The organism is Priestia aryabhattai (assembly GCF_023715685.1).
Lineage (GTDB): Bacteria > Bacillota > Bacilli > Bacillales > Bacillaceae_H > Priestia > Priestia aryabhattai_B.
Genome location: NZ_JAMBOQ010000003.1, coordinates 865,070 through 922,740 on the forward strand (window position 1 = coordinate 865,070; position 57,671 = coordinate 922,740).

A 57,671-nucleotide genomic window follows, 5' to 3' on the forward strand; every position below is an offset into this window, starting at 1 on the left:
AAAAAGAATAAAGCCAATTTTCATATTAGGTGACACCTTCCTTACTATAGCTGATCATGTAATTTAATTCTCTATTAATTTTTGAATCTCCTTTTATTTGCCCTATATTTGTAATACAAACTTGTGATGATTCTGAGGTTGCTTATTATGTGAGTTGAATTCATATGCTACTTTTTGAATCTCATTTTACGTTATGCATTACATTAATTTTACAATAAATAAATGTTTGTAAATTTAAATAATTTGTGATAATATAATAACTGTAAACGGTTTCTTATCGTGTTAATTAAATAAAATTGGCGTGTTACTGGTAAAGCAGGCAAGACCAAGATAATTTGTTGTTTTCTCATTTTGGGATGGGAAAAGTACATTTTATTTTGGTCTTTTTTGTGTTCTCATTAATTTTGCACTGTTCGCTTGTAATGCGCGTAAAGGGGATAGGGGTATGGATTACAAACAGTTAGGTAGGGATATTCTGGATTTAGCTGGGGGGAAAGAGAATGTAGCGATGTTAACACACTGCGCTACGAGACTTAGATTTGAATTTAATGATGTATCTCTAGTCAATGCAAAAGAAATTGAAAAATTGCCTGGGGTTATTTCAGTCGTAGACAAGGGAGGACAGTTTCAAGTTGTTGTAGGAAATGAAGTGCAGCAATCGTACCGTGCTATTATCAATGTTATCGGTGAAAAAGCAGATAGCAGCGGACCGAAAAAAGGACAAAACAGCGAAAAGAAAAGCTGGGTTTCGCGCTTTATTAGCGTCATTTCAACAACGTTTACACCAATGATTCCAGCTATTATCGGAGCTGGTATGATTAAAGCTATTTTATCAGTATTAGTGTTAGTAGGGTTTCTTACTGAAAAAAGCCAAACGTATTTCGTTTTAAATACGATTGCTGATGCTGCGTTCTTCTTTATGCCAGTATTGCTTGCATACGGGGCTTCCATTAAATTTGAAACCAGTCCAATACTGGCCATGACGATTGCGGGAGTGCTTTTGCATCCAAACTGGAGTACAGTCTTAAAAGCTGGAGACCCACTCCATTTTATGGGTGTTCCTGTACGTTTGACTGATTATGCAGGGTCAGTGCTTCCGATTATTATTACTGTATGGATTATGTCCTATATTGAACGTTTAGCTGAACGCGTATCACCTTCAATGATTAAATTTTTTACAAAACCAATGCTTGTTCTGGTAATTACCGCACCTCTGGCTTTAGTGGTCATCGGTCCATTTGGCACATATCTAAATGATTTAGTAGCTGTTGCGGCAGAATCAATCAACGAACGTGCAAGTTGGCTGATTCCGTTATTAATGGGAGGACTTCAGCCGTTTTTAATTGTAACAGGAACTGCGTGGGCAATGACGCCAATCGCTACGTCGCAATTAACAAGACATGGTGCAGAAATGATCAATGGTCCTGGAATGCTTGCTTCTAATATCGCTCAAGGAGCTGCCACATTGGCTGTCGCGCTAAAAACAAACAATAAACAGCTTAAACAACTCGCTGGTTCGGCTGGTTTCACTGCATTAGTTGGAATTACAGAGCCATCTCTTTATGGAGTAACTCTTAAATTGAAAAAACCTCTTATTGCAGCAATGATTGGAGGCGGATGTGCAGGAATTTATGCCGGACTTTCAGGTCTTGTCCGCTATGCATTCGTATCGCCAGGCCTAGCTGCACTACCAGCATTTATCGGTGAAAACCCGATGAATATTGTTCATGCGCTTATTACAATTGCCATTGCTTTTGTCGTTACATTTACCTTAACGTGGATTATTGGTTTTGATGATCCAATTGATGAATCAAAAAAAGTAGCTCCAGAAGGTATAAAAGAAAAAAAACCTGTCACAATCAAGAACCAGATAGAAGTTGGGTCTCTTCAGGTTATGAGTCCCCTCGAAGGAGAGTTAGTTCCATTGAGTACTGTTAATGATGACGTGTTTTCTAGCGGATTGCTTGGAAAAGGGATTGCAATTATTCCTAATAAAGGTGAAGTATTTGCGCCCTTTTCTGGTGAAATTATAACATTGTTAGAATCAAAGCATGCAATTGGTTTAAAAGGAGACAACGGGGTTGAACTGTTAATTCATGTAGGCATTGATACCGTTACTTTAAAAGGGCAACACTTTGAATCATATGTCAGCCAGGGAGATAGAGTAGAGTCTGGTGATAAAATGCTTGAATTTGATATGGAAGCTATTAAAGCAAAAGGTTTTGAATTAGTTACCCCAGTCATTGTTACCAATGATAAACAATTCTCTGAAGTTGAACTCGCTGAGCCAGCTAGTACACACAAAGGTGACCTGATTCTGTCTTTAAAATGAGGCTTATTAAATATATAGGAGGTAACAAAGAATGAAGTATAATCATATCAAGCCATTTCCGGAAAATTTTTTATGGGGAGGATCAACATCTGCTTATCAAGTAGAAGGTGCATGGAACATAGATGGAAAAGGTCCCTCTGTCATCGATATGATGAACCATCCGGAAGGAACAGCTGGCTTTACTGTAGCGAGTGATCACTACAATCGGTATAAAGAAGATATACAATTGTTTGCCGAACTTGGATTAAAAGCTTATCGATTTTCTATTGCTTGGACGCGGATTTTTCCAGAAGGAACAGGAGAAATAAATAAGAAAGGTTTAGAATTTTATAACAATCTTATTGATGAATTAAACAAATATGGAATTGAACCTATTGTTACAATGTACCATTTCGACTTACCATACAAGCTTGAAGAAAGAGGTGGATGGAACAATAGAGCAACTGTAGATGCTTTTGTCGAATATGCACGTACGTTATTCGAATACTTTGGTAAAAAGGTGAGATACTGGCTAACAATCAATGAACAAAATACCATGATTCTGCATCCAGGAGCAATTGGGGTACCAAAGGGCGGAAAGTTGCCAACTAAAAAAGAACTTTACCAGCAAAACCACCATATGCTCATAGCTCAAGGAAGAGTCATGCAGCTTTGTCACGAGATGTGTCCAAATGGAAAAATTGGGCCAGCAATTAATTTAACGACGATGTATCAGGCGACGTGTAAACCAGAAGATGCCATCGCATCCCATAATTGGGAGACTATTCGCGGCTGGAGCTTCCTTGATCTGGCTGTGCATGGACGCTACAATGCTCTTTTTTGGAATTATCTTGTCGAGCGACAAATAGAGCCTATAATAGAAGAAGAAGATTTAGCTGATATCAAAGCTGGAAATCCAGATTTTATTGCAATCAATTACTACTCAACAGCAACTATTGCTGAGAGTAAAGGTGATGCAAGTGATGTCAGTCCAAGAGCTGGCGACCAGCAAATTATGCTTGGTGAGGAAGGTGTATACCGTGCTGCAGAAAACTCCTACGTTGGAAAAACAAGATACGGATGGGTTATTGATCCCGTAGGTCTGCGCTTAACATTAAGAAAAGCTTTCGAACGCTATAACTTACCCATACTGATAACTGAGAACGGTATAGGTGCTCCAGATGAATTAACTGATGAGGAAACGGTAGGAGACGACTATCGTATTGACTATATAAGGGATCATTTAAAGCAAGTACAGTTGGCACTTACTGATGGTGTTCAAGTAATTGGCTATTGTCCATGGGCCGTTATTGACGTGGTTAGCACTCATCAAGGCTATGGAAAAAGATATGGGTTTATCTATGTAAACCGTGGTGAAAATGATTTGTTAGGTCTTCGGAGAATAAAAAAGAAGAGTTTCTATTGGTATAAACAAGTCATTCAAACAAATGGGACATTGAATTGATTATATAAAGATAAAGTGGTGAAGAAATGAGAGTCATTAAAATACTTAACAATAGCCTGATTTTATCAGAAGATGAAAATCAGCATGAGATCATAGTAATGGGCAAAGGAATTGGCTTTAAAAGTAAAACTGGTGAATTAATCGACCCTACCAGCGTGGAAAAAGTGTTTGTTCCACTCAATAGTTTTGATACAAAAGAGTATATCCGTATTCTTGAGAACATGCCAAAACAGCATTTAAATGCAATCAATCAAGCCTTATTCAGCGTGAAGCATGAATTAGATGGCTACTTAAACGATCGAACGTTTATCATGTTGATGGATCATATTGCCTTTGCTATTGAACGTTTTCAAAAAGGCATTACATTGCAAAACAAACTTTTATGGGAAGTCCGAAAGTTTTATCCGAAAGAATACGAAATAGGACTTCGCATTCTCAAGAAATTGAACGGGCTGCTTGGTCTCGAAATGCCGGATGAAGAAGCTGGAAATATTGCCTTTCATTTGGTAAACGCCCAGTCTGACAAACAGAATATGGAAGATACTATGATCTCTATTAAATTGTTGAAAGATATTTTAAACCTCGTTCAATACCAATTGAAGATTAGAATGGACAGCAACTCCATGCGCTATGCAAGGTTTGTTACACATCTTCAATACTTTATCCAACGGCTGCTTGATGATACACAACTTAAAACAAAGGACTCATTCATCTATACGCAAACGAAAAATGCATATAATGAGGAGTATACCTGTGTAGAATCTATCCGTAGCTATGTAAGAAATGTGATGCATCTTGATATCACAGATGAAGAAGTTCTCTATTTAATGATTCATCTTATTCGAATGGCCAATTCAGAAGAATAAGGTGCTGTTAAAATCATGATCTACTATGCTTTATTATTGAAACTTAAGATGAGTTAAAAATAAAGTACCAATATTTTTTGATATCGTAACCAAATATGAGATATAACGTTAGCACCCTCTATGCTTTCAAAGCATAGAGGGTACTTTTTTGTTTTTGGGGAGTAAATAATTAACGGTTTTCCTGCAATTCTACAATGTTTACATAATCTTTTCTTGTCATTAATAAATGGTTTACAATACTTAGCTATGCTTAGATTAAGATTTCTGAAAAAAATTGATAAGAAGGGAGATTTTAGATAATGACTTTGCATATAATTCGTAAATCTGATAGCGCTCAGTTATATATTAGAGGATATAAAATAAAATTGACACTTAACCAATGGAAGCTTGTAAGTAATCAAAGATAATATTCGATGAAAATAGAAAAGAGTAAACCCCTCATCTTAATTTAGGTGGGGTTTTTTGCATTTCTTTTATCAACCATTTAATTATTTAACTATTTAAACTTCATAATAAAAAAGACTAATAAAAGTTAAAAAATGGAATAAAAAAGAGGAATATTATTTAAATAAAATTAAAAGAAAACACAACTAAATATGCATTTTATTAATGTTTTACCATTTTTTGTTGACTATAAAAATTTAAAAGAATTAAAATGAATAGAAAGTAAGTAATTACTTACATTTTAAAATTGTTTTGTAGGAGGATGAATATACTTAATGTATAGTTTAAGTTTTCAGATGGTAGACGAGGCGAATGAAAAAGTTGGAGCAAAAGCTTTAAATCTTATAAAAATGAAAAGAAAAAATTTACCGATTCCAGACGGGTTTGTTATTCAAACAGAAGCTTTAAAACGATATATCGAATGGAATGAGATTAATCGTCAAACGGATAATATACACGAGAGAATTTTGCACGGGGAAATTCCTATTGAAATTGAAACGGATCTCATAGAGGCATTTCAAAATCTAAAAAGCTCTTATACGTCAGTAGCTGTTCGTTCATCATCTGGTGCTGAAGATTTAGAAGGTGCATCTTTTGCTGGACAGTATGAAACCTATCTTAATGTGAAAAGTACCGAGGATTTTTTAAGTAAAGTGAGAGCATGCTGGGCTTCATTTTTTACTGAAAGAGTCGAACAATATACTCAAAGTATGTATGCTGATTTTGATGAAATTTCAATGGCAGTTGTTGTTCAAGGATTAATTCAGTCCGAAGTATCGGGAGTAATATTTAGTCAAAATCCTGTTAATCATAATACGAAAGAAATTATGATTAATGCTAGCTACGGACTAGGAGAAGCAATTGTATCAGGCCTAGTAACACCTGATGTTTACCTAGTTAATAAACAAACCTTTGAGGTAGAGAAAGAAAAAGGGCTAAAAGAAGTAAAAATAATTCCACTTGTTGAAGGTGTTGAAGAAATCGAAACAACGGAAGCCGAGCAGCAAAGATTTTGTTTAACAAACGAGAAAATTATTGAATTGGCCGAAATAACAAAAGAGGTAGAAGCTCTTTATCAACATCCCGTAGATATAGAGTTTGGTATTCAAAACAATCAAGTATATCTATTACAGGCAAGAGCCATTACAACATTAGCAGAGGATAATAAATTAACGCCTTTCCAAAAAGATATATTTTTAAGTTTTGACGACATGGAGGAATTTTGGATATTAAATGATACAAGTTTTTCCCATGCTGTTAGTCCTTTGTATGCTTCATTTATTATTCCAGCATTTTCTGAAGGAACAGCTTCTAGTTTTAAAAAGTTAAAGTTTATATTTGATAGAATTAATTTAAAAGTTTATAAAGGGCATATCTACACAAGAACGGAGCCTTTTAAAGGAGATTCTAATAAGAGAATCCAGGAACATAAAGAATTGATGGAAATTATTTATCCAGTCTTAACAAAACGAATGAACCACATTATTAATGAACAATTCTTACCTTACTATAACAAGTTAGATAGCTTTACCAAGGAAAATCTAAACCTTCGGAGGGGAAAAGAAATCCTTCAAAATTTGACTGATTTCTATAAAATCGCATATGATCTGCATTTTGATATTGTTATGCCTCAAATGTCTTTAAATACTATAGTTGAAGAATACTATAAAAACCTTACAAACAGGGAGTCTGGGCATGATGTTTATGAGCTGTTGACCGGAAAAATGAACAAATCGTTGGAAACTGACCAACAGCTTTCTAGACTTGCTTTAACAGTGAAAAGAGATAGTGAACTTACTGAAATTTTTCAAGAAGAATGTACAGAAAATTTATTAAAGAAGTTAGGGGAAAATAAAGCTGGAAAAAGCTTTGTGACTGAATTAGATACTTTCTTAAAACAGTTTGGATATCGAAGCGTTATAAGTCACGATTTTGTAGGAGAAATTTGGCTAGAGAATCCCCTTCACGCATTATCCATTATTCAAGGATATGTTAAGGACAGTTATAACTTTGATGAGAACTTTGAACAGACAGTAAAAAAACGTGAACAGAACTATAAGGAATTTCTGGCACAGATAGAGGATAGCAAACATAAAGAAGAATTTAAAAAATATTATGAGTGGGCATTAGATGCATCCGTTATAAGAGATGACCATCATTTTTATATCGATGCAATGTTGGATGCAAAAGCTCGTTTATTCCTACTCAAACTAGGTCATCTACTAGTTAATCATCAAGTTTTTCTAGTGAAAGAAGATATTTTCTTCTTATATCTTGATGAACTAGAGTCTCTTTTGGAAAATCCAGTAGACATGACCAAATTAATTGAGAAACGTAAAGAAGAACAGGTAGAACATGAGCAAACGTCTAATTTGCCTAGATATTTCGGAACCCCTGAACCAACTCAACTGAAAGAAGCTGAGAAATATATGGGAGCTATTGAGGAGAATGACGCTAACAGCGAAAATTCTATTAAAGGATTAGCCTCTTCCTCAGGAACCTATACCGGAAAAGTAAAAGTTATTTCAACTACGAAGGAATTTTACAAGCTAGAAAAAGGGGATGTTTTAGTATGTAAAACCACCACTCCACTTTGGACTACTTTATTTCAAACTGCGGGGGCTGTTATTACTGACGCCGGAGGTATTCTTTCTCATTCGGCAATAATTGCACGTGAATATGAAATTCCTGCAGTGGTTGGTACGAAAATAAGTACGAATAAGTTAAAAGATGGTGATATGGTTACGGTAGATGGTACGAATGGAATTGTAACTCTTTTAACTGAATAGATGATGCTATTCACTTCCATTTGACAACCGCTATTTTTCCTTTATATACTGCCTAATGGAAAGTAAAGACTTACATTCAGGAAGCATAAAGGATGATTAACATGAAAAAAGATGAAACAAAAAACAAGATAACAAAGGCTACAATAGAGCTGCTTAAAGAAAAAGGCTATAAAGGTACTACTACTAGAGAAATTGCAGAACAAGCTGGAGTCAATGAATTGACGGTTTTTCGCCACTTTGGCAATAAAGAAGGCATCATTCAAGCTATTGTCCAGACAACGAGCTTTTCACTTGAGATTTTTGACAAATCGATTGAATGGAAACTTGAAAAAGATTTGATGAATTTTGGTTACTTGTTACTAAAAGACTTTGATAATAACCGAGACATGATTTCAATCACTTTAAAAGACCCTCTAATTTTCTCTCGAGCACATGAAGAAATTATAAAGAAGATTAATGATACGAAAAAAATACTAAAAGAATACTTTGAAGAAATGCAAAGGAAAGGTTACATCAAAGAATTAGATTCTTGTACACAAGCAGAGATTTTTCTAAGTACGTATTGGGGATATTTTATGTATAAACTAAATTTTGGAGACAAAGCCTTACATGCAGATTATCAAGATATGATAAAAAACAGTGTAAAAACGTTTATAAAAGGAATTTCTCTTCATTAAAAGGAGGCAATAATGTTTGGGTAAACATAAAGAGCTTATCTTGATTATTTCATTACTAATTGGGACATTTCTTGTACCAATAAATTCGACAATGATTGCCGTTGCTTTATCAACCATATCAGCTCATTTCAATGAACCGCTTGCAAATATTTCTTGGGTAGTAACTATTTATTTAATTGTAATGGCTGTTACTCAGCCTATCGCTGGAAAGCTAGGAGATCTATATGGAAACAAAAATATCTATTTATGGGGCGTAGTATTCTTTCTTATAGCATCTTTAGGCTGTATATTTTCAACTAATCTCATTTCCCTTATTATTTTTCGATCACTGCAGGCAGTAGGAGGAGCTTTACTTACTCCCAACACGATAGCAATCATTAGATATGTTGTACCAAAAGAACGGCTCCCTAAAATTTTAGGTATATTTGGAATGGGGATGGGCTTGGGTGCTGCAATTGGACCATTACTAGGATCTATACTACTTGAAAACTTCAGCTTGGAAGCTATATTCTGGGTAAATGTTCCGTTTCTTTTCTTAGCTTTAGTTAGTGGAATAGTTATGATTCCTAAATTTAATTTTAAAAGGCAAGCAAGTACTTTAGATATTCAAGGTTCCATTTATTTAGCAATTAGCATTTCTTTTTTAATTTTATTAACACACGGTATGGAATTTACTAAGGCTTTAATAATGGGAATAATATTTATTCTATCTTCAATCTTGTTTATCAAAAGAGAAAATACGGCAGAAAACCCAATTATCGATTTTTCTTTATTTAAAAATTCCACCTTTACAAGCGCTAATTTATCTATTATGCTTAGCAATTTTGTTATGTATGTGATTTTATTAATTATGCCTCTACTGATGAAGTCTCAATTTCACTTGTCTACAGCACACACAGGTATTGTTTTATCGATTTTTTCAATTTCAATGTCTTTAAGCGGGTGGATAGGAGGATTACTAAACAATAAGTTTAGTTCTAAAAAAGTTATAGGATTTTCTTTTGGTATGATCATTTTCTCTAATATTCTCTTTTTATCCTTAGAGAACGTTGGGTCTATTCTTTTTCTTATAGTGGCTTTAATTGTTGGTGGTTTTTCTACGGGAGTAGGCTTAACAAGCATGCAGGTTGCCTCGCTTGACTCAGTAAGTAAAGAGCAGTCAGGCACAGCATCTGGCATTTACTCAACGTTTCGCTATTTCGGAAGTATTATTTCATCCACTCTTATTGCTCTCATTACTAATTATAACTATATCTTCATTATTTTAGGGGTATCAGGGATAGTAGGTTTACTAGTAGCTAGAAACATTAAATCCAGTAGCAAAGATGTAATAAGCAGCAATCATTCTAGTGCAAAAGCGTAGTTTTTTTGGTAACGCTGTCGGTTATATGTACGATTTACTAAGTAATCTATAAAAATAAGTAATGCTTCTGAAATAGAAGCATTACTTATTTTTTTTGCTTAGAGTCATAAACCATGTGATTAAAGAATGGTTATAGCTTAATTTACATACTCCACCTGAAAATCTGAGAGAAAAAGGAAGAGAAATTTATACATTTCTCTTCAAAAATTACTTCATTTCAAATAAAAAATTCAAATAATTCAATCTTGTTATTGACGAACTTGCGTTTCAGCTGTACACTTAAGTAACAAAGCTACTTAGTATACAAGTTACCTAGGTATACTGAATTATATTTTACTTGATATATGAGTTAAGAAAATAGCAAGTCATAATTTAATGAGGTGACTAAAAATGAAAGACATTAGTATTCAAGAATTAAAAGAAAAAGCTATTCAATTAAGAAAAACAGCTCTTACGATGATTTATGGAGCACAATCTGGCCATCCAGGAGGCTCACTTTCTGCAGCTGATATTATGGCAGCGCTTTATTTTAAAGAAATGAATGTTGACCCACATAACCCTAACTGGGAGGACCGCGATAGATTTGTACTTTCTAAAGGTCACGTTTGTCCTATTCAATATTCAGCTTTAGCTTTACGAGGATTTGTTCCTTACGAAACGATATACACATTAAGAGAATATGGTTCCCCGTTCCAAGGGCATCCAGATATGAAAAAGTGTAAAGGCATTGATATTTCAACAGGTTCTTTAGGACAAGGACTTTCTTGCGGAGTTGGAATGGCAATAGCAGGAAAACGAGATTTTAAAGACTATAGAGTTTTTGCTTTAGTAGGAGATGGAGAGTGTCAAGAAGGACAAATTTGGGAAGCTGCTCAAACGGCAGTTAAATATCAATTAGATAATTTAGTTGTGTTCGTGGATAATAATAGACTTCAAATTGATGGATTCTGTGATGAAATTATGCCTTTACAAGATTTAGAGAAAAAATTTGATGTGTTTGGTTTTGAAACGAAGCGAATTAATGGACACTCGATGGAAGAGATTGTAGAAACATTGGATGAAGTAAGAGTGGCGAAGAATGGAAAACCAAAATGTATCATTTGTGACACGGTAAAAGGTAAAGGAGTTTCTTTTATGGAGGATGTGGCTGATTGGCACGGGGTTGCTCCTAATGAAGAACAATATCATCAAGCAATGGAAGAAGTGGCAGGAGGTTTAAAATAATGAGCATAATGGAAAAAGATCTTACAGTAAAAAAAGCTACGAGAGAAGCCTTTGGAGATGAAATCGTAAAGTTAGGTAAAGAAAACAAAAATATTTATGTGATTGACGTGGATATTGCTAAATCTTGTAAAACAGTAAATTTTATAAAACAACTACCTGATCAGCATATTAATGTAGGGATTGCGGAGCAGAATGCAGCTGGGTTAGCAGCTGGTCTTGCTACAACCGGTAAAATTCCATTTGTAAGCACTTACGCAGTTTTTGGTTCGTTAAGAATGCTTGAACAAATCAGACAAGAAGTCTGTTACCCTAACTTAAATGTAAAGATTGCTTGCTCGCATGGCGGTCTAACTCCAGCTAATGATGGGGGGAGTCATCAAGCTATAGAAGATATGGGTGTATTAAGATCGGTTCCAAATATGACCGTCATTATGGGGGCTGACTATTATTCTACTAGGAAGTTAGTAGAGCAAGCTGCTAAGGTATATGGACCTGTCTATCTTCGCTTTACTCGCGATACTGTTCCAATTATTTATGATGAAAATGAAGAGTTTACAATTGGAAAGGCCAAGCAAATTAAGGATGGAAGCGATATAGCTATTATTGCCAATGGCGATACGGTACGACTCGCTTTAGAGGCAACTAGAGAATTAGAAAAACAAGGAATATCCGTAAAGCTACTAGATATGCATACTATTAAACCATTGGATCGAGAAGCAGTGGTCGATTGTTTAAATATCGGCAAAATTATTACAGTTGAAGATCATAATATTCTAAATGGTCTTGGCAGTGCGGTATGCGAAGTAGTTGCTGAAGAAGGGAAAGGTACAGTTCGACGAATTGGTGTACAGGATCAATTTGGACAATCCGCACCTTATGAAAAATTATTGGAGTTAAATGGAATAACTACAGAAAATATTATCAAAACGGCTAAAGAAATCATTTAAAACTAACTATATTAAATAGACAAAGCTAACAAGATGGGGGAAATATAACATGTTTGATTTAAAAGAGAAAGTAGCGATTATTACTGGCAGTGGTTCTAAAAAAGGTATTGGACGTACAATTGCCCTAACACTTGCGGAACAAGGAGCCGCAGTTGTTATAGCCGATATTAATTTTGATGGTGTACAAGATACAGTAAATGAAATAAGAGAAGCTGGCGGGAAAGCTTTAGGAGTAGAGTTAAATGTAACAAGTAAAGATTCTTGTGATGCCATGGTGAAGAGAACGCTTGAAGAATTCGGTAGAATTGATATTTTAGTTAATAATGCAGGAATTTCTCAAAAGGTTACAGTTCAAGATATGACGCTTGAAGACATCACAAAAGTGTTTAACGTCAATATGTTTGGTTTATTCTTGTGTACTCAAGCAGTATTGGAAACAATGAAAGACCAAAAGTATGGTCGTATTATCAGTCTTTCTTCTGTTTCAGCTAAAAGAGGTGGAGGAGTATTTGGTGGACCGCACTATTCGGCATCTAAAGCAGCAGTACTAGGCTTTTCAAAGAACTTAGCACGCGAAGTAGCACTAGATGGTATTACAGTTAACTGTGTAGCTCCCGGACTTGTTAATACAGAAATTTGGAAATCACTTCCCGAAGAAGATGCAAAGGCTGTGATCGATAGTATTCCTATGGGCAGACCAGGTGAAGTGAAAGAAATTGCGGCCACTATTGCCTTCTTAGCGTCAGAGGAAGCTTCCTATATTACAGGAGAGGAAATTGATATAAACGGTGGTTCACATATGGATTGATACTCAGGTTCGGTTCGTTAGAAAGGCATGCCACTTTGGTATGCCTTTCTAACTTTATCTAATGATAAACCTGTTATGATAGCAGTTAGGAACTGACTACATCAGCAAGTTTTTTGGAGGGAAAAGGGATAGGCTGGTTGCCCCTAAAAATAGAACAGTATATAATAAATTATGTCTACTTAATTATGAATAAAATGAGCTAATAATTATAGAGAGAAGTGATTTCTATTAGTTTTAATCCAGTTTCCAACAACAAATTATATATTCAAATTTATAATCAAATTCTTTCTGAAATTCAATCTGGGGCGTTTCAAGTAGGAGATAAACTTCCTGCTGAAAGGGAGCTATGTGAACAATTTGGTGTAAGTCGTGTGCCCATCAGACAAGCCCTTAGCGCACTGGAGTTAAACGGTTTTATTTATTCTCGTCAAGGAGAAGGCGTCTATGTGAAAGAATTTCAATCAGAGACTCAAAATTCTCAATCCACATTTTTAATGGAATCCGCCTCCCCTGAAGATATTGTTGAAGCAAGAATGAACATAGAGCCTCTTATTGTGCGATTTGCAGCTTTGAGAGCTACAGAAGAAGATCTTAGGGAACTGCGTGCAACGATTAATAAGATGGAGGAAGAAACGAACGCAGGGGTTTATGTGCCAGAAACGGATGAAGCACTACATAACGGTATAGCAAAGGCTTCTCATAATGATTTATTCATTAGTATTATGGCAGCGATTAGCAATGCGATGAAACAGCAGAAAATGTGGAAGTTTATAAGAGATAGAACAGTAACGAGACCTGACTATAGAGAAGTTAATTTTAATGAGCATAAATTACTTATTAATGCAATTGAACAACATAATGAAGAAGAAGCCGTGAGAATTATGAATTTTCACATGCAAAATTTATACGATCGTTATTGGAAAGCTTAATTCCCATTAATTTTTTAGCAGAGGAATACCAAATATAAAGTTAAAAGGCAGCTAAAGTGTAGCTGCCTTTTTGCTGTTGAAAAGACAGCATAAAATGAGTATTATTAAGCATTTTTCCATAAAAACAAAACATGTATTCTTCTAGTATTTTAATAGATTTCAGAAAATATTTAATTTAATAATTATATTGACAACTATTAGGTATGTAAGTACACTGTTTATATAAGGTAACTTAGTATACAAGTGGCTAAATCTATTAGACGGAGGTAATGTAAATCTTCAAATTTATTATTCTTTACAGATCGATATTCTTTTGAAGAGATTAGCAGAAGAGTTCGAAAATGTAAGCGTTTTTTACTGTTGCTGTTCATTACAAATGTTTTGGATTATTAGGATAGAAATTAGAAATTAGACTTATAGTGTTTTCATGTCGCTAGTAAGGTTTTGGTGTGTGATATTTTCTAGTAGTTCTCACTTCTTTAAATCATAAATAATACGGAGAAATACTCGGCTTTTTCATTTCTATATGAAAGGGATTACAGAAGTAGGGCTAGATTTACTTAGACTTAGAAATAGATCAATCATCTTTTATATAAACTTTCAATCCTTTCCGTCAGTTAGCCTAGAGTAAATACCCGGGTCAAAGACTAAAGGGCATGAAGAATAAAAAGATGGTAACCCAGGGAGGAATTATTTTGGATTCAATTAATTTAGAGCGTTCAACTACCAAGAAAGTAACGTTAAGGCTCATTCCATTTCTATTTTTATGTTTTACTATATCTATACTTGATCGAGTAAATATTGGATTTGCCGCACTACAAATGAATGAAGATTTAGGTTTTTCTAATGCTGTTTTCGGATTGGGAGCAGGGATTTTCTTCCTTGGTTATTTCCTTTTAGAGGTACCTGGCAGTGCCATGATGACAAAAGTCGGGGCTAGAAAATGGATTAGTAGAATCATGGTTACATGGGCTGTGATTGCTATTTTAATGGCGTTCGTACAAACACCATGGCAGTTTTATACAGCACGATTTCTTTTAGGGGTTGCTGAAGCTAGCTTTTACCCTTGTATGGTTTTTTATCTAAGTGGTTTTTATCAAACGAAACATCATGCAAAAGCGATTGCAGGATTTATGATTGCTATTCCTGGTGCTAATGCTATAGGGTCACCACTTTCTACTTATTTATTAGGTATTGACTGGTTAAACATGGCTGGATGGCAGTGGTTGTTCATTTTGGAAGCGATTCCAGCTTTAATCTTAGGTATTATATGTTTCTTCTACCTTGACGATAAGCTCGAGGATGTAAAATGGTTGACTAACGAGGAGAAGAAATGGCTAATCGACGTTACCACAAAAGAGAAGTTAGAAAAACAAGAAGCTAAACACTATACATTTGGTCAAGCCCTAAAAGACCGTGACGTATTAACCTTGTCTTTAGGCTATTTCTTTTGGATGGTTGGCTATTATGGCATCGTAATGTTTTTACCGACAATCTCAGAAGGTTTGTCTGAAACCACGTCTCTTAGCACGCATGCTATGGGCTGGATTTTAGGGTTAATGTATGTGTGTGCAATGGTCACCATGATTTTGGTTAGTAACCACTCTGACAAGAAAAATGAGCGACGTTTTCACGTAGTTGCTTGTTTAGTGACAAGTGGGGTTGCACTAATTATTAGTAGCTATATTGCAAGTACAAACATTGTTTTATCATTTGTATTCTTAACGATTAGTCTTTGTGGGGCATTTGGTGCATACTCTCCATTTTGGGCAATTCCACCATCTTTCCTAACGGAAGCTGCTGCTGCAGGTGCGATTGCCCTTATTAACAGTATTGGTAACTTAGGTGGGTTCTTCGGCCCTTACATTGTGGGATATATTAAAGATCTAACAGGCTCTTTTAATGCGAGTATGACCTTTTTAGGCATTAGCATGTTTCTAGGTTCGTTCATAGTAGCCTTCTTACTAAAACAGTCAGGGAAAGCTATCAAAAAAGGGACAGTAGATAAACTAGAAAAAACCAGTTAATACCTAGTTGCAGAAAAGTTTTTACGAATGGATGGGGCCGACAATTAGTCGACAGCATCTGTCGGTCATCTTTCTTAAATGGATCAAAATAGCAGAGGTGTTTAGTAATGATGAAGCTCGGAGTCTTAACAAGTGGTGGAGATGCCCCAGGAATGAATGCTGCTATTCGAGCAGTGGTGAAAACAGCTAATTATTATCACATAGAAGTAATGGGAATTGAGGGTGGTTACCAGGGTTTAATAGAAGGTAGATTTCATAGATTAACCTCTACCGATGTAGATTATATTGCGGATAAAGGAGGAACATTTTTAAAAACCTCCCGATGTCCAGAATTTATGAAGGAGTCAGGCAGAATCAAGGCATTGAATGTATTAAAGGGTCATGGAATAAATGATTTAGTAGTAATTGGTGGTGAAGGCTCTTTTAAAGGAGCACAAAAATTACACGAATTAGGGTTAAACGTCATTGGTATACCCGCAACGATTGATAATGATTTATCTTACACTGATTATTCAATTGGATTTGATACTACATTAAATACGATATTAGAATGCCTCGGTAAAATTAAGGATACCGATTTATCCCATGACAAGACTACCATTGTGGAAGTAATGGGGAGATATTGTGGAGATTTAGCTCTGTATTCTGCTTTAGCAGGTGCAGGAGAAATTATCTCAACGCCAGAAAGAAAATTGGATTTTGAAGAGATATGTTCCAAACTAAACGAGAAAATTAAAGGTGGAAAAAAAGATAACCTAATCCTGATTACGGAAAAAATGTACGACATTCAAGAACTACAAAAATATGTTGAGGATAGATTGGATATTAGTGTAAGGGCAAGTATATTAGGTTTTATTCAAAGAGGTGGGCACCCATCCGCATTTGACCGTATATTAGCAAGCAAAATCGGAATGAAAGCAGTGGAATTATTACTAAAAGGATATTCAGGTAGGGCTGTCGGAATCAAGGAAAATGACTTAATTAATGTAGATATTGAAAAAGTTCATTCAAGAATCTCCGGTAATAATGATAAATACAGTTTACTCGATACGATTCTAGCCTAAAGGTATCTTTTCTATAATTTAGTAATTTCTCGTAATGGAAATAAAACTAATGCATCTCTCAATAAATTTCATTCTAACACAAACGAATTTTTTTAATAAAAAGGAGGAGTAGAGCATGACTAAGCAGGCTAATGTGAAACAAGGAACTATCGTTTGCCAAGTATGCGGAAAGATTATTGAAAATGTAGAAAACTCTGAAGGCGTTAAAACATGGTATGGAAAGTGTTCCGAGGATTGTTCTAGGAAATAATATATCAAGAAAGATAGATACAAAAATTGTTAGAGCTTTAATTAAGAATATAGATAAACGAGGAGACTAACCTTATGAAAGTAATAATTGCTTCAGATCATGGTGGAATAAACATTCGTAAAGAGATTATAAATCTACTAGAAGAAATGTCCATAATATATGAAGATCTGGGCTGTGAATGCAGTAGTTCAGTCGATTATCCGGATTATGCGATTCCAGTTGCCAAAAGAGTAGCAAGTGGAGAAGCTGATTTTGGAATTTTAATCTGCGGTACAGGAATTGGTATGAGTATTGCCGCTAACAAAGTGAAAGGAATTCGTTGCGCACTCGTTCACGACGTTTTTTCAGCTAAAATGACGCGTGAACATAACGATACTAACATTTTGGCCATGGGGGAACGCGTGATTGGGCCGGGTTTAGCTCGAGAAATTGCGAAGACATGGTTAACAACTCAATTTACTGGAGGTCGTCATGAAAATCGTATCTGTAAAATTACGGAATACGAAAACGTATCAGAACCTTCTCTACAAGGAAAATAAAGAAAGCAAAGGCAAGAATCAATCTGATTCTTGCCTTTGCTTATTAATATTTATATCAAAATTAGGGTTTGAAAAGAGGGTAAGCAAGTAAAGGGTATTAGATTAAATGATAATTCCTACGCCGATAGGACCCTTAGGTCATTGTTTTTGTACATTTTTAACTATTATTGAATATAATACACATAAATTCCTAAAGTGAATTTATGTTAAAATGGTACAAAAAGGTATTTTGCAAAGGGGAGTGTATGTCTATTATTCTTAGCTACAGTGTAGCCATTAGTATGATTTTTATTTTAATACTTTTTGCAACTATAGCATTAAAAAAAGAATAAATGCTCTTTTTATTTCTTTGATTACTTTATTATTTGGTTTGTTTCTAATGGTTTACACTTCTACTGAAATAGTAGGGTTTGATGCTATAGATATACAGATAAAAGGGTTAATTATTATCGGAGAAGGGTTAATTTTATTTTTTATTACAAGTATATTCATAGCAGCACAAGAGCTAAAAAAGAGAGGGGTCTAGGTTGAATAATAAAACCTTTTCCTTATGAGAAAGGGGGGGATGAAGTGGCAATAGGAGTCGCATTAACTGTTTTAGTATTAGGTCTTATGTTTGCAAGTGGTCTAAGTCAAGGAAAGTCAGCTAAAAGAAAATATATAGTGTGGGGAACCACTACGATTTTAATAATAACCCCATTCTTTTCATGGATCGTTTCTATTCTGTTTGGTATTAATCAAGGAGATGGTTTTGCAGCAGTTGGATTAATGATGTTATTGTTTCCACTTTTCTTTTTAATCGGACTCATTACTCTGCTAATAGGAATCTTTAAAAAAGAGAAGACAAATAAATCTATTTAGAAGGCAAAGAAAGCTTAGGTTTTTCTTTGCTTCTTGTAACGTTGATTGTGGTAATCTACGCTAAAAGAAGTATCGGGTGTTCATTAATAAGTCTTTTTAAGAACTTTACTTCTTATTATTTCACTTACTTATAGGACGATTATGGATATAATAGGTCCTATAAGAATAGCAAATTTAACTACTCCAGTTCCTATACCATTTAATCCTCCATAGTAGTAGCTTATTATAACAACACTTAACTCACCATTCCTACAATTAAATGTATTATATATTTTAAGAAAGATTTTGTTCTGCCTAATTTATGTGTAAAAGTAAGCAACTGTAGTCATAACAATCAACTTCATTATAGTCATTCTTAAAATCCTTGAGCTGCATGATATACATGTATTTCTTTTTATTTACATATTAACAAATAGTTTGCTTGAATCTAAAAATAACGATTTTAAATAAATCATAGCTTGTCTATCTATTAGGTGTTTTAAAGGCGAGTTCATACCCACATGTATATGTGTAATTTATTTTTTGCCGATTAAAGAAATTTTAAAAAAAGAAATGTTCTCAATCAGTATCTATTAAAGGAGGAAGGAAATGTGAAGGATAACACCACTATAACAAAAGTTATGGCTTACATAACTAGGTTTAATAGTCGTCGTACAGAGTTGTTAGTTTATAAACACAAAAATTATCCAGAAGCAGGAATTCAAGTTCCAGCAGGTACTGTAGAAGACGACGAAACAATTGAGGAAGCTTTATATAGAGAGATCAAAGAAGAGTCTGGATTAATCGATTTTTTATCGGTGAACAAATTGAAAACATATGTTTATCGTCATGAAGGTAAAAGCCAGTATCATGAGCGACATGTTTTTCATTTAAAAGCTAAAGGAGAAACTTCAGAACGGTGGGAATATAAGGTTAACTCTGAAGGCGAAGATGCGGGGTTAATCTTTTCGTATTATTGGGTTCCTATTCAAGCTATTCCCAAACTAGCTGCAAATCAAGATGACTGCATTGATCAGTTATTCTTATAGCTCTGAATTTACTGATAAGAAAAATATGCAGCTAATCAAAAGGAATAAAAACAATTTTTATATTATATGAAACTTTTCACACTGTAGCTGTCTATGTAGTGTAATTCTCTATTAATTTTAACATCTTCTAAGCAATTACCTATTTCTTCACCTTATTAGGTAAGTTACAAAAATGTGCGTACTTTTATCATTCTCTTATTAAGACTATAGTAGTGATAACCCACACTATAATATCTTATTATCATTGAAACGAAAAGGAGCACTGAGCATGAACATGATTCAATTATCTAAACACGTGTTTAAATGTGAATTCGAAATTGATGTACCGCTTTCGATACCGGTTAATATTTGGTTCATTAAACATGGTCATGACGTCTACATTGTTGATACGGGTATAGAAAAGTTCGTAGATGATCAAATTAAAGCAGCTACGTCTATAGGAAATCCAAGAGCTATTTTGTTAACCCACGGCCACAGCGATCATATTCAAGGAGCTGCCAAATGGATAAGGGATTTTGACATCCCGATTTACGCACACGAAAATGAATTGCCTTATATTAATGGGGAAGTTCCATATCCTAATAAAAATATACTTGAAGAGACAGGAGTTAAAAATAGAGTAAGGCCGTTAACAGAACAAGCACTTGCCGATATTCCTTTACGTTATTATTTAACACCTGGTCATTGTCCTGGTCACGTTATCTATCACCATAAAGAAGATAATGTACTATTAGCAGGAGATCTCTTTATAACAAGTAATAAAGAATTACATCCACCCATCCGCAAATTTAGTGTAAACATGAATACAAATATAGACAGCGGTGCTATTATAGATAAAATTAGACCAAATTTAATTGCATCTTCACATGGACAAGATTTATTGTATCATCCTAATTTATATAAAAAATATGCATTTTGTTACAGAGACTAAAGATTAATAGAGTCTAGAGATGAATACCTTCTGATGTAACACTAACCGAACCTGTAAAAATTCCTACAATTATTTTTAAGACAACAAGAAGGGAGTTACTTATAACTGAAAGGAAATAAATTTTTGAAGGATTCACTAAATTCACCACCTATATGAGATGAATTAATGATATCAAGCGGGTTGCATGAGAATCTAAAGAAACATTTTTCACCAGTTTCAATAAATTAGGGTTGTTAAAAATAGTGTCGTTAAGCCAAATTGTTGCCGAATTAATTATAAACGCAATGTTTTATTGAATTGCAAAATAAAAATATCTATCTCCTGATATACTTATCTAAAAAACCTACTAAAAGGGGAATAGGAAACATGTTTAATCAATTAAGGCTATGGGCTAGAAGGTTAAAAAAGCATCTATTTATCTTATATTTAGCTTATAAAGATGAACGAGTATCTTGGTATACAAAATTATTTACTGCTTGTGTTGTTGCGTATGCCTTCAGTCCAATTGATTTAATTCCTGATTTTATCCCGATTTTAGGCTATATTGACGATATAATCATTGTTCCTTTAGGAATTATGCTTGCTTTGAAACTGCTACCTAAAAGCGTAATAGATGAGTGTGCAATAAAAGCAGAAGAGATTATCCAAAATGAAAAACCAAAAAATTGGGTTGTTGGTTCAATTATTATCATAGTATGGTTATTCATTTTTATGTGGAGCTGTTTGGCTATTTTTAAATTATTAACCTGAACCTATCTATATAAAATTCATGTTATTCATGAAAATATTGAGAAAGAATGTACATTAAAGTTTTAACTGCTAATTTTTATACAAAAGCTGTGTATTTATTACTTGCAGAGTGCAAAGTTTTTTTGAAGATTACCTTTTTATTTTTATGAATATTGAGCTTTATGATACGATATGAAGTGAACTTTTTAAATGAGGGTCTATATGCAAAAAATTAAAGGTAAAAGGATAAAAATTAGTATATTCATGCTGGGATTAGGGGTTATTTTCTTCCTGTTTGCCGGGAAAGAGCTTGTGGTAAACGAAAAGCCTGTAAAATCTGACGTGATTATTGTGTTAAGTGGTGATAATGATCGACTGGAGAAAGGAATTAAATTATATAAAAAAGGCTATGCGTCTTATTTAATCCTTTCGAATGGTCAAGAGAATAATTTTTATCAGCAGGCCAAAGACTCTGGGATACCTGAGGATTCAATTATTTTAGAAAATCACGCTACAAGTACTACAGAAAACGCTAAATTCACCAAAAAAATAATGATGAGCTACCATTTTCAATCCGCTATCGTTGTTTCTTCAAACTATCATATGAAAAGGGTAGAAAAAAACTTTAATAAAGAATTTAAGGATACCCAAATCCAATTAACCTATTGTTCTAGTGGAAGCCGTTATTATAATCCCAAAAGATGGTGGGAAACGGCTTTAAGCAGAAAAGTTACCTACACAGAGTACGTAAAACTTATTGGTAATTATTTTGGTTTCAGCGGGAAGAAATCTAAAGAATTATTAAGGGAATTTATCTAACGAAATCGTACAAAAAGTTCAATATAATGCTGTACAGCTCATGTGAAATAGAGTGATAATGGATTATTTGCTCAAAATAAAGGAAAGCACGGTGCCCCATATAAAAATTACTAAATAGAATAATCTTTGCAGTAGACCGGTAGGCATAGGAGCAAAAAATACAAACATAATGATTATAAGGATGACTAGTAAGGAGACTAAGCCGCCATAAGTCCAATACTTGCCGCTTTTTAAAGATGATGCATACATCCAAAGACCTGCTAAAACAGTAACCATGCCAAGTTGAGCGATTATTGAATGCCAAAATAAATTTATATCAGCCGGTATAAAGCCAGAAGCAATATTGCCTAAAGCTAATATAAGAATAAAAGCTGTTGCTAGTAGGGTTATTTTCTTTAGGTTTTGTGAAATGTACAAAACACCAATTGAAAGTGTTAAACCGTTTATAACAAACAATACGTTCATCCAGAAATGGTGAGGAGAGCAAATTTCATGAGGTGCAATTGAATAGGTGTAGTTTCCGCAAGAAGTGACGCCAAGATCACTCATTGCGTGATTTAAAAAACTGTAGGGAGCAGCTGAAGTCAAAATAAAGAATGGTTCAATCAAAAAATACAAGCAAGTAGCAAACCAGCTTAAAATACCAAACCTTTTCGATATATACAGAATAATCACCTCTTAAAAAGCGCTATATGTAAATTGTATATCCAAATAATGTAAAGTGAAATGGTCTCGGAGACTATTTTTAGGCAGGGCTAGAGGTTGATGCGGGGTAGGTGAGCAAAACTTTAAGATAGCTTGCTTAAAGCAGGATCCTAAAAGAAGAAAAGGACCCCTTTGCTAATTCTTTATAGTAGCAAAGAAGTCCGAAAGCAGCTTAATTAGAAATGAATAACTGCTGATAATTAGGCGGACTAACTTTTTATAATGTATACATAAAGTTAATGCATTCTAAACGGAGCGAAGTTCAAGAGGTTTTCTCTAGAAGTTTATAATCTGATGTTTTCTGAACATCTATATTAAATTCGTCTGCAAATGTTTCTAACTCCTTAAAAACGTTTGGTGGATTAAATAACGATATTCGCATATTCCAGCCGTTTTCCACTCGGACTATTGCTAATTTTGTTTTCCAACTTACGCGCTTAAACACGATTCTTTTAATGTCCATTGGTTTAACTGCTTTTTCATATACTTTAAACCTTAATATATATGCTTTATAGGTTAAAGTATTTTTGTCTATTTTAAATTCATACCTTATAAAAAGTGAAAGCAACGAATAAAGAGTAGCAAAAAGAAGTAAAAAGGCAACTACTTTATTATGTTGAAACACTAGAACGAATAATAAAACCTTCAACAGCAATAAAGGAAAAATCATATTTTTTTGAGTAGTAGTTTTAAATAACATAGAAACTCCTTTCTTTATTAAATAAGACAACTTATTTTTTTCTATGATATTATTTAAGTATTAATTTAGATTAGATTTATAGTGGGAGGCCTTTTACATGTATAGTACCATTTCAGATTTTATCAAAGAATGGAACAATGAAGCTATACTAACCCAAAAAGTGTTGGATAGCTTGACAGATGATTCATTAGAACAACAAGTGTATCCTGAAGGACGTACGTTAGGAAGAATTGCCTGGCATTTTACAACAAATATTCCGGATTACCTAACTGAGTTTGGGTTAAGTATAGACAGGATAGAAAGTACGGTAAGCGTTCCATCTTCAGCACAGGAAATTGCCATAACCTTTAAAAATGTAAGTTCTCACGCTGCTAAAATTATCGAACAGCAATGGACAGATGAATCTCTAAAAGATACACAAGAAGCGTTCGGAAGACAGCAATCAAATGCTACAATCTTAATGGGACTAATCAAGCATATTGTTCATCATCGAGGCCAGATCACAGTTCTTATGCGCCAAGCAGGACTAAAACCTGCTGGAGTTTATGGGCCCCCAAAAGAAGATTGGGTTCATTTAGGTGTTGATAATCCACCGCTTTAATAATATCAAATAAATAAAAGAGAGGCTGTCCATAGAAAATACTATAACATTATTTTCAGGACAACCTCTTTTTATATAGTATTTATCTAATCAGTTAGTACTTGCTCTGAAAAAGCTTTTGAGTAATGCACAACACTTTGCACATTTTTTAATGATCCCTCTGTTAACTCTAGATCCATAAAGAATTCTTCAGGTACGTCAAATGGAGCATATATATTCCATAGGCTAGCTGATTACAGTGAGTTAATACCCTATGTTTGTTCAAGCTGCGGTTATGTAGATTTTTACGTTGAGGATCCTGAAAAGTTCGCGTGACAGAACTTTTTAGGATTTTTTATTTTCGAATACATTGCGGCAAGTAACTGAACTTGGAATATCTTATTTAATGTTGATGTTAGTTAAAACGTAAGAAAAAAGGATTTCTGGAGGCTACTATGGAGAAAACACTCACTTTCCTATCAGTAGTTTATTTAATTGTTCTAACTGCATGTAATCAGGAAAGTACAGAAACAAATACAGCAAGCTCTGCTATCATTGTAGTAGTTGAAAACAAGGAATATAATGGAACAGAAGATAAGTTAGATAAAAAGTAAGAAATAGGACAACAACTAGGAACGATGGAAAAGAAAACTAAAGCAAGTAAGATGCCCAAAGGTAATAATCAATCAAACTATTTTACAGTTGGTTCAAAGATTTATTCAGTAAAAGGAACAGAGGAGTACATAGTTGTTAAAGACAAAAATAATAAAAATCAGTTAATGAAAAAGGTAGCTCAAAAAAGATGAGGATTATTTAATTTGACTACTTGTCTTTCAAAAAATACGTTAAACTAAAACGAAAATCTACAGAGGAAATTATATGAACACTACTAATCTATCTTCATTTTTAGAGAAATATTTTAGAGGACTAATTTTAAGACCTGCCTTGTTTTATTCTTGGAAATATAGCATTCGCTTTGAAATATCAGATCCGTTACTACCATACTACGACAAGCAATACTTGAAGCAGGCTTTTCATCGATCCATTAAACTATTTGACAAGACATTTGGAGAGGAAGATGACATTCTTTTTATTACGGACGTACATTCTACCAAAAAAGATATTTTTCTCCGAAAGAGACCTTTAAACGTATATTCAAAATACGTAAAAGATAAAAAGCGGCTATACCAATTAAACCATCAGCTTTTAGCGGGTGTATTCCAAGAAGAAGATGACCAATCTGTCACTCATCGCTTTGCACTTTCTTGTAAGAAAAAAGAATTAAAATATGCACAACTTTTAAAAGCCATTAGTTATGAAGACTTTGCTCATCCATCTACTATTCTTAAAAACAACCCGCAAAGTGGCTATGATATTTATTTTGTTAACCTTTCTAAGAAAATCATTTTTCATTTATATGATGATCGTGGATGTGATGTTTTAGCTCCTAATAAAGAAGCTATATTTTTTCTTTATGAAGAATATAATCATTGGATTTTAGATTATGATCGAGAAGAAGTCGATCTTTTGTTTAAATGAAAAATTATTTTTTAGAGGTTAAAATGGGTAAAAAAATTCGATGGGGTTTAGTTAGTTGTATAACAATTGTAGGGGCATTAAGTATATATTTTTTCTTTTTTTCTACGACAGTTTTTATGTAACGAAAGAGGAGAATATGTTTGACACAAAGCTTTTAAGTGATACATATGGGAATTATGAATGTAGGGAGATGGCTGATCAAACAAAATATAACTCTAAGAAATATTTTAGAGCCTTTGGCAAAACACAAAATGGGGACTTTATTTATGCGATTAAAGGCGATCCTAAACATAAACAAGTTTTATTAATTGAAAATACAGAGATGCCTATATAGTTTTTATATTCTCGTCAATAAAGATGATAAAAAAGTGGTTTTAAGAACTTCTAAGTTAGATAAAGCGATACATTTTGGGGAGGGAAATTATTAGATACAAAAATAAATAAATTTTGTACCTAACCGGTACTGCAATTTTAATGTAGCTTATTAAAACAGCAAAAGAGAACCTTTAATTAAAGGTTTTCTTCTTGTTTTTAGGAATAATTTTGAACGTGGGAACTGAATTTACAACAAAAATTGATCAGCCTTACTTATTTAGTTACGATAAGCGCTCGAATGATTTCATTCCAATAGTATTTGAAGTTTTTTTCACTAGTATCTTTTGGCGTTAGACTGATTGATTCCTTTGTATTTTCTTTTTTTATAGTCATGATAATTTCCCCTTATCTCTTTATATTTAGTATGTTGTGGTTTTATTTACCATATTTTATAATGAAATTAATAATCGTAACAGATGAATATTACGATTGAAGCAATCGGAATATCCGATTATACAGAGGTGAGGGAAATCGAAATAAAACAACTGATTACATTCAAAACAGCTGCAGAAAACTTAAATTTTACATATACGGCTAAAATTTTGAATTTCGCTCAATCCAGTGTTACCGCTCAAATAAAAGCTCTTGAAAATGAACTTGAAACGCCTTTGTTTGAACGGCTAGGAAAGCGTTTAGTTCTAACAGAGGCCGGTAGAGAATTTAAAAGGTATGCCGATAAAATGATTCAATTGACTAAGGAAGCAAAAAACGCTGTAAGTGGAGTGGAGGAACCTACAGGTACGCTTATTATTGGATCTTCAGAAAGCCAGTGCACGTATAGATTGCCTCCAATATTGAAAGAGTTTAAGGACCAATTCCCAAAGGTTAAAATGATTTTTAAACCCATTTACTCACAAGAACAAACAAGAGCACAGCTGCTAGATGGAACTCTTGATATTGCTTTTACAATGGAGCCTATTCAGCATCAAGATGCAAATCTACATATGCAATGTCTTGTTGAAGAAAAATTAACAATTATAGCTTCTCCTGAGCACCCTTTAGCTGATAAAGCGGAAATTTATTTAGAAGATCTTGAGCATGAAACTCTTTTGTATACTGAATCAGGGTGTTCATATCGTGTAGTATTGGAAAACTTGTTTCGTGAGGCGGGTATTTGTACATCAACTAAATTTGAATTTGTAAGTGTGGAAGCTATTAAGCAATGTGTGATGTTAGATTTAGGTATTGCTATATTGCCTGAAGTAGTAGTAAAAGCAGAGGTTGAGAAAGGCATATTAAAAGAGTTAGTTTGTACTAAAGTTGATACGCCTCTTTATACACAAATGTTTTGGCATAAAGACAAATTTATGTCTCTTCCTTTACAATCTTTTATTCAATTGGCTTGTAATACCTTTAGCTTAGATTATAGAGGTGTTGAAATTAAGAATCTCTAGGTACATTACGCTGACTAAAGGTTTATAAAGGATATATAAAATAATCTAATATTATTTTTAATAAGATAAGAGGTGAAGGAAATCTTCATTCTTTCACTAATATATAGATGAACCTTAACAAACTAGATTTTAATTGGTGAAATCTAAATTAGGAGTTGATCTGATTTGGAAGTACGAGTGAATCAAATTGAGCTAAACGGTTTAACTTTTCAATATCGAGAGGCTGGGAAAGCCTCAGCACCCGCTATTGTTGCACTTCACGCTTTAGGAATGAGTGCAGAATCGTGGGACGAAGTAGCACCTGTATTAGGAAAGGAATATCGGTTTTTAGCTTTAGATCAGCGGGGACACGGTGGAAGCGAAAGAACCGGCACGTATACGTTTGAACTCATGTGTGATGACTTGCTTCAGTTTGTAAATGCGATGAAATTGGAGAGCTTTACGTTAATGGGTCATTCTATGGGTGGCACGGTATCCTATCTTTTTTCCGAGGCGTTTCCATCAAGGGTAGAACGGTTAATTGTTGAAGATACACCTCCACCTTTTACAGGAGAGAAGTTCGAAATCCCTTCCAAACCTCCTGGTTCTCTACCGTTTGACTGGGAGGTTGTACCTTCGATTCTTCAACAATTGAACAATCCGAACCCTAATTGGTGGGCAAGCCTTACAGATATAATCGCACCTACTCTCATCATAGGAGGAGGAGCCAGTCATATTCCTCAAGATAAATTGCAGGAAGTTTCTAAACGCATTCCAAATTGCAAGTTCGTAACGATAGAAGGGGCTGGACATGAGGTGCATACAGGAAACTTAACAAACTTCTTAACAGCTGTGAAAAGCTTCCTTGATTCGTGACTTTTTGGAGCTTTTTTCTAATTTAAAAGATTATTTAAGTAAATAGAGTGCAGATAAAGAGCCTTAAATACGGCTCTTTATTTGTTGTTATTCTTTTACTATAGAAATACCCTTAAAAAATTGTTCTCGAATAGCTTCTGATTTAACTGTTTTATTATCTTCTCATTGTTATCATCTATAAATTGCTGTGTTTTCTCTTTACCAAATAACTCATTGCTATCTGATAAAGTGTGAATGTTTTTTGAAATAAACTGTTCCATTTCTTCTCTAGACACTGAAAATTTTTGATTGTCTATTTTAAAGCTGTAACCTTCAGCATTAGGCACTAATATTGTTAGATAAATAGCATTGTAAAGAAAGTTTTTCTCTAATGTATTCTTATCGTCAAACCAATATTTTAATGTTTCATCTTCTGATAAAGAACCCGCTTTAGTACCATAAATTATTTTTGGTGCTTTATTATGTAAATCGATTTCTTTAAAAGTTTCTCCTCCAGGCAACGCTCTTATAATAGCTACCGCGTTAGAATTATCTCCAACATAAGTTCCGCCGTGCTCTTTAAGCTTTTTTACATCAACAGTACTAATACTTGTGACTTCTTCTTTTGAAGAACAGCCGGTTATGCCTACAGAGATTAATAATATTAAACAAAAAAGTACCTTAAAATATTTCATAAAAACCTTCATTTTCTTACTTTAATACCCTTATGTGGATATTTGGCGAACTATCATTGTATCGTAGATGTGAAGTTTTAAAAAGGTATAGGCACTTCTAATCCTTCTTACATTATTAGTTTTGTATAAAATAACTTTTGCCGTAGAGTATGTTTTTGTCTACTGTGAGTAGAAGGAAAGAACTTTGAAATATGAAAAGGCGGCAAAGCTTTCTTGAAAAAGTGCTTTGCCGCCTGCATTTCTCTTGTTTTACTTAGATAAAAATTAATTGAATTTTCTTCTGAATAAACGGCTTTCCTTGGAATTTTAGGGCACAGACTAGTCTGCTTTTAGGAGCTAATCCCTACAATTGATTCGATAATTTGTGTCCAGTCCTCACTATGGATTTCATGTCCTGCACCCTCAAGAGCTATTAATTTAGCATGAGAAATAGCATTTGCGAGAGCAAGCCCATGTGCGTATGGCAGCGCTGGATCTTTTGTTCCATGAATTATAAGCGCAGGTATAGTAATTTCATTCGATCTGTCATAATATTGGCCTCCTCCTTGAAGCAAAACATGGTTAAATCTACTCGGCAGCTGTTTGGCGCGGGCAGCTTCTCTTTTTGCTAACTTATACATTCTTTCCTTTTCATAAGGTTTTGTTCCACTTAAAGTTTTCCATCCACCTGCTAGGTAGTGAACGGTTGCCTCTTGATTTGACCAGTCTATGGAAGTGCTCTTCGTGTGATAATCAAGTATGCGCTGATCCATTGGCGGCAATTTTTCCGCTTCCGTTCCAAATACGCTTGATGCAATTAAAGTAAGGGAGTCTATACGTTCCGGATATCTAAGAGCAAGGATTTGGCCTATCATCCCGCCCAAAGACATGCCCACAATATGAGCTTTTCCTACAGAATAAGCATCTAAAACGCCCACTGCGTCATCAGCCATATCCGTTATTGTATAGTTAGAAGTACCGGGTGGGTAAGTGGTAGATCGGCCTAGATCACGATGGTCGTAACGAATAACAAATCTATCCCGTTCAGCGAGGCGAAGACAGAAGTCTTCATCCCACCAATCTAGCGAGGACATCGCTCCCATTATTAAAAGTACAGCAGGGTTTTTAGGATTCCCAAAACTTTCTGTACAAATCTCCACGTTATCAATTTTTAGTATCTGTTCATTCATCAGCATACCTCCTCTTTAGTGTTAGAAAAATGAAAAGCAGCCCTTTATTCAGTTCTCTAAAATGAGGATATTTCCTTTTAAAATTTTATTTGGGGAATCCATTATTCTGCCTATCTCTTTACCTTTTTGTCACAGAGTCAAATATAAAGGCTATGAAAATATAACTAAGGGAAGAGAAAGAACATAAACTTGTTAAAAATCGAGAGTTTGTTACCTCTAATATGTTCTGGATTAACTAAAATAGGGCAGGAAAGTTGAATGCACGTATGGAAAACTACTTATGTAAGGTGAAATAAGAATAAATAATTACTATGGAGAGCTCTGCACGAGGTTGATAAATCCTCTGTAAATAGAAAAGAGCTTGAGTTTTATCTTTCCTTGAGGAGATGCTTTATGAAACGATTAATAAATAAAATTGCGATTGTTACTGGCGCTAGTCGAGCCCAGGGTATCGGTACTGAGATATGTCGGGAATTAGCTAGAGAAGGGGCAGATGTTTTTTTCACTCATTGGTCAAAATATGATCGTTCGATGAATTATTTCATTGAGGATGATTTCAATTGGTCGAAGCATCTTATGGAGGAAATTCGCAGTCTAGGAGTACGATGTGAATCAATGGAATTGGACTTATCCGAAAGCGCTGCACCAAAAAAGCTACTTGATGCAGTTCAACACAAACTGGGTTCTCCATCAATTCTTGTAAATAATGCAACACATTCTGTGGACGTAGATTTTCGTTCTATAGATGCTGATACTCTCGACGCTCATTATAACGTGAATGTTAGAGGAACATGTCTTTTAACAGTTGAGTTTGCTAGACAAATTGAAGGTAAGCACGGCGGTCGAATTATTAATATGGTGTCAGGTCAAGATAAGTCACCTGAACCTGGAAATTTGGCTTATGTTGCAACCAAAGGTGCGGTTTCTACATTTACTAAATCAGTCGCTATTGAATTAGCACCTCTTAAAATTACTGTCAATGCTGTAGATCCTGGACCAACTAACAGTGGGTGGATGAACAGTGAGTTGAAGGAAGCTTTACTGCCGAAGTTCCCGATGGGTCGACTTGGTGAGCCTAGAGATGCCGCCAGATTGATTGTCTTTTTAGCAAGTGAAGAAGCGGAATGGATTACCGGACAAATTATCCACTCAGATGGAGGCTTTTGGTGAGTTCACGTTCTAGTAATTTTCCGCTTTTCTGACAGATTTTTACATTAAACATGCAGCTAAAATAATGGTGTTAAAGATAGACTTTATTTGAAAAAGCAAAAAACAAACTTTCATTAAGGGCGTCTATAAAATCCTTTATGTAAAGGAGCACTCGGTATGCAAATCATTAATATTAAAGAACATGTAGAGTATAAAGATAAAGCTATCGAATATATTCAGAGTAAATGGGCGAGTAAAGATAGTTTAAAACTTTATGAAGACTGTATTACATATAGCTTAAAAACAAATAGTCGTCTTCCAGTCTGGTATCTGTTAGAAAATCAAGGGAAAATTATTGGCTGCGCAGGGCTTATTACCAATGATTTTATAAGTCGTATGGATTTATGGCCCTGGGTATGTGCTCTTTATATTGAAGAGAATTATCGAGGTAATTCCTTGGATGAAAAACTTCTATTGAAACTGAAAGAAGATACGAAAAATGCCGGGTTTGATAATCTTTATTTATGCACAGACCACGTTGGATACTATGAAAAGTATGATTTTTCATATATAGATATGTTTAATAAAGCTAAAGTTAAGAGCTGAATTTACGGTTTCTCATATCAATACTCTTTTAAAAATGATTCAAGAAGACCTAGGCTTGGCCATAGCTCCTAAATTTTCATTAACAAGTATACCTGAAGGAATTGCTATAAAAAAATTAGAACCAAGATTTTGTAGAGAAATCGCACTAGCAGTTCCAGCATTAAAAGAAGCGTCCATTGCTGTAAAGTTATTTATTAAGGAAATGAGAAATCTAGATAGTGAAGCTGAATAAGAAAATGAAAAGCCTCTCCAATATTTTACCAAATTAAAGTCTTCTTCAACTAATAGAGAGAAAAAGAATAGCTAATAAAAAACATTTCTTAATTTTGAGGGATCACTTCATTCGATACTTGATTGGGTCCTTTACTTATGTACTGGTAACACTTGTTATAGCATGGAATATAGATTTGTCCTGATTATTTCTCTATATGATATGTATGTTAACTTGAAAATCGTGTAATAAATTGAGTAAATAATAATAATGAAAGCTCAATTGATTTATAACATATAAAAAATGACATAGTTTTAAATGGTATTGAAAAATTTACATATAGTAACTCTTTAAGTTGTAAAAGCGCTAGTTATTTGGAGTATAGTACGCTATGGATATTTAGTTTCAAGATAAATGATGAATAAATAATACGTATCTTTTACACGATAAGTAGAAATGATACGTATTTTTCAAACACCCCTCAATTAACGTTTGCGTTAACGTCAATTGGGGGTACTATAGTTTATAGAAACAAGAATGGTTAAAATGAAGCACCATTTAAACATTATTCAAACTGGTAATCATCATTAAAGGAGAGAGCTATCATGTATACACTTGGAGAACTATTAGAGCAAAGGGCTAAACAATCTGCTGAAAAAGAGGCCTTAATTTGGAGCACGTCTTTTTACACATTTAAAGAATATAATGAACGTGTCAATCAACTTGCTCATTATCTCTTAAGCCATAGTGTTAAAAAAGGAGATCGAATTGCAATTCTTTGTCAAAATAATCATCCGTTTCCTACCATTCTGCTAGCTGCATTAAGAATTGGAGCCGTAGCGGTTCCCATTAGCTGGCAGCTTACGAAGTATGAAATTATAGATATTTTAGATAGTGCAGAACCTAAAATTATTTTCTACGATCAAAAATTTAATGAGGTCATTCCTTTTGAATCTGAAATATTAAATAACGTTGTGACTGTACAAGTAGGTAGAAAAAATAGCGTGGATACAGTTGAAGAATATGATGAAATTTTTTCTACTTACTCTACACAAAATCCAAATATACATGTCTCCCAAGATGACCTAGCTATGCTTCTTTTTACTTCTGGAACAACTGGTAACGCAAAAGGCTGTATGATTGAGCATGGTCACGTGTATTCTTATATACAACCGTCAAGTCAACGAATAGACTACAAAGAGGATGGTCGATTTCTTGCCTCGCATCCTTTTTATCATATGAGTTCTATTAATAATATTTTGAAATCTGCTTCCAATGGAATGGGGTTATTCCTATTGTCAGATCCTACATCAGAAATCATTTGGGAAACGATTAAAACTCATAAAATTACTATGATGTTAGCGTTTCCTTCTATGTATATGCAAATGCTTGAAATAGTAAAAAATGCAGATCCAAAGAAATCTTCGCTAAAGGTTGCTATTGCTGGAGGGGCAAAAGTTCCTGCTTATCTTATCGAGGAGTATAAAAAATTAGGAATTAGTATGATACAAGGGTATGGAAGTACAGAAGCATGGACAGTTAGTGTATGGACACCGGACATGGGGAATGAAAAAATCGAATCAGCAGGTAAGCCTCTTTCCGGTGTGGAAGTGAAGATTGTTGATCCCTACTCAGGAAAAGAAGTAAAAACAGGAGAAGCTGGAGAGATTATTATAAAAAGTCCCTATTCTTTTAAAGGCTATTGGCATAATCAAGAGGCAACTGACAAAGTGCTTCGAGATGGTTGGTTCTATATGGGGGACGCTGGAAAGATAGACCACGATGGCTTTTTGTATATTATGGGACGTTATAAAGACGTTATTGTATATGGCGGCGATAATATCTATCCAGATCAGGTCGAAGAAATAATTGAGCAAATAAATACCGTTATAGAAGCTGCTGTAATAGGGGTAGAAGATCCTGTCTATGGGGAAAAACCCAGAGCATATGTGGTAAAAGATCCTGATTCTCCTTTAACAAAAGAAGATATTCTAAACTATTGCAGGGATCGTTTGGCAAGTTACAAAATTCCAGAAGTTTATTTTATTGATAAACTTCCTAAAAACCAACTCGGCAAAGTATTAAAAAGGAAACTGAAGGATAAAATTTTTAACTGAAAAGTAAAACCCTTAAACTGATTAGCTAAATTCTAAAAGATGATAAAGAAGCGTCCTTCTATTCAAAAAAGAAGCCTTGTTGTAAAAAAACGAAGGCTTCTTTTTATTTTATATTCTATATACTAATTATTTTTAGTAACATTCTCTTTAAAATTCAAAATAGCTTCTACTGCTTTTTTATATCCTCCAGCCTCCTTTAAAGACTTTCCAACTTCTAAACTTTTCTCTTTAAATGCAGGGTTTGATAGTACTTGTTCTGTGGCATTTCTTAGTGTAACAGCATCTAGTTCGTGACGGTTGAGCTGTAATCCAGCTCCTAATTCTTCAATTCGTTTGGCGACTATCGGTTGATCCCCCATAACAGGAATAACAAGAAGAGGAATGCCAAAATAGAGGCCTTCACTGGAACTATTCATCCCCCCATGGGTAATGAATATGTCAGCTTGTTGTAGTATTTCTAACTGCGGTACATAATTACGCACAATGAAATTAGCTGGAATATCTTTGAATTGATCAATACCAGTTTGTTTTCCTATTGATAATATAACTTTAGCAGAACTCTTTCCAAATGCTTCAAAACAAGTCCTATATAATTCAGGTTGTTGATTAAATACTGTTCCCATCGAAATAAAGATAAGTTTATCATTAGAAATATTCTCTAAAGATAAAGGTTCTATATCCTTCCGTGAGGCAATAGAAGGCCCAACAAAAATAAAAGAATCATCAAACTTTTCAGCATGAGGTTGATATAGCTTGGAGGTGTATACAAGAGTGATATCCCCAGGACACGACATCAGATTTTGTTTATCGTTGAGTGTTACTCCATATTTTTGTTTCCATTTTTTTGATATCTCTTCAACTTCTTTATATTTTGGAGATGTTTTATCAATTTCTCCTCTACTTTTCATAAGGCTCAAAAAGACTTCTTCATTGATAGCAAACGTTGTACAAGAAGATACTTTAGGTATCTTCAATACATCGGCGATGATCCATCCTGCAGCGAAATTATTGTCATAAATAACATAATCGTATTTTTCATTGCTTATCTCCTGTAGAACAGTCTCTATAATTTTATCCATGGAACGTCCCATATGTAATAGCATTTCAAGAGGGTCTACTCTTTCTGTCATCCTTTCCACCATATCTATATTGTGTATAAAATTTTCATAAGGACGAAAAGAAGCTCCAGTTTTTTTTATTTTGTTTTTATATTCCTCTACACAGTAATAGACGACCTCTTCTCCCTTTTTCACCAATTCTTCCACTAGTGCAATTGTAGGATTAATGTGGCCTTCTCCAGGAAAATTGAAAAATAAAACTTTTCCCATCTGAACTCCTCCTTTTTTGTAATACAAGTAAGATAGTGTGAATAATTTACCTTATTATACCATCAAATATTTTTCTGTACCTTATATATTTATAGTGTGCTTAGAACCTATTGTATTTTGGTACGATAAATTATGGTGGGATTACTTATGAAGTATATTTGCCGAAGGAATCGTTATCAATGCAGGGGATAGGGGACATAACAACTAGGCAATAAGAGGCTAGTTTAAACGAACCGGAGATGATCAAAAACAGCCTTTAATACAGTGGCGATAGTCAAAAGCATGGACTGAATCCAGTCCACGCTTTTATGAGGAGAGCTATATCACCTTAAAGCAAAAATATTAGTTAGAAAGTTTGCTGATATCAGAGTAACAAATACGAAGTGTATTCTCATACTCAGATTCGTATCCTGTAAACACCAGCTTTCTTTCTTTGTTATTATAGTGAAATCCGAATTTCTTTAAATCATTTCTCAATATATCTTCGCTAATTTTAATGGAAGAAGCAATATCTTCATAAGTAGCACCATTATTTAGCTTTTGAATAATCTCACCTATTAACAAGTTACAACCTCCAGTAGCATACGTTTCTTAAGTAATAATTTATCCTAAATAGTTGCTTTTATGAAATACAAGTAAGGATTAACACTTTAAATGAGCTTTATATTAAAAGAAGTGTAGAAAGCTACATGTTTCTACTGGTGAATTATTCTTCTTGTCCTTGCACTTCTAGCTAATAATAGTAAGTATCACTCTGTTTTATTACCTGGATTTGCTTAAAAAGTAAAAGTTGCGAGGGTCTATTTTTATTTAGTATAAATCTGAAAGTGGGCTTTCTGGGTTTGAAGGTGTGCCAAATCGTTTGAACCTTACATGAACTGGGACTACATGAGAGTAAGTGACGATCCTGGTTCAAGAAGTATCTATTAGATTTTTAGAGGCTAGCTCTGGTAATATAATGATCCGAATTGGGAATCCAAATTAGAATTAGCATAAAAATTAATAAGTTCGGAATAAAAAAGAATTAATAACTGAATTAGGAGGGCCTGAAAAAACGGCTCAGGCTCTAGTAGATCTTTTTTGGGTAGGGATTAGTCCTAATTGACCTTTTTATTCCATCGTACAAAGAAGAAATAAAGAACGGCTAAAAAATATTGATCAATATTTTTTAGCCGTTCTTTTAATTGGCCGCAAGTACTTTGTAAGGCAAGCCGCAAATAATAACAATTACCTATTAACTATCCAACTTATATAAGGGTGTTGGTTCAATGTGTTCATTAACAATTTGAAAAAGCGAAGTTATATAGTATAAACGTAAAAAGTCCTTCAAAAAATTTAATAATATGGTTTTTATTTGTATTTTAAGCAGTATTGCACAGAAGATTAGTGTTAAAATAATGAAAGTCTCATTTTTAGGAGTGCCTTTAGGATATATGGTTATTCTATTCTAAATAAAACTTTTAGCATAACAGCTTACATTTTGGAAAGGAGAAAAGTGTATGGAATCTATTTGGCTCGAATATGCATGGGCATTATTGATTCTAATCGGGTTAGAAGGGTTATTATCAGCTGATAATGCTCTTGTACTAGCAGTTATAGCCAAACATTTACCCGATGATGAGAAAAAAAGAGCGATTAATTACGGCATTCTTATGGCATTCATTTTTCGGTTTGTAGCTCTTTTTGCCATTTCATTTATCGCCAACGTCTGGTGGATCCAAGCCGTAGGAGCAGCTTATCTTCTGTATCTAGGTTTGAAGCATGTCATTAAGGCACGGCTTGGGAAACACAATGAGAATATTCATAAGGATGATGAAAAGGAGTCTGCTGGAAAGGGGTTCTGGCCGACAGTGGGGAAAATTGCGTTAGCTGACCTTGCTTTTGCAATTGATTCTATTTTAGCTGCGGTGGCTATAGCCCTTGGACTTCCGGATTCACAATTTGGAGAAATCGGTGGTATGGATGGAGGGCAGTTTGCAGTTGTAGTTCTTGGAGGGATTGCTGGTCTTATCCTAATCAAATTTGCAGCGACCTGGTTTGTACAACTCCTTAAAAAGCGACCTGCCTTAGAAACTACAGCATATGCCATTGTTGCCTGGGTAGGTGTGAAACTTGCTGTTATTACTCTTGCGCATAAAGATATTGGTGTCTTAGATCCTCATTTTCCCCATAGCACCACTTGGACCCTGATTTTCTATGGAGTATTAGTTGGTATCGCTCTATTGGGTTGGTTTGCACCGGGCAATAAGTCATCAGAGAAACCATCGGCCTAAAAGATAATCAAGTGCTATACGCAACCGTAAATTAGACTTCTATTAGACATTATCATTTTTTATTATCTTATAGAAAGTACGCACCCTAAATTTATCAATCAACCTTACTTTTTCCATCCAAACGGAGCTTCATTTTTAACATTTAAAAGCATGTTTAGATTCTATAGAAAGAATCGATTTTGTTGATTCATACGTGGCTATCAAGTGCGTTAATCCAAGCAGGGTTAACGCACTTTTTAATTGAAACTATTGCGCAAACGAACCTGGTTATCTTATTTATTATTTTTGTACCTTTTAAGATAATCAGTAAAATAGTAAATTAAGAAAATTCCAATAAAAAGACCAATAAGACTTTCTATTTGAACATCTTTTTCTCCAATTAATTGGCTGTGAATTAATCTGAATATAACACCAACGAAAGAAAGAACAACACCGGTGAGGGTAATACGTAAAAAGTTAATAAAATCACACCTTTTTCTAAAGTGTATTACCCTCGTTGAATATATTAAAAAGGCTTAGGGATAAAAATTTACACTTTAAGGTTCACTGAAGAATTGCATATCAGGTCTAAAGAGCTTTACGCTGTAATGGAATATAAGGGGAGTTATAACAAATTAGGAAACGCTTATTCTCAATTAAAGCAACTTATTAAGGAAAATGGCTATTCAGTAGCGGGGAATGCCTATGAATTGAGTTAATTGGTTATTACATGGTTAAAGATAGAAACTCATTTGTAATCCAAATATCAATACCCGTAGTGAAAGAACATCATAAAAGAAGACCAAATCATTAACGATTTGGTCTTCTTCATTTTCATACGTACCTACCACATTTTTTGTCATGAGTAGTTCTTCCTTCTAGTAGAGAGAATGGTTTAGAGGAGTAAATTCGTTTGTGTTAATTATAGTACCTCTGTTTCTCTTTCTAAAATTTCAAAAAAATAAGCAATAATTGTTTAAATGGTAATGATTTGGGAATATGATTCACAAGTCAAAAAAATGACAAGGAGGATGCAAACATGGCAAAGGAATTAGCTATGCACGAAACGCTAGAAGTTCATGAAATCTTAACGCTTAAAACCTCATGTGTAACAAAAGGAACAGCGATGCTGGAATTGGTAGAGGATGAGAATTTAAAAAAGATTCTTGAAGAAGATGTTCAAACATCTACTGAAGCGATTAAAGAATTGAAAAAAATCTTAAAGAAAGCTCAATAAATAGGAGGGGTAGAAAAATGGCCACTAAAAGTACTCTTACTAAAACATTAGATGATCTTGCAATTGCGACTGATTTATTATTATCAGCTAAAAATGGTGTACGAACATATGCGGTAGCGCTTACAGAAACGGCGACGCCCGACGCCCGAAGTTCGAAAGGTATTAAAAAAGCAATTAGATAAAGCCATCGAGCTTCATGAAAAGATTGCCCAATATATGATTGATAATGAAATGTATCATGCCTATGATGTAGAAGAACAAGTAAATCACGATTTAGAAAAGGCAGATAAAGCGTTAGATTTAGCGAAAGGTTAACTAAAATTCCCCTCTGACAATAGAGGGGGAATTTTTTTGAGGAAAATTATTTAATTTAACACCATAAATTAAATGCTTAATCCGAAACTCCTTCTATGGCAATTATATGGTTAGAAAGAAAAGAACATAAGAGAGTTAAGGTTACATAAAAAATTCTTTTTCGATATGTCTAAAGAGGAAAAGAAGTCTATATTCTATTCCCTTGAAAGTAGATAATCCAACCTATTTTATACAATATTTAGCTGATGGTTTGAAGTCTTTTATCCTATATCTGAATAGATTGGTTTTAATTGGCTGATGAAGGATACACCTATTAGTAGAACGACATATTCTATGGGGACAGAGGAGGAGAAAATAGTGAAAGAAATTAAAGTAGCAGAAAATAGTGGTCAGGCAAATAAGTTTATTGAAGAGTTTTTTGCCAACGGGTTTAGTAAAAGTGAAATTTATTTGTTGACCTATAATAAAGAGCGCTCGGAATATTTAACAAATACAACAAATACAAAAGAATATCGAGCTTCTGAACAAGGAATTTTTGAATCTGCAGTTAATAAGTTATTTTCTCGTGAAGATGAACTTCATTCTAAAATGGCCTCTTTAGGTTTAACCCAAGAAGAAGCTAAACAATGTGTCGGTGAAATGAAACAAGAACGTATAATAATTATTGCAAAAAAAGATATGTAATGGTTTTCCCTTGCAATAACTTTTGAAGAAACTAAGTAATCGAAAAAAATTAGTAAATCTTACTAGCATGTTGCTTTATATATAATATTTGTTCTTCTGTACGAATGTTTTATGAATCGGAAAGATACTGAACTAAAAGTATTTTACTAGAGTCGTTTACTAATCTCATATGGAGGTGAAAGGATAATGATTCAATTTTTTGGTATCCACATAGGGACGTTATACTTTCCTACAAGTATCCTTCTAATTACTTTGTTAGTTCTAGTAGGTTTTATTATCTATTTTCTTAGTAGAAGAAAAAGAAATAGAGATCAAACGATTCATTCAAATGAGAATAGGGTAAAGGAGAAAAGAGGAAAAGACAAAACTCTGTAAATAATCTAAAAGAAGAATTAATATATTTCGTCATCAAAAGAATTGCAGTTTGAAGTGAAAGTAGATCATCCTAATCCTATAGTTCCTGATACAGCCTTACACCATGATTTAACCCGTAAGAAAGTATTATCTAAATAAATGCAGAGAGGGCCCTTGAATTTATTTCCAAGGGTCGTTTTTATTTTATTCTGTAAAGAACAGACGAATTTTTAATCTTCTATTTTCTTACTATTTCTTATTTATAAATTCAAAGGGAACTTTATTATCGTTTTTTAACATCTTAAACAAGCAATTGAACCCTTGATAAATTTGAAATAGTAGTCTAATCTTCATATGAAGGAGTGAAAATTATGAATGAAAACATTTCGGGTATCGATTATCGGGAAGTCATTGAATATGCGTTAGATCCACTTATTATTCATTCAAATCATAAGATTATATATGTTAACCACGCAGCTGAACATTTTTTTAGAGGAAAAAGGGAAGATATCATAGGTGCAAGTCCTTTAGATATATTTCAAGAAACATCTAAGGCAGCAATAAGGAAAAGAATCCAATCTGCTTATGAGCGCCCAGCAGAGCTCATTGAGGAAACCATATTTAGAATGGATGGAACCACCGTTAATGTTGAATTATATTGTCATCCCTTGCTACTGAGAGATAAAAAAGTAATCCAAACCTATGTGAGAGATATTACGGTAAGAAAAGAGAGTGAAACAAGACAAAAAGAAATAATAAAGCAAATAAATGAACTGTCTACAACACTTGTTCCTCTTTTAGAGGGAATCGCTGTACTTCCCTTAGTAGGATCTATAGATAAGGAAAGAGCAAACCAACTTTTAATGGCTGTTCCAGTAAAAGTGCAGACACAAAATATAAAGTGTTTAATTATAGACTTTTCAGGTATTTATACACTGGATTCAATTGTAACGGAGCATCTTTTTAAAATTAATAGCGTTATGTCACTACTTGGAGTGCAATGTATCTTAACCGGATTAAGACCAGAATTATCTCGCTCTGCTGTACAGCTAGGTATTAATTTAGATTCTACCCCGACAATGGCTACTGTAAAAAATGCACTTCATTTTTTAGGAATTACTTCTAGTAAATACCCTGTAAAATGAAAATAACTAAAGTAACTTTTACATTTTTAAAGATACATATTATATAAATCTTTAAATGGTATTAGACCTTTTACAGGAATTTTCTAATGAAAGGAATAATGGCGGCATCTTTACGGTTTCGTGCTGTTTTAAATATTTCTGAGTAAGTTTTTTAAATTAAATTTGTATCTTGTATACATTAGAAAAACAAAAGAAACTCCTGGTATATGTTCAGGAGTTTCTTTTGTTTAAAATAACATATTGTGCGTTCGCACGTTTGTTAAATAAAAGGTAGAAGAATCATTAAATTGCTTTCTTCAGTTTAAAATCTTGTATAAAGCTTCAGAAGCGTTATCTATATCATAATCGGTATAATTTAAGGTGCTTTGATCCGTAAGTGTAGTGATTTGAAAAATCTTAGATGCTTTACAATACGACAATTCCAGTACTTCAGGAATGGTATGAGTAATAGCACTATCCTCATATTGAACAAGAGTATAAAGCGTTTTTTTTATTTCAAGTATATTCATAAAAGTACCTCTTTCCATTATAAGGAAATCCAGGGTACAAAGAGACCACATAATTTAAATTTATGTTCTTTCTCCATTATAACATATGAACGTGTAGAAAAATACCTGCCCAGAACGGACAGTATAGTATGGTAACTGCAATAAAGCCCTAAAAGTGTTTAATCGACGCTTCTTAGGGCTTTATTTCTGTCGATAATTATGAATCGCTTTTTTATTAAGCAGGATAGCCTCCTGTTGGCGGCGGCCATGCTCCGTTTAACCTTCTCATAACGCCAATTTCACCTAGATGATAACTGTTGTGAGAAGCAATGTTACGCAGTAATCCCCCTGGGGTTTCACTTGGCCAAGCATCCAGAGATTCTTCAATTGCTAATGTATTGGCTAGGTGACAAGCTTCGTCAATTCCATCACAAAAATGCTGGATCATCTTTTTCCAATCTTCCTCATCAAGCGGGGCTGGATGTTGGGGCCAGCTTTCACTCACACTTTTCGGTTTTTCAGGGTTTTCTCCTTTAGCAAGAGCAAGTAAAAAGTCTTGCCAATAGCTCATATGCTTCACTAATTGATAAATAGAATAAGGTAATTCCTTTTGTTTATGTGAAGCAAGTTCCATATTAATATCAATTATTGCGTTAATCGTTGGAAGATGCCCTCTTTCACCTCGCAGTGATTTGATAAGTGCATCACGAAATGCTGTATTCGTTTGTGTCATGTTTTTTTTTCGGCCTTTCTTTTCAAAGTAATAAGCTTGTAACAGTCTAACACAAACCAGTTTAATATATGTACTTCCGCGATTATGAAAATACAAAATTCCAAACAATAGGTGGAATGTGTTTGTGCGCATACAAATTTACAAATAGACGATTTTTCGTTTATAAGCCACCTTTGTATCATGAAATATGGTTTAATATAAAATATATAGAAATAACTAGAAAAAGGTACCTTTATGGAAAGTGAAAAAGACTATGTAATTTTGAGAAAGACTATAACCACCTTTTCTACAAGTTTTATTGTAGCTTACCTCTTGGCAATAACAGGTCCGGTTCTACAATTAATTGAGGGAGAAGAACTTTCATATAATACGGGAAATGGCATGGTAGGATGGTTGCTCGTATACCTTTTTTATGTAGGTGCAATCATTGCAGTATACGGAAAGAAAGCAAATAGATTATCAAATTTAATTAACGCTAAAAACTATCAAATAGAGTTAGAGTTTGATGGAGATAAATATTTTTAATCCTTGAAGAGGTGAGACTCCCTTCAAGGCATAGAAGGAGAATGTTTAGTGTACTCAAAGTACTATTGTGATGGCAAGTGATATAACCAATAATCCAATGACTCATTACACTGTTACTATTTACCAATAACCAACTATAGCAATGGACGGTCGATGACCAATACCTCCTTGTTTTTAACTCCTTCTATGGTGCCCTTACTTATAAGTTAAGTAAGGGCCTTATTTATCTTATTTTTATATTAAAAAACTTTAAGTATAATAACACCTGTAATAATAAGAGTAACGGAGATTATCTTTCTTGTGTTTTTGGATTCCTTAAATATATAAATACCTAACAGCGTTGTACTAGCAATCGTCAGCCCTGCCCATATAGCAAAAACGATCCCCATTTCAAAATAGCGTGTTGTTAGAGAAATAAAATAGATACAAGTAATGAACAGCAAGAATGCACCTATTGTGGGAAAAGTTTGTCTAAAGCCTTTAGATAGTTTTACACACATTTGTCCTGAAATGCCTAAAACTAAACCGATCGTTAAGAATACGTATCCCATTATGTTGTCATCCTTTCTTTAGAATTCGCTTTAATGTTAAGAGAAGCCGCACCGATTATAATAAGAGAAACTCCTAAGATTTTAGATAAGGAAATGGTTTCATCAAAAAAAATAATACCTGTGACAACAACAAGTACGGTTGCTCCTCCTGCATACAAAGCGCTGGCTACTCCTACTTCACCTTTGGCGTTAAGTAGCATATAAGCAGCAATGGAAGAACAATAAAATAGTATTGCAAAAACAGTAGGAACAAAGTTTGTGAATCCATTTGTGAGATTTAGAAAAAATACTGCGATTACCTCTAAGATAATGGCAAGAGACAATAATAAATAAAACAATCAGATTTCCTCCTTTCAGTAACCTCATTTTAAGAACTTTACGTAATTCCTACTAACTAGTTTTAGTAGCGCTCGAATGTCATTATTTTATCTAGGGATTAATATCTTGTAAAATAATGATAAATGATTGTAGATATCATTATCATTAATACCTAAATGAATGAATGTAAGTGGAAAGGAGGGTGTTTATGGAAGTAGAAGATATACGTATATTTATGGCTGTGGCAGAATACGGCAGTGTAAGCCTTGCTGCTGATAAGCTAGGTTATGTCCAACCAAATGTAACAGCACGCATTCGATCTCTTGAACGGAAAATTGGACACCCACTGTTTCATCGTCACAGACGTGGAATGACATTAAATGTAGAAGGTCGAAAACTTTTAATTTATGGAGAACAAATGATGAGGCTAATGGATGAAATATACAAAGCGTTTCAAGATGAGCGTAACCTCGTTGGATCATTATGTATTGGATTAGTTGAAACTGTAGTAGGGTTTCCTGAAATTATTTCTTCCTATCATAATAAGTACAAAAATGTAGATATTTCTCTAGTATCAGGAGTAAGTACACAATTAATAGAGAAAGTTCTTAAGTTCCAATTAGATGGCGCATTTGTAGCAGAACCAGTAAATGTGTCAACGCTTGATCAAATTCCGGCTTTTGATGAAGAAATTGTACTTGTATGTAGTGCAAATGAAAAAGGTAAGAAACAGATTCAGTCTGCCAGAGAGTTAATACACTTACCATTCATTTTATTTAATGAAGGCTGCCAATATAGAGAAAGGCTACAGCAATGGTTAAAAGACGAACAGATAGTATCGCCAAAAATTATGGAATTTGCTACACTTGAAACGATTATGGGGACAGTAGTTTCTGGGCTTGGTGTGACACTTATAGCCCGGTCATTGGCGGAAAAATATGAGAGGGAAGGGTTAGTACAACTTTTTTCAATACCCAAATCTTACAGAAATCTTAGAATTGTGTATGTTCGTCGTTGCGACTCTTATCTAGGAGTAACTGAGCGTGAATTTATAAATACAATCAATGAGGTAAGAGAAAGGAAAAAACAGAAATAAAAGACTGTTTTTTTATAAATAACTTTTTCCTTTGGGCTATGTTTAGTATGAATGTACCAAGTATTAATTGGAACGGTAAAAGTGAGCTTTCTAGCTCACTTTTTAATATCTACTAAAGAGGATTATGTTATCTAACTTTTTATATGGCATATCCTTATTTATCCATGATAACATATTTTAATTAGCTATCCATTTCCAAACTAGAAATGTTTTGTATAAATCTTATAACATTTGTCTTCTGAAAATTACACACTTTTACAGACGTATTTGGTAGACTACTATCTTACGGTATTTTAATGAAGCTTACTTCTTATTCAAAATTAAAATTAGCTATAGAAGAGTTGATATCTGAAGAATGGTTTAGAGATTTATATAAAGCCCCATCTTACAACACTGCTATTTGGAAGAGTAAAGAGATAAAGAAAAATCAAAAACACTCAATGGAATTTATTAGTCTTGTCAAAGAGTTAACCAAATAAATGATGCCACTTCTGCTTCTTAGTAGAGGCTTTTTTATAAACAAGATTTCCGATAATCGGTTTTATGTGAATTAGAAAGTGCACATATATGTTATTGTATTGCTTGAAGAAAATTGTTAATATAAAAATATAATTATGAGAGGACTGATGGATGGATAATGATTAACTAATCTATATTTTCATTTGAAATAAATAACCTCAAAATACAAAATATAGGGTTAGTCTGGCCATTTTTATAAATCAGTTTATACTTCATTTGTCATAATTCCAGTGGCAAATAAGCACTTATTTACTATAAGTGAAAGACTAATCTTTCCAATTGTAAATTGGGAGGATTTTTTATTCTCTCATAGATAAGATGGATATCTTTTAATTCTGTACCTCTAGCCTAATAATAAAGGAGAGAGAGAAATGAGTAATTCAGACACTATTGTTACGCATGTAATACTCTGTATAAGTCGTTAATATCCATCAAACTTATACGGAGTAATTTAGAATGGATGGATGTGCCGACTTTGTATAAAAAGTAAAAAGTGTTGATATACAAAGGAGGAATTATCATGTCAATGATACAAGTTCAAAATTTAACTTTTTCTTACCCAAGTAGCTTTGACAATATTTTTGAAGATGTAAACTTTCAAATAGATACGGATTGGAAACTTGGATTTATCGGTAGAAATGGCCGAGGTAAAACAACATTCTTTAATTTATTATTAGGAAATTATGAGTATAGTGGCGAAATCATTTCCTCGGTAGAATTTAATTATTTCCCTTATCCAGTTTCAGATAAAAGCAAGTATACTCATGAAATCTTAGAAGAGATTTGCTCCCAAGCAGAAGATTGGGAATTTCTTCGTGAAATATCCTGTCTAAATGTTGATGCAGAGGTCATGTATCGACCCTTTGAAACATTATCAAATGGGGAACAAACAAAGGTGTTGCTTGCTGGACTTTTTTTGAATGAGGGTCAATTTCTATTGATTGATGAGCCAACCAATCACCTAGACACTGACGCACGAAAGACAGTCTCTGATTATTTAAGGAAGAAAAAAGGGTTTATTTTAATTTCACATGACAGAATCTTTTTAGATGGATGCGTGGATCATATCTTATCTATTAATAGAGCAAATATTGAAGTTCAAAGCGGGAACTATTCTTCTTGGAAGTTAAACTTTGATAGACAGCAGGAGCACGAAGAGGCAACAAACCAACGTCTACAAAAAGACATTGGGAGATTAAAACAATCTTCAAAGCGTACAACAGGTTGGTCTAATCAAGTGGAATCTTCCAAAAATGGGACGACGAATTCGGGTTCTAAGTTGGATAAAGGTTTTGTAGGACATAAAGCAGCAAAGATGATGAAGAGAGCGAAGAACCTCGAATCAAGGCAACAAAAAGCTATTGAGGAAAAGTCAAAGCTGCTAAAAAATGTAGAAAAAACCGAGTCTTTAAAATTAGAGCCATTAGAACTTCAAACAAATGAATTGATTAATTTGACTGATGTTTCTGTTAAGTACGATGATCAAATAGTAAATAAGCCAATTAGCTTTAAAGTTGAACAAGGTGACCGTATTGTACTTGATGGAAAGAATGGAAGGGGAAAAAGCAGTATTCTAAAACTAATTCTAGGAAAACCGATACATCATACAGGCTCAATCAAATTAAGTTCAGGTCTCATTATTTCCTATGTTCAACAAGATACCTCTCATTTGAAAGGGATGTTATCGAAGTTTATTGAAGATCATGAGATTAATGAAACACTATTTAAATCTATCCTGCGTAAGATGGATTTTGACCGAATTCAATTTGAGAAAGATATATCTTATTATTCTGGTGGACAAAAGAAAAAGCTGCTTATAGCCAAAAGTTTATGTGAAAAAGCTCATTTGTATATTTGGGATGAACCATTAAATTTTATTGATATTTATTCCCGTATGCAGATTGAAGAGCTAATTCAAAGCTTTAATCCAACCATGGTTATTGTTGAACATGATCAAGCATTTCAACAAACAGTTGCAACAAAAGTTATATCTATGTAGTCAAGTATGGAGAATTATTATAAATTAGTTTATTAAACTATAAGGAACGTTAATCCGAAAAAGGGTTAGCGTTTCTTTTTTGAGAATATTGGATTTATCGTAGGAGTAATTTTATCAGACTTAGGTGTCCAAGGTGCACAGATTTCAAACTAAAGAAGGGTGCAATCTCTAAGCCCTAATGAGGGAAGCAGATTAAATACAATATATACGGTAAGCAATTTATCAGGAGGAGCGATGGTTCATTCTTGCAGGCCTATGCATGAAATTTATTCGGATGGAAGGGGACGGACACTCGGATTTACAATGGTCTTCATTGCTTTATGTATATGTTTATTCTTCAACAAAAAAAGTAATGTCTGTTGGACTAGACATTATTTTTTTTATCGATTACAAGACATAAGATCTAACAATAAAATTCGTTAAATTAAATTTTTGGCAATGTATGGCTAAGTTCTCTACCGATAAGGTTGGCTGAAACTGGCTTCTTTCCTATTTGCCTAGCCCATATCGATAATTGTCCAATATGATGTATTTCATGGGCAATCATATGACGCATAACTTCTCCCCAAGTATCAGTCATTATGCTTTCGTCTGGTTGTGGGTTATAAAGAATATTATTTTCTTTTTCTACACTCCAAGACCTAACAAACTCTCTTACCTCTGGTTGAAATTTTGTATCTAGCTGGAGAATTTTTTCTAAGCTTTGATATTCCTCAAAACTCTCCTGGAAATCATCCTTTCCCTGAAGAACTCGAACCCAACTCCACTCTACATCAACAATGTGAAAGAGAGTATGTAATATTCCTCCTACGCCTCCTGTTCGTTTCCGAAGCAATTCCTCCATTTATCGTGTTTTTTACTTTGAATCTTTTTTAATGGGGGTGTATCAACCATTTTGACAAATATTTATAAATACCTATTTCATAGTAATAAGAGAAATTAATAAATAGAGTCGTCTCCAGCGATAATTATGTTAAGCGAGGATGAATAGACTAGTTTTTCCAAAGAAATGTATATCTTGAATTTTTTGTGATGAAACGAAAAGAAAAAGCACAAACCCGTTGAAAACAAACGTTTTTGTGCTTTTTTGTTATCTATCATACGTATTGTAGTAACTAACTTTAGATAGCAAGTAACAAATCAAATTTCTGAAAATGATAAAAAGAGAATCAGGAAACTCTAAATTATCGATATTTTCCCCATTTTTATCATTTTATATTTTAGTTACATATAATCATAAGCAGAATCATCAAAATAGAGCCAGTGATAATATTCAACCTGCGGATCTGTCATCTTCGAAACTTCTTCTTCATTGAATTTTTGATACTCAACTAATTTCTGCACTTTAGAATTTCTTTCCACTTGGCTCATTTTAAATCCTCCTTATAGTTTGAAAAGTAATAAAGTATTTAAATGTTGAAAACGTTTTCTTTTTCTTATTTTTATTATATATCTCAATATGAGATTAAAACAATATCAAATATAGATGGTTTTTCAGAAAACAATATAGAAATGGTATTTATGTTACATAATCGGTACCCATCCATAATATTCATACCGAGGGAGTTTGCACAGTCTTTATTAACACATAAAATTTTTATATCTATACACCCCATTTTTTAAGTTGAACTTATTTTTAAAAAAACTTACATATGTGAACAATTATGTTTATTTAGTTGAACTTAATGGAAGGCCAGAAGATAAAGGTTAGAAAAGTGGTTTTAGAGAACAAGAAGATAACAGGTCGCTTATAATGAGAAATAAAAGATAAGAAAAATATGACTTTCACATAAAATAAGTAAATAGCTTTCACAGGTCTAAAAGGAAAATGAAAGAACGTACAGAACCTATTTTTATCTAGAAAAATAAAATTTGCTACAATTTTTTGGGGATTACAGCATATGAATAAACGTAAGGCTTTTTATACATATTTTGTTCATTCACTCATCCATTGAATGTTATTAAATTAAGGATGTGTAAAAAGCTGCATATTCCATAAGAAGAACCCTTAGCTGAACCCTACTGCCGCAAGGGTTCTTTTTTGTGTTTGATTTCTATAGGAGTGATTATGTTAACTACGAATGTATACGATATACAGACTAAAAAGGGAAAAACCTACTGGACAGAGATCAGTAGGTTTTTCTGCTACATTTATTTAGCCAAAGGATTGAAGCCTTACGGCGTCTCGAGTAGTTTGCTCGAGAGGAATAATTTTATTCGTTAATATAAAAAATAGGGTATTTATTTAGTACAAGCCATTCTTAAACTACATATTATATATGGTATACCTGCAGGTTACTCTCTTTCCTAGTCATGTTCTTTAAGTGAGAACATGACTTTTTTTACTTCCGAAAATATGTTTTATGTTAACTAGCTCTATAAACTAGAAATAAAGCTAGCTTTATATTTTTTTATGGTGTTTTTCTATAAGCTTTTCAATTGCTTGTTTATCTTTAAGCAATTCTTTTTTTATATTGGTCGCTTTAGCTATAACTTATCTAGGCAATTTTAGGTGATAAAACAACTTCACTATTTAAAATGGTTCTCGTACAAAATAGGTATATTCTTTTTTATTTTCTCCAATTTTTAATTTCGATAAAATTCCCTTCAGGGTCTTTTACAAAAACAATAGTTATAATACCAAAAGAAATGATTTAATAGTAAGAAAAGCTAACAAAGTGCTTAAGTTAAAAAGTCCGAATTCCGAATAAGGTTCACTTTTTATGTAGTAACCCTTATTCGGGTTATAGTTCAACTAATCCAGGTGTTTTTTTTATTAAAATTGAACAATTTTATCGTATAGCTATTCAATTTTTATCGAGGTTTGGTCTTTTGTTATTCAAATTCATACGCGATTTTTTATTGTCTACTAGATGCTTAAATTCTTTGAAGCTTACAAAACGTTTATTTTGGTGATCTAAAAGTCGAAAACGAAGAGACTTCAAGCTTGTGCTTAGTGTAATGGTTGTTGCTTTCTGTAATGGTGGTGTAGACTCATGCGCTTTTTCTAAATTATAGTTTGGAACTCTTGGGGCCAAATGATGTACATGATGGAAACCAATATTACCTGTTACCCATTGTAAAATTTTAGGGAGCTTGTAATAGGAGCTACCATCAACTGCAGCCTTCACGTAATCCCACTCTTCTTCGTTTTCAAAGTAGGAATCCTCAAATTGATGCTGTACGTAAAATAGCCAAATTCCAAGTGACCCTGCTACAAAAAGGATGGGAGCTTGAACGAGAAGAAAAGCTTGCCAACCAATACCCCAACATAAAAGTGCATACACCGCAACAATTGAGAAATTGGTCAAATACGTGTTCAAACGTTCCTTTCGTTTCGCGTCTTTTCGATTCAATCGGTTAGAAACTAAGAAAAGATAGATGGGACCTAATCCAAACATAGCAATTGGATTGCGGTAAACTTGGTAAGCTAACCGGCCCCAGTGGGAAGCTGCAACATACTCATCAACTGTCATGACCCACACATCACCGGTTCCTCGTTTATCTAAGTTGCTGCTCGTAGCATGATGAATGGAATGGCTTCGTTTCCATTGTTCATACGGAAACATGGTGATAACCCCACTGATTGTGCCAAGGACATTATTCGCTTTTCGGCTTTTGAAAAATGATTGATGACAACAATCATGGAAAATAATGAAGATTCGGACGACGAACCCGGCTGTAACAATAGATAATGGTAGTGTTAGCCAATAAGAAACTGATAAACTTTGATAAGCTAGAAACCAAAGTAGCAAAAACGGAAGGAATGTGTTTATCAATTGCTTTATACTCGATTTCGTATTGGGTTTTTCAAAAGGTGCTACATTTTTTCTTAATTCAGTCGTTTTTTGTTTACTCATGTGTTCCTCCTTACATCTTTACCGTGTTTAATATACAGCTCTTCTTTACATTTATAGTAGGACATAGTAGCTGGTAATAAAAGATATAAACGTCAAGTAACTAGTATGACAACTGTCATACATGTGTGAATGCATTTTCTTAATAAAAGGAAAAGGATGTGGAAAAAAATTCAGTTTCATTAAAGTATTAGCATTGTTTTAGTCCTAGCTATGTAAAAGTGCTCATAAACCTGTACCTTTCCAAGAGGTATTGAGCTACTATTTTTAAAGTATAATGCGAACAAAAAACTACCTCTATTATGATGACTAGGATAAGGTAGTTTTTTCAGAGCTATGAATGTTCAACTGTCGTTCATTTTGTTATAAAAACTTTTTAACAACCTCATCATATCACGCCCCGATGTCCTTGTCGGTTTATCATCACCTTTATGATCACGCATGATCACGTACCAGCTGCCATTGTCATCTTCATTTAATCTATATACCTTATTGGTTCTACTATCTGTATAAAAGTCTCCATCCTTCAGTCTCAAACAATCCCTCCTCTACCACGTATATCCTGTATTATGCCCAAGATATCAATTTTATGAAAAATTTCATATACACAAAAACAGCAGGTTTCTTAATACGCTTATTATTTTGTATGTAATCTACACAGGTGCAAAAATGGTGAAAGTCAATTGAATTTATGTACTACTAGTAAACTTTAAATTAGGCCTTTTTTATATACGTATTTTTCCATTTTAAAGTTTTATCTACTTTTCTGTATTTGCTATCTTCGGTTCTGTATGTTACGATTAGATTAATTATTTTTGTTCGGTGTAGGATTGAGAGAAGAGAAATCTCTTCCATAGAAATTTTCATCTTAAGATAGTATGGTTGGACAAGGGTAGTAATACAAGTGTGGAGTATTCCACACCAGGAGGCAATATTATGGAACAAGGTACAGTGAAATGGTTTAATGCAGACAAAGGGTTCGGTTTTATCGAAGTTGAAGGCGGAGAAGATGTATTCGTACATTTTAGCTCTATTCAAGGTGACGGCTTTAAATCATTAGACGAAGGTCAAAAAGTAACGTTTGATATTGAACAAGGACAACGTGGAGCACAAGCTGCTAACGTTCATAAAGTAGCATAATTAAAATGAGTAAAAAAGACTCCATCTGGGAGTCTTTTTTTTACTTTTGATTTCACTAGCTAGCAAAAAACATATTATATCTCATTTTAAAATCTCGGTATAATGTAAAAAACCAGAGTTTTATGTCTGGTTTCTAGGTAAAACGAACGGTACAAGGTATGAACTAGTTATACCATATATCGGAAATATAAAGCAAATATCGCATATTTTTTGGTAAGAATTTTACTTTCAGTTAAAGAAGTGCCAGAAATTTTTTTAAGGATTTATCCAAAAGGCAGCCAGAAATTATTTTTGATGGGGATTAGGAGACGCATCTAAAAGCCGTTTTCCTGTTCTCATTTTATGGCCACACAAAGGACACTTTTGATGATTTTGATAAGAGAAATTTTTTCTCATCCAACCATTACATTCTTCTGATTCACATTCCCAAATCTCTATTCGTTCTTTAGGTAAGGGCTCTTGATTTTTCTTCCTATGGTTATAATACATAACTACATCATCCCTCCTCCTAAATAGTATACCTTTTATAAAAGAAATAGTAGGAACCATATCTTTCTAAATTAAACCACACTTTATAGATCCTATAAGAATTTATAAATACACGGAAGGGTGGATAAAATAAGGCATGAATTCGTCTTGTACGGATACGTTAGAACAAGACTTCCATTGATAATAACACTGATTTACAATACGCAGGAATGAATAAGTAACATCTCTGGTTAAAGAGTACTTTTCTCATTTCTGAATTTAAGTAAGAGAAGGAGCAAAAAGCAATTGAAAAAATTTTCTGATTTCAATTTAAGTAAGGACATTGAAAAGGCCGTTCATAACTTAGGTTTTGAAGAGGCTACGCCGATTCAGGCTGAAGCTATTCCGATAGCTATGACGGGTAAAGATCTAATTGGCCAAGCTCAAACTGGTACTGGAAAGACAACAGCTTTTGGCATACCCCTTATAGAGCGGGTTGAGCTTGGTGAAGAAGGGATTCAGGGAATAGTTTTAGCACCGACACGTGAACTGGCTATTCAAGTAGCTGAGGAGTTAAATCGAATTGGACAAGTAAAAGGAGTTAAAACGCTACCCATTTATGGAGGGCAGGATATTAATCGTCAGATCAAAGCCCTTAAGAACAGACCGCATATTATCTCGGCAACTCCAGGACGCCTTAAGGACCATATGAAAAGAAGAACCATTCGTTTAAATCATATTCGTACAGCTGTTCTGGATGAAGCAGATGAGATGTTAAATATGGGCTTTATTGAAGATATCCAAACGATCCTTGGTGGCATCTCTTCTCCCCATCAAACCTTACTATTTTCAGCAACCATGTCGAAGCAAGTACAAAGTCTAGCCCAGAAATTTATGAACACTCCTGAACTCGTAAAAGTAAAAGCGAAGGAGTTAACGGTAAAGAACATTGAGCAGCAGTATATTGAAATTCCAGAGAATCGAAAATTTGATGTTCTTTGTAATCTTGTAGACCTTCAATCACCAGACCTTGCTATTGTATTTGGACGCACAAAAAAACGTGTGGATGAACTTGCTGAAGGGCTAAAAAAGCGTGGGTATGCAGCAGAAGGCATTCATGGAGATCTTACACAATCCAAACGTGCCGATGTGATTCGTCAATTCAAGAATCATACGATTGAGATTATGGTCGCCACCGACGTTGCAGCAAGAGGACTTGATATTACAGGTGTTAGCCATGTCTACAATTTTGATATTCCTCAGGACCCTGAAAGCTATGTTCATCGCATTGGCCGAACAGGACGGGCAGGTACTAAGGGATTGGCAGTTACATTTATAACTCCGAGAGAACGTAATCACTTAAAAGTAATCGAAGATGTCACGAAAACCAAAATGTCTAGGCAATCACCTCCTACTTCTAGTGAGGTAATGGCAGGACATCAGGAAGCAATCATTCACCGGGTTTTGACCGCCATCGACAAGAGTGAGTTTGGGGAATATAAGCCAATGGCGGAAAAGTTATTAGAAGAAGTAGATTCGGTTTCTTTACTGTCAGCCACTTTAAAGCTCTTAACAAAAGAATCAAATATGACCCCTATCCAATTGACTGAAGTGGCACCACTTCGTAATAAAAAAGCAAAAACAGAACGTAAGAGAAATAGAGGTAGAAAAGAAACAGTAGGCCGTAAAAAAACGTATAGAAAATAATCCCTGATTATTTTTGATGCGAGAAAGGATAAGGGCTATGAGTGAGAAAATATTTAGTAATGGAGAAATAGTAAATATAAGAGTATCGAATGAATTAGTGACAATCTTAAAAAGTCATTATGTAAAAAACATGAAAAGATACTCTTATACAGTCGACAAATATCCAAGTACCTTTTTCTTTGAAGAAGAATTAAAAAAACATGAACTATAATTATTGTTGAATAAGTTTTGATATAAAAATCTTTTTAAGTAAAAACAGACTCTGAAGATAGAGTCTGTTTTTTATTATGGTTTCTTATGCTTTATTTACGTTTGTCGCTTGTGGTCCACGTTGCCCTTGTTCGATATCAAAAGTCACTTCTTGACCTTCATCCAAGGATTTAAATCCTTCCCCTTGGATAGCTGAGAAGTGCACAAACACATCTTCTCCACCTTCACGCTCGATGAATCCAAAACCTTTGTCAGCATTAAACCATTTCACTTTACCGTGTTCCATTTTTTGTTGCCTCCTAGAATATAGAAAATAAACCAGATTATCATTAAATCTAGCTTATTTATTATATTATCCCAATAGAGACATCTTAAACTTAAATTAATTTGATCTTTCTAACTTTCTTTATCATTGCTCACTTCACTAAAAGGTGTTTAAGGTATGACTATATACATCATAATGAGGTTCTTGTGCAAAAACTTCAAAATATTTATAAGTGACCTTCTAAACATGGAAATGATGGAAGATCGAAGATTAGCCATTGCCCACACAATCATTATGTGCATTGTATTCATAAATATGAACCTAAATTAGATGAGAGAGCACAATGGGACCGGTCTGTCCAAAAGAAAGGGAAGTTCACTCAAAAAATTTTTGAATAGTGGCGTAAAAATACATTCTATTAGATAGGAATCTATATACCTTTTTCATATAAATACAACCTTCGCACTAGAATCCGTAAACTTCTTTACAAATAAAAAATGACGCCGTTTTAGGCGCCATTTTTTATTTGTAAAGAAGGACACACTCTATGCACGGGCGGTACTCTTAACACATCGTCTTGATTTGATAATACCCAGTGTTTAAATTTAATAAACCTTTGGGTATGACGATTTATGCAGAATATCTACATGTACCTTTTCAGTGAACATAAGGTTTCTTAGAGGCATCAAGCAAAAGAACCCTTACAGGTGCAGTTTTTCATGAAGAAATTTCAAATAATCTCCAGCATTCTACTGGAGATTATTAAGATTATTTATTAAACTTCTCTGGAAACTGTTTCACAACTCCTGCAGATATAGTGTCTGCCATTAAGATAATATGTGAGACTCCTTCATCAATTGCAACGATTCTTGCTTCCCAATCTTTTTCTAAGCTTGCAAATAAATCATTTGTCACTAATTTTAGATGCATATACAGTAATTTTTTCAAATCTTCATTTTTTAAATAAGGGTTAGCCTGGCTAAGGAACGCTGCTATATCATCAGCATTTCTATACCATTCTTTGTTTAATTGATTCACCAAGGCTTTCTTTCCCGTTTTAGCCGCATCTACAATCTTGCCAGCAATCACAATATGTTCCTTAAGCAAATCCGTAAGTTTGTTCCCAGCTTTCTCTCCGTATATCGGCTTCACAGCATTCCTAATATCTTCTTGATTTTTTAATAACCTTGCCAACACCTGTTTTTGGTCTTCTGATCCTGCTGTTGTTGCACTTGTAATATAATTACTTGTCCACAATATATGATCCATCCAAAGTCTTCTGAATTCATTTTCAAACTTTCTCTCAGATTGACTAATACGATGTTCTTGTGTTTCAGCGACAGCACTACTTGGTTCAACTAGCATGTTTAGCGAAAATAACAAAATAAATCCCATTCATAATAATTTTTTCATAAAAGCTGCTCCTTCTAATTTAAATGATCCGTCTTATTATTTGTATATGGGATTTTTTACATTCCTCAGAATGTTACTTTCTAATAATAATTCTTTATAGAGTACTGCCAGACTCCCAATCAGCTCACACGAATGAAGGGTTACAGAGGATACCTTTCTATAAGGTGATAGTAGAGAATTCGAAATTCTAGGCTCTTGTATTTATATATTCATAAATATTATTGCTTGTCTCATATGCTTATATAAAACTCTAGAAGAAAAAGAGGTGAAAAATGTGAAGCATATGCTAATGGTATGTAATCAGCATGTGAAGGAGGGACTTATTGGTCTTGAAACCCCCCATGTAAAGAAGATTCACTACTCTAAATGCACCTGTTCTTTTTGTGATAAAAAGGCTGAAATAAAAATCTTTTATTCCATCCCTCAAAAATATAGTAAAACCAATTTTACAGTATAAAGAGCCTAAAACCCAGCCTGTTTTTAGCAAAAAATAACGCTGCAATACTCGATTTACATTTGTTGATCTATTCCTGCTATTTAGTATTAAAAATCAAAGAGAGCTAATTAATATATCTTCTTTTTATACAGCAGTTCCATTCATCTAAATAATATATCGGATATAAGAATATATTGAAAAAGCTCAAGTCTGAAAAGATTTGAGCTTTTTTATGTCAGCCTAAGCATGTCCAGACATAAAGCAGAATAACTTAGAATGAAACTAATTGACAATTGTAGGAGGGTTAATAATGACTAACGCATTTGTTGCACGATCCTTAGATGAAATTCGTTTTTGGTCAAGGATTATGAAGGAACACTCATTGTTTCTTCGATTAGGTTTTAGATGTGAGGATACACAATTAATTCAGGAAGCAAATCAATTTTATCATTTGTTTGAAGAAATTGAACAACGGTCTCATTCATT

58 protein-coding genes and 3 pseudogenes (2 of these 61 running past the window's edge) are annotated in these 57,671 nt (G+C 33.8%); 41 read left to right on the plus strand and 20 right to left on the minus strand.

Annotated features, from left to right (window positions below; all coding sequences use genetic code 11):
- A protein-coding gene (locus tag M3225_RS17505; RefSeq protein WP_251395716.1) for a DJ-1/PfpI family protein crosses the window boundary here: on the minus strand, positions 1-24 show its 5' portion. The gene continues 555 nt to the left of window position 1, outside the view; only the first 24 of its 579 coding nucleotides appear in the window; the start codon lies at positions 22-24; its stop codon lies off the left edge, out of view.
- 421 nt (positions 25-445) lie between these two features.
- On the opposite strand from M3225_RS17505, the gene M3225_RS17510 reads away from it, so the two are divergent.
- The 17 genes from M3225_RS17510 to M3225_RS17590 all read left to right on the plus strand — a co-directional run bounded on the left by M3225_RS17510 (position 446) and on the right by M3225_RS17590 (position 20,523).
- Positions 446-2,332 carry a beta-glucoside-specific PTS transporter subunit IIABC gene (locus M3225_RS17510; protein WP_251395718.1) on the plus strand — a complete coding sequence of 629 codons (1,887 nt, stop codon included), beginning with the start codon at positions 446-448 and terminating at the stop codon, positions 2,330-2,332.
- A gap of 31 nt (positions 2,333-2,363) precedes the next feature.
- The gene (locus tag M3225_RS17515) at positions 2,364-3,776 is read left to right on the plus strand and encodes a glycoside hydrolase family 1 protein (protein ID WP_251395720.1); all 1,413 of its coding nucleotides are present in this window, start codon (positions 2,364-2,366) and stop codon (positions 3,774-3,776) included.
- A gap of 26 nt (positions 3,777-3,802) precedes the next feature.
- On the plus strand, positions 3,803-4,642 hold the full coding sequence (licT, locus tag M3225_RS17520) for a BglG family transcription antiterminator LicT (protein WP_251395722.1): 840 nt from the start codon (positions 3,803-3,805) through the stop codon (positions 4,640-4,642).
- A gap of 719 nt (positions 4,643-5,361) precedes the next feature.
- A complete protein-coding gene (locus M3225_RS17525) occupies positions 5,362-7,875 on the plus strand; it encodes a PEP/pyruvate-binding domain-containing protein (protein WP_251395724.1) in 2,514 nt (837 codons plus the stop codon).
- A gap of 101 nt (positions 7,876-7,976) precedes the next feature.
- Positions 7,977-8,552, plus strand: coding sequence for a TetR/AcrR family transcriptional regulator (locus M3225_RS17530; protein ID WP_251395726.1), 576 nt, complete (start codon positions 7,977-7,979; stop codon positions 8,550-8,552).
- Between the two features lie 16 nt (positions 8,553-8,568).
- The gene (locus M3225_RS17535; RefSeq protein ID WP_251395728.1) at positions 8,569-9,915 is read left to right on the plus strand and encodes an MFS transporter; all 1,347 of its coding nucleotides are present in this window, start codon (positions 8,569-8,571) and stop codon (positions 9,913-9,915) included.
- A gap of 390 nt (positions 9,916-10,305) precedes the next feature.
- Positions 10,306-11,139: a transketolase gene (locus M3225_RS17540; RefSeq protein WP_251395730.1), complete on the plus strand. Its 834-nt coding sequence runs from the start codon at positions 10,306-10,308 to the stop codon at positions 11,137-11,139.
- Positions 11,139-12,086 (plus strand): transketolase family protein, encoded by a 948-nt coding sequence (locus M3225_RS17545; RefSeq protein WP_251395732.1) that lies wholly within the window; start codon positions 11,139-11,141, stop codon positions 12,084-12,086. Before M3225_RS17540 ends, M3225_RS17545 begins: the two co-directional genes overlap by 1 nt.
- A 49-nt stretch (positions 12,087-12,135) precedes the next feature.
- The gene (locus M3225_RS17550; protein ID WP_251395734.1) at positions 12,136-12,894 is read left to right on the plus strand and encodes an SDR family NAD(P)-dependent oxidoreductase; all 759 of its coding nucleotides are present in this window, start codon (positions 12,136-12,138) and stop codon (positions 12,892-12,894) included.
- Positions 12,895-13,112: 218 nt separating this feature from the next.
- On the plus strand, positions 13,113-13,823 hold the full coding sequence (locus M3225_RS17555; RefSeq protein WP_251395736.1) for a FadR/GntR family transcriptional regulator: 711 nt from the start codon (positions 13,113-13,115) through the stop codon (positions 13,821-13,823).
- Between the two features lie 695 nt (positions 13,824-14,518).
- Positions 14,519-15,850 (plus strand): MFS transporter, encoded by a 1,332-nt coding sequence (locus M3225_RS17560; protein WP_251395738.1) that lies wholly within the window; start codon positions 14,519-14,521, stop codon positions 15,848-15,850.
- 107 nt (positions 15,851-15,957) lie between these two features.
- Positions 15,958-16,914: a 6-phosphofructokinase gene (pfkA, locus tag M3225_RS17565; RefSeq protein ID WP_251395740.1), complete on the plus strand. Its 957-nt coding sequence runs from the start codon at positions 15,958-15,960 to the stop codon at positions 16,912-16,914.
- A gap of 115 nt (positions 16,915-17,029) precedes the next feature.
- Positions 17,030-17,164 (plus strand): GapA-binding peptide SR1P, encoded by a 135-nt coding sequence (locus M3225_RS17570; protein WP_251395742.1) that lies wholly within the window; start codon positions 17,030-17,032, stop codon positions 17,162-17,164.
- A gap of 74 nt (positions 17,165-17,238) precedes the next feature.
- On the plus strand, positions 17,239-17,703 hold the full coding sequence (gene rpiB / locus M3225_RS17575; RefSeq protein WP_251395744.1) for a ribose 5-phosphate isomerase B: 465 nt from the start codon (positions 17,239-17,241) through the stop codon (positions 17,701-17,703).
- 570 nt (positions 17,704-18,273) lie between these two features.
- Positions 18,274-18,564, plus strand: coding sequence for a hypothetical protein (locus M3225_RS17580; RefSeq protein WP_251395746.1), 291 nt, complete (start codon positions 18,274-18,276; stop codon positions 18,562-18,564).
- A gap of 590 nt (positions 18,565-19,154) precedes the next feature.
- Positions 19,155-19,592: an NUDIX hydrolase gene (locus M3225_RS17585; RefSeq protein ID WP_251395748.1), complete on the plus strand. Its 438-nt coding sequence runs from the start codon at positions 19,155-19,157 to the stop codon at positions 19,590-19,592.
- Positions 19,593-19,860: 268 nt separating this feature from the next.
- On the plus strand, positions 19,861-20,523 hold the full coding sequence (locus M3225_RS17590) for an MBL fold metallo-hydrolase (RefSeq protein ID WP_251395750.1): 663 nt from the start codon (positions 19,861-19,863) through the stop codon (positions 20,521-20,523).
- 19 nt (positions 20,524-20,542) lie between these two features.
- Here M3225_RS17590 and M3225_RS17595 read toward each other — a convergent pair.
- A pseudogene (locus M3225_RS17595) lies at positions 20,543-20,659 on the minus strand (cation diffusion facilitator family transporter); the annotation flags it as partial.
- A 230-nt stretch (positions 20,660-20,889) separates the two neighbouring features.
- Here M3225_RS17595 and M3225_RS17600 point away from each other — a divergent pair.
- Together M3225_RS17600 and M3225_RS17605 are read left to right on the plus strand one after the other, a co-directional pair.
- On the plus strand, positions 20,890-21,273 hold the full coding sequence (locus tag M3225_RS17600; RefSeq protein ID WP_251395752.1) for a YkvA family protein: 384 nt from the start codon (positions 20,890-20,892) through the stop codon (positions 21,271-21,273).
- Between the two features lie 201 nt (positions 21,274-21,474).
- Positions 21,475-22,071 carry a YdcF family protein gene (locus M3225_RS17605; protein WP_251395754.1) on the plus strand — a complete coding sequence of 199 codons (597 nt, stop codon included), beginning with the start codon at positions 21,475-21,477 and terminating at the stop codon, positions 22,069-22,071.
- Between the two features lie 63 nt (positions 22,072-22,134).
- Here the strand turns inward: M3225_RS17605 and M3225_RS17610 are convergent, their stop codons facing one another.
- Both M3225_RS17610 and M3225_RS17615 read right to left on the minus strand, forming a co-directional pair.
- Complete coding sequence (locus tag M3225_RS17610; RefSeq protein WP_251396133.1) at positions 22,135-22,737, minus strand: DUF998 domain-containing protein; 603 nt, start codon at positions 22,735-22,737, stop codon at positions 22,135-22,137.
- A 301-nt stretch (positions 22,738-23,038) separates the two neighbouring features.
- Positions 23,039-23,476 carry a diguanylate cyclase gene (locus M3225_RS17615; RefSeq protein ID WP_251395756.1) on the minus strand — a complete coding sequence of 146 codons (438 nt, stop codon included), beginning with the start codon at positions 23,474-23,476 and terminating at the stop codon, positions 23,039-23,041.
- A 97-nt stretch (positions 23,477-23,573) separates the two neighbouring features.
- Between M3225_RS17615 and M3225_RS17620 the strand changes: the two genes are divergently transcribed.
- The 7 genes from M3225_RS17620 to M3225_RS17650 all read left to right on the plus strand — a co-directional run bounded on the left by M3225_RS17620 (position 23,574) and on the right by M3225_RS17650 (position 28,219).
- Positions 23,574-24,077: a DinB family protein gene (locus M3225_RS17620; protein WP_251395758.1), complete on the plus strand. Its 504-nt coding sequence runs from the start codon at positions 23,574-23,576 to the stop codon at positions 24,075-24,077.
- Positions 24,078-24,511: 434 nt separating this feature from the next.
- Positions 24,512-24,670 carry a hypothetical protein gene (locus M3225_RS17625; RefSeq protein WP_251395759.1) on the plus strand — a complete coding sequence of 53 codons (159 nt, stop codon included), beginning with the start codon at positions 24,512-24,514 and terminating at the stop codon, positions 24,668-24,670.
- 24 nt (positions 24,671-24,694) lie between these two features.
- On the plus strand, positions 24,695-24,862 hold the full coding sequence (locus M3225_RS17630) for a hypothetical protein (protein ID WP_251395760.1): 168 nt from the start codon (positions 24,695-24,697) through the stop codon (positions 24,860-24,862).
- A gap of 73 nt (positions 24,863-24,935) precedes the next feature.
- Positions 24,936-25,595 (plus strand): DUF3885 domain-containing protein, encoded by a 660-nt coding sequence (locus tag M3225_RS17635; RefSeq protein ID WP_251395761.1) that lies wholly within the window; start codon positions 24,936-24,938, stop codon positions 25,593-25,595.
- Between the two features lie 136 nt (positions 25,596-25,731).
- Entirely contained in the window at positions 25,732-25,929 is a 198-nt protein-coding gene (locus M3225_RS17640; protein WP_251395762.1) for a hypothetical protein, read from the plus strand.
- Between the two features lie 511 nt (positions 25,930-26,440).
- Complete coding sequence (locus M3225_RS17645; protein ID WP_251396136.1) at positions 26,441-27,364, plus strand: LysR family transcriptional regulator; 924 nt, start codon at positions 26,441-26,443, stop codon at positions 27,362-27,364.
- 165 nt (positions 27,365-27,529) lie between these two features.
- Complete coding sequence (locus M3225_RS17650) at positions 27,530-28,219, plus strand: alpha/beta fold hydrolase (protein ID WP_251395763.1); 690 nt, start codon at positions 27,530-27,532, stop codon at positions 28,217-28,219.
- 98 nt (positions 28,220-28,317) lie between these two features.
- On the opposite strand, the gene M3225_RS17655 is transcribed toward M3225_RS17650, so the two are convergent.
- From M3225_RS17655 to M3225_RS17665, 3 genes and pseudogenes are all read right to left on the minus strand, one after another.
- A complete protein-coding gene (locus M3225_RS17655) occupies positions 28,318-28,893 on the minus strand; it encodes a DUF4825 domain-containing protein (RefSeq protein WP_251395764.1) in 576 nt (191 codons plus the stop codon).
- A gap of 182 nt (positions 28,894-29,075) precedes the next feature.
- Positions 29,076-29,189 (minus strand): annotated as a pseudogene (locus M3225_RS17660) (IS6 family transposase); the annotation flags it as partial.
- 33 nt (positions 29,190-29,222) lie between these two features.
- A complete protein-coding gene (locus tag M3225_RS17665) occupies positions 29,223-30,062 on the minus strand; it encodes an alpha/beta hydrolase (protein ID WP_251395765.1) in 840 nt (279 codons plus the stop codon).
- Positions 30,063-30,455: 393 nt separating this feature from the next.
- On the opposite strand from M3225_RS17665, the gene M3225_RS17670 reads away from it, so the two are divergent.
- The 4 genes from M3225_RS17670 (at position 30,456) to M3225_RS17685 (ending at position 34,145) form a co-directional block, all read left to right on the plus strand.
- Positions 30,456-31,232, plus strand: a complete 777-nt coding sequence (locus M3225_RS17670; protein WP_251395766.1) for an SDR family oxidoreductase — start codon at positions 30,456-30,458, stop codon at positions 31,230-31,232.
- A 156-nt stretch (positions 31,233-31,388) separates the two neighbouring features.
- A complete protein-coding gene (locus tag M3225_RS17675) occupies positions 31,389-31,817 on the plus strand; it encodes a GNAT family N-acetyltransferase (protein WP_251395768.1) in 429 nt (142 codons plus the stop codon).
- A gap of 34 nt (positions 31,818-31,851) precedes the next feature.
- Positions 31,852-32,049: a hypothetical protein gene (locus M3225_RS17680; RefSeq protein WP_251395770.1), complete on the plus strand. Its 198-nt coding sequence runs from the start codon at positions 31,852-31,854 to the stop codon at positions 32,047-32,049.
- 584 nt (positions 32,050-32,633) lie between these two features.
- Positions 32,634-34,145 carry a class I adenylate-forming enzyme family protein gene (locus tag M3225_RS17685; protein ID WP_251395772.1) on the plus strand — a complete coding sequence of 504 codons (1,512 nt, stop codon included), beginning with the start codon at positions 32,634-32,636 and terminating at the stop codon, positions 34,143-34,145.
- 122 nt (positions 34,146-34,267) lie between these two features.
- Here M3225_RS17685 and M3225_RS17690 read toward each other — a convergent pair whose 3' ends face one another.
- Positions 34,268-35,473, minus strand: a complete 1,206-nt coding sequence (locus tag M3225_RS17690) for a macrolide family glycosyltransferase (RefSeq protein ID WP_251395774.1) — start codon at positions 35,471-35,473, stop codon at positions 34,268-34,270.
- A gap of 342 nt (positions 35,474-35,815) precedes the next feature.
- Complete coding sequence (locus M3225_RS17695) at positions 35,816-36,037, minus strand: hypothetical protein (protein ID WP_251395776.1); 222 nt, start codon at positions 36,035-36,037, stop codon at positions 35,816-35,818.
- A gap of 935 nt (positions 36,038-36,972) precedes the next feature.
- Between M3225_RS17695 and M3225_RS17700 the strand changes: the two genes are divergently transcribed.
- The 5 genes from M3225_RS17700 to M3225_RS17720 all read left to right on the plus strand — a co-directional run bounded on the left by M3225_RS17700 (position 36,973) and on the right by M3225_RS17720 (position 41,460).
- Positions 36,973-37,746, plus strand: a complete 774-nt coding sequence (locus tag M3225_RS17700; protein ID WP_251395778.1) for a TerC family protein — start codon at positions 36,973-36,975, stop codon at positions 37,744-37,746.
- A 1,018-nt stretch (positions 37,747-38,764) separates the two neighbouring features.
- A complete protein-coding gene (locus M3225_RS17705) occupies positions 38,765-38,962 on the plus strand; it encodes a spore coat protein (protein WP_251395780.1) in 198 nt (65 codons plus the stop codon).
- A 17-nt stretch (positions 38,963-38,979) separates the two neighbouring features.
- On the plus strand, positions 38,980-39,144 hold the full coding sequence (locus M3225_RS29960) for a spore coat protein (protein WP_374109833.1): 165 nt from the start codon (positions 38,980-38,982) through the stop codon (positions 39,142-39,144).
- 490 nt (positions 39,145-39,634) lie between these two features.
- Positions 39,635-39,961 (plus strand): general stress protein, encoded by a 327-nt coding sequence (locus M3225_RS17715; RefSeq protein ID WP_251395782.1) that lies wholly within the window; start codon positions 39,635-39,637, stop codon positions 39,959-39,961.
- Positions 39,962-40,686: 725 nt separating this feature from the next.
- Positions 40,687-41,460 (plus strand): PAS domain S-box protein, encoded by a 774-nt coding sequence (locus M3225_RS17720; protein ID WP_251395784.1) that lies wholly within the window; start codon positions 40,687-40,689, stop codon positions 41,458-41,460.
- A gap of 296 nt (positions 41,461-41,756) precedes the next feature.
- Here the strand turns inward: M3225_RS17720 and M3225_RS17725 are convergent, their stop codons facing one another.
- Complete coding sequence (locus M3225_RS17725; RefSeq protein ID WP_251395786.1) at positions 41,757-41,969, minus strand: hypothetical protein; 213 nt, start codon at positions 41,967-41,969, stop codon at positions 41,757-41,759.
- Between the two features lie 214 nt (positions 41,970-42,183).
- The gene (locus M3225_RS17730) at positions 42,184-42,681 is read right to left on the minus strand and encodes a DinB family protein (RefSeq protein WP_251395788.1); all 498 of its coding nucleotides are present in this window, start codon (positions 42,679-42,681) and stop codon (positions 42,184-42,186) included.
- A 234-nt stretch (positions 42,682-42,915) separates the two neighbouring features.
- On the opposite strand from M3225_RS17730, the gene M3225_RS17735 reads away from it, so the two are divergent.
- Entirely contained in the window at positions 42,916-43,206 is a 291-nt protein-coding gene (locus tag M3225_RS17735) for a hypothetical protein (RefSeq protein ID WP_251396149.1), read from the plus strand.
- A gap of 239 nt (positions 43,207-43,445) precedes the next feature.
- On the opposite strand, the gene M3225_RS17740 is transcribed toward M3225_RS17735, so the two are convergent.
- Both M3225_RS17740 and M3225_RS17745 read right to left on the minus strand, forming a co-directional pair.
- A complete protein-coding gene (locus tag M3225_RS17740; protein WP_251395790.1) occupies positions 43,446-43,757 on the minus strand; it encodes a DMT family transporter in 312 nt (103 codons plus the stop codon).
- The gene (locus M3225_RS17745) at positions 43,757-44,095 is read right to left on the minus strand and encodes a DMT family transporter (RefSeq protein WP_251395791.1); all 339 of its coding nucleotides are present in this window, start codon (positions 44,093-44,095) and stop codon (positions 43,757-43,759) included. Before M3225_RS17745 ends, M3225_RS17740 begins: the two co-directional genes overlap by 1 nt.
- 188 nt (positions 44,096-44,283) lie before the next feature.
- Between M3225_RS17745 and M3225_RS17750 the strand changes: the two genes are divergently transcribed.
- Positions 44,284-45,171: a LysR family transcriptional regulator gene (locus tag M3225_RS17750; RefSeq protein WP_251395793.1), complete on the plus strand. Its 888-nt coding sequence runs from the start codon at positions 44,284-44,286 to the stop codon at positions 45,169-45,171.
- 1,039 nt (positions 45,172-46,210) lie between these two features.
- On the plus strand, positions 46,211-47,689 hold the full coding sequence (locus M3225_RS17755; protein ID WP_251395795.1) for an Lsa family ABC-F type ribosomal protection protein: 1,479 nt from the start codon (positions 46,211-46,213) through the stop codon (positions 47,687-47,689).
- A 424-nt stretch (positions 47,690-48,113) separates the two neighbouring features.
- Here M3225_RS17755 and M3225_RS17760 read toward each other — a convergent pair whose 3' ends face one another.
- The 4 genes from M3225_RS17760 to M3225_RS17775 form a co-directional block, all read right to left on the minus strand.
- Positions 48,114-48,533, minus strand: coding sequence for a DinB family protein (locus tag M3225_RS17760; protein WP_251395797.1), 420 nt, complete (start codon positions 48,531-48,533; stop codon positions 48,114-48,116).
- Positions 48,534-48,913: 380 nt separating this feature from the next.
- Complete coding sequence (locus M3225_RS17765) at positions 48,914-49,060, minus strand: BH0509 family protein (protein WP_013056404.1); 147 nt, start codon at positions 49,058-49,060, stop codon at positions 48,914-48,916.
- Between the two features lie 1,436 nt (positions 49,061-50,496).
- Entirely contained in the window at positions 50,497-51,549 is a 1,053-nt protein-coding gene (locus M3225_RS17770) for a fatty acid desaturase (protein WP_251395799.1), read from the minus strand.
- A gap of 341 nt (positions 51,550-51,890) precedes the next feature.
- The gene (locus M3225_RS17775) at positions 51,891-52,082 is read right to left on the minus strand and encodes a hypothetical protein (protein WP_251395801.1); all 192 of its coding nucleotides are present in this window, start codon (positions 52,080-52,082) and stop codon (positions 51,891-51,893) included.
- Between the two features lie 400 nt (positions 52,083-52,482).
- Between M3225_RS17775 and M3225_RS17780 the strand changes: the two genes are divergently transcribed.
- Positions 52,483-52,686 carry a cold-shock protein gene (locus tag M3225_RS17780; RefSeq protein ID WP_251395803.1) on the plus strand — a complete coding sequence of 68 codons (204 nt, stop codon included), beginning with the start codon at positions 52,483-52,485 and terminating at the stop codon, positions 52,684-52,686.
- Between the two features lie 285 nt (positions 52,687-52,971).
- Here the strand turns inward: M3225_RS17780 and M3225_RS17785 are convergent, their stop codons facing one another.
- The gene (locus M3225_RS17785) at positions 52,972-53,175 is read right to left on the minus strand and encodes a cold-inducible protein YdjO-related protein (RefSeq protein WP_251395805.1); all 204 of its coding nucleotides are present in this window, start codon (positions 53,173-53,175) and stop codon (positions 52,972-52,974) included.
- A gap of 285 nt (positions 53,176-53,460) precedes the next feature.
- Here M3225_RS17785 and M3225_RS17790 point away from each other — a divergent pair, with 285 nt between their 5' ends.
- Entirely contained in the window at positions 53,461-54,861 is a 1,401-nt protein-coding gene (locus M3225_RS17790) for a DEAD/DEAH box helicase (protein ID WP_251395807.1), read from the plus strand.
- Positions 54,862-55,156: 295 nt separating this feature from the next.
- Here M3225_RS17790 and M3225_RS17795 read toward each other — a convergent pair whose 3' ends face one another.
- On the minus strand, positions 55,157-55,357 hold the full coding sequence (locus M3225_RS17795; protein WP_013056409.1) for a cold-shock protein: 201 nt from the start codon (positions 55,355-55,357) through the stop codon (positions 55,157-55,159).
- Positions 55,358-56,104: 747 nt separating this feature from the next.
- Positions 56,105-56,731 carry a glycosyltransferase gene (locus M3225_RS17800; protein WP_251395809.1) on the minus strand — a complete coding sequence of 209 codons (627 nt, stop codon included), beginning with the start codon at positions 56,729-56,731 and terminating at the stop codon, positions 56,105-56,107.
- 764 nt (positions 56,732-57,495) lie between these two features.
- Between M3225_RS17800 and M3225_RS17805 the strand changes: the two are divergent.
- Positions 57,496-57,671 (plus strand): annotated as a pseudogene (locus M3225_RS17805) (DUF2935 domain-containing protein) (it continues 619 nt past the right edge of the window).

What these genes read in the sequence shown, in the direction of transcription:
- M3225_RS17725 (WP_251395786.1), bottom strand. Translation starts at nt 41,969, where the DNA reads ATGAATATACTTGAAATAAAAAAAACGCTTTATACTCTTGTTCAATAT.
- M3225_RS17550 (WP_251395734.1), top strand. Translation starts at nt 12,136, where the DNA reads ATGTTTGATTTAAAAGAGAAAGTAGCGATTATTACTGGCAGTGGTTCT.
- M3225_RS17545 (WP_251395732.1), top strand. Translation starts at nt 11,139, where the DNA reads ATGAGCATAATGGAAAAAGATCTTACAGTAAAAAAAGCTACGAGAGAA.
- M3225_RS17700 (WP_251395778.1), top strand. Translation starts at nt 36,973, where the DNA reads ATGGAATCTATTTGGCTCGAATATGCATGGGCATTATTGATTCTAATC.
- M3225_RS17530 (WP_251395726.1), top strand. Translation starts at nt 7,977, where the DNA reads ATGAAAAAAGATGAAACAAAAAACAAGATAACAAAGGCTACAATAGAG.
- licT (WP_251395722.1), top strand. Translation starts at nt 3,803, where the DNA reads ATGAGAGTCATTAAAATACTTAACAATAGCCTGATTTTATCAGAAGAT.
- M3225_RS17690 (WP_251395774.1), bottom strand. Translation starts at nt 35,473, where the DNA reads ATGGGAAAAGTTTTATTTTTCAATTTTCCTGGAGAAGGCCACATTAAT.
- M3225_RS17665 (WP_251395765.1), bottom strand. Translation starts at nt 30,062, where the DNA reads ATGAATGAACAGATACTAAAAATTGATAACGTGGAGATTTGTACAGAA.
- M3225_RS17600 (WP_251395752.1), top strand. Translation starts at nt 20,890, where the DNA reads ATGTTTAATCAATTAAGGCTATGGGCTAGAAGGTTAAAAAAGCATCTA.
- M3225_RS17625 (WP_251395759.1), top strand. Translation starts at nt 24,512, where the DNA reads ATGGAGAAAACACTCACTTTCCTATCAGTAGTTTATTTAATTGTTCTA.
- M3225_RS17735 (WP_251396149.1), top strand. Translation starts at nt 42,916, where the DNA reads ATGGAAAGTGAAAAAGACTATGTAATTTTGAGAAAGACTATAACCACC.
- M3225_RS17800 (WP_251395809.1), bottom strand. Translation starts at nt 56,731, where the DNA reads ATGGGATTTATTTTGTTATTTTCGCTAAACATGCTAGTTGAACCAAGT.
- M3225_RS17525 (WP_251395724.1), top strand. Translation starts at nt 5,362, where the DNA reads ATGTATAGTTTAAGTTTTCAGATGGTAGACGAGGCGAATGAAAAAGTT.
- M3225_RS17780 (WP_251395803.1), top strand. Translation starts at nt 52,483, where the DNA reads ATGGAACAAGGTACAGTGAAATGGTTTAATGCAGACAAAGGGTTCGGT.
- M3225_RS17540 (WP_251395730.1), top strand. Translation starts at nt 10,306, where the DNA reads ATGAAAGACATTAGTATTCAAGAATTAAAAGAAAAAGCTATTCAATTA.
- M3225_RS17635 (WP_251395761.1), top strand. Translation starts at nt 24,936, where the DNA reads ATGAACACTACTAATCTATCTTCATTTTTAGAGAAATATTTTAGAGGA.
- pfkA (WP_251395740.1), top strand. Translation starts at nt 15,958, where the DNA reads ATGATGAAGCTCGGAGTCTTAACAAGTGGTGGAGATGCCCCAGGAATG.
- M3225_RS17570 (WP_251395742.1), top strand. Translation starts at nt 17,030, where the DNA reads ATGACTAAGCAGGCTAATGTGAAACAAGGAACTATCGTTTGCCAAGTA.
- M3225_RS17670 (WP_251395766.1), top strand. Translation starts at nt 30,456, where the DNA reads ATGAAACGATTAATAAATAAAATTGCGATTGTTACTGGCGCTAGTCGA.
- M3225_RS17750 (WP_251395793.1), top strand. Translation starts at nt 44,284, where the DNA reads ATGGAAGTAGAAGATATACGTATATTTATGGCTGTGGCAGAATACGGC.
- M3225_RS17655 (WP_251395764.1), bottom strand. Translation starts at nt 28,893, where the DNA reads ATGAAATATTTTAAGGTACTTTTTTGTTTAATATTATTAATCTCTGTA.
- M3225_RS17705 (WP_251395780.1), top strand. Translation starts at nt 38,765, where the DNA reads ATGGCAAAGGAATTAGCTATGCACGAAACGCTAGAAGTTCATGAAATC.
- M3225_RS17720 (WP_251395784.1), top strand. Translation starts at nt 40,687, where the DNA reads ATGAATGAAAACATTTCGGGTATCGATTATCGGGAAGTCATTGAATAT.
- M3225_RS17590 (WP_251395750.1), top strand. Translation starts at nt 19,861, where the DNA reads ATGAACATGATTCAATTATCTAAACACGTGTTTAAATGTGAATTCGAA.
- M3225_RS17620 (WP_251395758.1), top strand. Translation starts at nt 23,574, where the DNA reads ATGTATAGTACCATTTCAGATTTTATCAAAGAATGGAACAATGAAGCT.
- M3225_RS17685 (WP_251395772.1), top strand. Translation starts at nt 32,634, where the DNA reads ATGTATACACTTGGAGAACTATTAGAGCAAAGGGCTAAACAATCTGCT.
- M3225_RS29960 (WP_374109833.1), top strand. Translation starts at nt 38,980, where the DNA reads ATGGCCACTAAAAGTACTCTTACTAAAACATTAGATGATCTTGCAATT.
- M3225_RS17515 (WP_251395720.1), top strand. Translation starts at nt 2,364, where the DNA reads ATGAAGTATAATCATATCAAGCCATTTCCGGAAAATTTTTTATGGGGA.
- rpiB (WP_251395744.1), top strand. Translation starts at nt 17,239, where the DNA reads ATGAAAGTAATAATTGCTTCAGATCATGGTGGAATAAACATTCGTAAA.
- M3225_RS17605 (WP_251395754.1), top strand. Translation starts at nt 21,475, where the DNA reads ATGCAAAAAATTAAAGGTAAAAGGATAAAAATTAGTATATTCATGCTG.
- M3225_RS17795 (WP_013056409.1), bottom strand. Translation starts at nt 55,357, where the DNA reads ATGGAACACGGTAAAGTGAAATGGTTTAATGCTGACAAAGGTTTTGGA.
- M3225_RS17755 (WP_251395795.1), top strand. Translation starts at nt 46,211, where the DNA reads ATGTCAATGATACAAGTTCAAAATTTAACTTTTTCTTACCCAAGTAGC.
- M3225_RS17730 (WP_251395788.1), bottom strand. Translation starts at nt 42,681, where the DNA reads ATGACACAAACGAATACAGCATTTCGTGATGCACTTATCAAATCACTG.
- M3225_RS17615 (WP_251395756.1), bottom strand. Translation starts at nt 23,476, where the DNA reads ATGTTATTTAAAACTACTACTCAAAAAAATATGATTTTTCCTTTATTG.
- M3225_RS17675 (WP_251395768.1), top strand. Translation starts at nt 31,389, where the DNA reads ATGCAAATCATTAATATTAAAGAACATGTAGAGTATAAAGATAAAGCT.
- M3225_RS17510 (WP_251395718.1), top strand. Translation starts at nt 446, where the DNA reads ATGGATTACAAACAGTTAGGTAGGGATATTCTGGATTTAGCTGGGGGG.
- M3225_RS17680 (WP_251395770.1), top strand. Translation starts at nt 31,852, where the DNA reads ATGATTCAAGAAGACCTAGGCTTGGCCATAGCTCCTAAATTTTCATTA.
- M3225_RS17785 (WP_251395805.1), bottom strand. Translation starts at nt 53,175, where the DNA reads ATGTATTATAACCATAGGAAGAAAAATCAAGAGCCCTTACCTAAAGAA.
- M3225_RS17630 (WP_251395760.1), top strand. Translation starts at nt 24,695, where the DNA reads ATGGAAAAGAAAACTAAAGCAAGTAAGATGCCCAAAGGTAATAATCAA.
- M3225_RS17765 (WP_013056404.1), bottom strand. Translation starts at nt 49,060, where the DNA reads ATGAGCCAAGTGGAAAGAAATTCTAAAGTGCAGAAATTAGTTGAGTAT.
- M3225_RS17770 (WP_251395799.1), bottom strand. Translation starts at nt 51,549, where the DNA reads ATGAGTAAACAAAAAACGACTGAATTAAGAAAAAATGTAGCACCTTTT.
- M3225_RS17640 (WP_251395762.1), top strand. Translation starts at nt 25,732, where the DNA reads ATGTTTGACACAAAGCTTTTAAGTGATACATATGGGAATTATGAATGT.
- M3225_RS17740 (WP_251395790.1), bottom strand. Translation starts at nt 43,757, where the DNA reads ATGGGATACGTATTCTTAACGATCGGTTTAGTTTTAGGCATTTCAGGA.
- M3225_RS17760 (WP_251395797.1), bottom strand. Translation starts at nt 48,533, where the DNA reads ATGGAGGAATTGCTTCGGAAACGAACAGGAGGCGTAGGAGGAATATTA.